We start from the raw sequence: 43,877 nt of genomic DNA on the forward strand, positions 1-43,877 counted from the left end.
CGCCCTCTCTTTCTTAAACAATCTGTTTCCTCCCAGCAGATTTCCCCGTTAAACAGCAGGACAGCGCCATCCGAATCCGATATTCCCACATTGATCCACACCTTTGATACCCGATCATCATTTTGCAAACTTCTGCGTAGCCGCGAATTGTATTATAACGTAATAATACATTATAATAATGGTGAATACGTTAAGGAGGACTTCTATTTTGTTAAATAACGATAGTTCCAAACCTTTATACCTTCAGCTGAAACAAATCATCTCAGACGATATCAAGCGGGGCGTCTATTCTCCTTCCGAAAAACTGCCTGCTGAAAGCGAGCTTTGCCAGACCTATCAGGTGAGCCGGATTACAGTCCGAAAAGCGATTTCCGACCTTGTGGAAGAAGGCTATTTAACAAGGCAGCAAGGAAAAGGAACCTTCGTCAAAAGCCCGAAAATGAAACGGGAGCTTGTTGCCGTGGACGGCTATTCCGAATATATGATGTCGAGCGGAAAAAAGCCGAAGCATCAAGTCATTTCCGTGGAAACAATTACAGCTCCGGGGCACATCGCCAAGCGTCTCAAGCTGCCAATTGACAGCCCCGTCCTCGAACTGAAGCGGGTCATGTTCAATGATGATCAGCCGTTTACGTTTGAAATCACCCACTACCCGATCAGCCGGTTTCCTGATATCGGCCGATTCATCAGCGACTCTGTGTCCATGCATCACATTTTAAAAACAGAATACCAGGTCACTCCGGCCTACAATACGAAACTGTTAAACGTCGTGTTTGCAAAAGCGGAGGATAGCAAGCATCTCGCATGCGATATCGGGGATGCCCTCTTTGAGATTGATAAAGTCGCCTACTGCGCCCAAGACGATCCGATTTATTGTTCATTGTTTTTAATGCACACGAACCGTGTGACGTTTACGATTAACAGTTCTCATGAATGGGATTGATCCCGCAGTGTACACGGATGCCCGCAGCCGAACGCCCCATATGTCAGACATGTGTCTGCCGCCGCTTCGGCTGCATGCATGAGGGCTTTTTTGACATCCCGGCTTTTCAGATATGCCGTCAAAAATCCGGCGATAAACGAGTCGCCCGCTCCGAGCGTATCGACCGCCCGAACCGGAAAAACCGGCTGCTCGACGATGTTTCCTCCCCGGCCTAACACAGCACCCTTGTCCCCTCTTGTGACACATACCGTCTGCACGCCAAACCGGCTTGCATCGTCAATCAGCCTCAGACACTCCTCTTTTGTGAATCCGCTTCCTGAAAAGAAAGCATACGTCAAATAGGGACAAACACGTTCCATGTAAGCCCGGTCATGCTTTGTCGAAAAATCAAAAGACACCGGCGCAAGTCTGCTAAGCTCAAAAAGCGTCTGCTCCAACCGGCTGTACACACTCGTATGAACGATATCATGGCTTTTGATCAACGCGGTGTCTTCATCGGTGAGCAACAAGCCGAGCTCAGATTGAATGCCGCCTTTGTTGGAGCGGACAAACACCCTGTCCCCCTGTTCATTGAGCTTGACGGCGGCCATTCCGTTTTGTCCGTGGGCCCGCCGGATTCTCGAGATATTGATCCCCTCTTTTTTGAGCACATTCAATACATGATCTCCGGCTTCATCAGTGCCGATAATCCCGATATATGCCGCTTCAGCTCCGGACCGCTTTGAGAGAACAGCGACGTTTAACGCATTGCCTCCGGGATAAAACATGTCCTGATCGATGTAATAATCAACGACATTGTCACCTATCGCAAGTATTTTCATCATCCATCCCCCATTATCCTTTTATGCTTCCTGCGGCAATGCCGCGGACGAAATACTTTTGCATCGCTAAAAACAGGATCACGATCGGCGCAGCAGAAATCGTCAAGCCGGCAAGCAGAACGCCCCAATCTGTGGCAAGAGCATCCCTGAATTGCATCAGACCGGCAGGAATCGTCTTCAAATTCTCATCATCAATAAAAATAATCGCAAACATGAATTCGTTCCATGTATGATAAGCCGTCAAAATCGCAGATGTCAGCAAGATCGGCAGACCCATTGGCAAGAAAATTCTGAAAAACACACCAAAGCTTGTGCAGCCGTCGATATATGCCGCTTCCTCAAGCTCTTTCGGAGTCGCCAAAAAATACGAACGGATCAAAATGATGGTAAAAGGAATCCGATAAGCCGCATAAGGCAAGATCAGCGCCCAATACGTATTGTAAAGTCCGAGCGACTGAATGATGGAATAAAGGGGAACGATGCTGATCTGCGGCGTCAGCATCAGCCCGCCGAGACATAAAATAAAAACAGCCGATTTCATTTTAAATTCAAACCTCGCAAGGCCGTATGCCGCCCACGCGCTGACAAAGACGGTGATCACACACGTCAGAAACGTGACGATGACACTGTTCAAAAAATAAGCCGATATCCCTTGATTCCAAGCGGCCGCATAGTTTTCAAAATGCCATTCTTTCGGCAGCGACCAGCTGTGCTCGAAAATGTCCTCAGAACTTTTCAGCGAACTCAGCACCATCCACAAGAGCGGATAGCTGACAGCGGCCGTGTATAAAAGCAAATATAAGTATACGGCCGGCACACCGATATGGCGTTTCTTTATCCGGTATGAGGGTTTCGCCTTCCGGTTTGGAACTGCCCCGGACACTTCTATTTTCCCAGATGCCATCTGTTAATCCCCCTTTCCCGTTTTAAAAAGCCGCATTTGCATGACGGAAAGGCTGAGCGTGATCAGCAGAACAACGGTCGCAATCGCTGATGCATATCCCATCATATCCTGTGAAAATGCTTGCTTATACAAAAATGTCCCCAGCACCTCTGTGGCGTTTCCAGGGCCGCCGCCCGTCAAAATATAAGGTTCGTTGAAGACGGTAAAGGCACCGGTCAATGTCATCACGACGGCCACAAATGACATTTCCTTCGTCCCCGGGACAGTGATGGCAAAAAACGTCCTGATTTTTCCCGCTCCGTCCAGACGCGCCGCCTCATAAAGCTCGTCAGGGATTTTCTGAATGGCGATGATGTAGAGCATGGCGATATAGCCGACCGATTGCCACTGAGAAACAAAGATGACGGATAGCATCGCCGTTTCTTCATCGCCAAGCCAGGCCCTCGTCCATTGTTTCAATCCGGCGGCCTCTAAAAACTGATTGAGAAGGCCTGTCTCCGGATTGTAAATAAAAGTAAACAACAAGGCGATCACGGTCATGGAAATGACAACAGGGAGGAAAAAAACCGTTCTGAAAAAAGGAGCGTGTTTTCTGAAAAGCCGATCCTCAAGGATGGCGGCGGTAACCAGCCCGCCGCCGACCTGGAACACAATGGAGACCAGCGCATAAAGCGCATTGTTTTTCAAAGACTGATAAAATACCGGATCGCGAAACAGCTGGATGTAATTGCCGAAGCCGACAAACGCTTTTTGCGGTTCAAACGTGCTCCACTTAAAAAAGCTCAAGAATATGTTTTGCAGGATCGGATAATAAACAAACAAAAGAAAAAGCAATGCCGGAAACAAAAAAATGAAGGGAAGCCACCGATTTTGGTTCACCAAAGCGTTTCAGCTCCTTTGCATTAAGATTTTGCCGCTTTTTGCACCTCTTTCATCACCGCTTCAGGCGTCTTGTCACCGCTGAGCATCTGCTGCACGTTTGTTAAATAGGCATCAACGACTTGAGGATCTGTATCCATATCAAACCAAGGGACCATCCCTTTCGCTTCATTGAGGCTTTTGACGGCTTCGAGCTGGTTGGAATCCGCATTTTCCCGCTTGGCCGTTCCTTTGACTGTACTGAACTTGCCGACATCTTTGACGAGTTTTTCACCCATTTTTTTTGACGTCAAAAATTTCAGAAACGCCATCGCTTCTTGCGGATGCTTTGTGTTCGCCGAAATCATAAAGCCCTCGGGCGCACCTGTCAGCATCCCCGGTCTCCCCTTTTGCCCGGCTATGTCGGGAAACGGAAACAAACCGAGGTTGACAGTGTCATTGACCAGCTTAATTTCCGATGTCTCCGCATAAATCATTCCGGCTTTTCCGCTTTTAAACTGCTGCCTAACATATTCGTGATCGATCGAGTTGACGTGTTTTGAAAAATAAGGCGAAAGCTCCTGCAATTTGGATAAAGCCTCGACATATCCTTTATCCGTGAAAGCGGCATTTTTCGTATGATAATCTTTTTCTCTTGTTTCTTCATCGACAAGCTTTTGATTGAGTGTCGCAATATAGTGGGAGATGGTCCACGGCGCTTTCGTTCCGAAAGCGATCGGTGTATAGCCGTTTTCTTTTAATACTTTGCAGACATCGATGAGTTCGTCCCATGTTTTCGGAGGTGAAAGACCGAGCTTTTTGAATATATCTTTGTTGTAAAAAAGCTCTTTGGAGGCCATTTGCCACGGCACACCGTACCTCTTTCCTTGAACACTGAACGGTTCAATCTGAGATTTCAACAGCTGTGAAGCCCATTTCTGATCATCTTTGTAATAAGACGTGAGATCAAGCGCCCTCTCGCCTCTGATGATTTTCTTGGCAAACTCATCGCTCCAGGCAAAATAAATGTCGGGAGGCTGACTCGTCCCCAGCATGACTTTGATCTTATCTTTATAGGAATCATTCAGCACCGCTTCCGTCTGAATGGAAACATCGGGATGGCTCTTTTCAAATTCCTTGACCGCTTCTTCGAAAAAGCTTTTTTCAGGCTCCTTCGGCCAGCGATGGAAAAATTTCAGCGATACTTTCCCCGATTCTGTTCCCGAGCTTTGAAACCCTGAACAGCCGCTTGTGAGCAGCATGAGGAAAACGGCGGCAGCAACAAATACGCATCTCTTTTTCAATGGTATACCTCCTTTTCATTCGCTAAAAAGAAACCGGGTGACGGCTAAAGATCGGCCTCGCCGCCACCCGCGGCTGAAATAAGATGTTATATAATGTTATATCAATACTCGACTTTCCACATATACCGTCTCGTTGTCAGCGGATGATTCCGCGCTTCAGCGAGAGCATCGGCATACATCCGCAGCACCCGGTTGAGCACGAGCGGAGCGAGATATCCTTGCATATCTTCATTGATATTTGAAAAATCGTATGTCTTGGCGTCGAGCACAGTCAGCTTTTTGCCGTATCTCTTTGAAAAAGCAAGCGCCCGCTCTTCAAGCGGCCTTGTTTCGTCCAGACCGAGCAGAATGATAAACGGGACCGACTCATCAATGATTTCAAACGGCCCGTGAAAATATTCCCCCGCGTGAATCGCCTGCGAATGAATCCATTGCATTTCCATCAGGATACATATGCTGTAGGAGTATGCGACACCATAGTTCGCACCGCTCGCCAGCGTATAAATGACCTGTTCTTTTTGATGGGTTTTGGCGAATTGCTGCGCTTTTTCGGCTTCTTTTTGCAAAGCTTCTTCATATACGGCCTGAAGTTTGTCAAGTCCGTCGATCACCTGTTCAAACTTTGCATGGTTTTCCAACACCCGCAACACACCGAAAACGATTTGATACAAAACGCCATAGTTTGTATTGATGGCCGCGGCTTCATCACCCCAGTCGTATTGCACGGCATATTGCGCCGCTTTGGCCAGCGGAGATGCCGGCTCAAAAGTCATGGCGATCGTCAGCGCGCCTTTATCCCTTGCAAAGCTTGCCGCTTTCACCGTTTCCGGCGTATTTCCGGAGTGCGAACACAAGATGACGAGCGATTTTTCTCCGAGCTGAACGGGATTGCGCTGGATGAATTCGTTTGAACTGTAGAGGTCAGAGCTGATGGATATGGATTCTCTGTCAAACACATATTTGCTCGGATACATAATCGCCGAAGACCCTCCACAAGCAACAAAGAAGACATGATCAATCGTTTTTCCCTTCAAATCTTGCAAAAAACCTTGAACTCCCGGATTTACCTTTGCTGTAGCCTGACTCAAATCATTCACTCCTTGCTTTTATTATATAACGTTATATAACATTATATATTGTTATGTTAATAGGTAACCGTTGTGGCTGTCAATATAATTTTCTGAAATTTTAAATAATAAATAAAAAAGCGCCTTAGGCGCTCATTTCATGTGATGAATGATCGTAGTCCCCGGGCTTTGCAACGAGCCTGACAACAGCCGTTCTTGTTCAATGTAAAATTCAAGTGCGGTGTGTCGTGAGATCACCTTTTAAGTATGCTGAGGATGTCAAACAGCGTATTTTTAATGACAAACTGCCGATATTCGATAGACCCTTGCGAATCGTGCAAAATCGGGCCGGGCATGCGGCGAACAGCTTCTTCAATCCTTTCTTCAACAGGCCGTTCTGCATCATTTAATAATTCTTCCACCTCTTGAGAGCGAAACGGAAAAGGGCAAACACCGCTGAAGGCGACGCGCATATGGCCGTCGATCTCCAGCGCGGAAATCGTCACCAATTGGTATCCCGTATCCCACCGCTGCCTGACTTTAATGTTTGCGAAAGGCTGCAGGAGATAGCGCTCTTCAGTCAACAGCAAAATGAGCATTTCACCCTTTTTCAGCTGCAATTGTTTGTCAAATACATCATGAATCGAATAGATATGTTTTCCATTGGCTCCCAACGTCACCACTTTGCTGTCGGTCAATAAAAAAGGGAGAACCGCTTCGCGATAAAAAATCTGTCCGCAAATATTGCCGCCGAGCGTAATTTTATTGCGTGACGTGTGATCAGCGATCTCTCTCACCGCTTTGCTTAATAAAGGAAAGCCCCGGCTTTCCGTGATTTCCGTCAATGTTAAAGCTGAACCTAGCGCAAGATAGCCCCGCTCAGATTGCAACATCCGGCATTCGGGTACTTCCTGAATATCGATAACCGCATTGAAACGGCCATGTGTGATTTGTTCTGTTCCCCCGGAAAAAAAGGCGGGGTTTTTTCCCTTCAAGTCAAGGTCCCGAAACAGCTGTGCCGCTTCTTGTGCGCTTTGCGGCCGGTAGTACTCAAAGTTAATGGAGATCATGCCGGCCCTCCTTCACTCGCCTTGCTAGTTCACAAATGAGAGAGAGCTGATTTAATGGGATCGCGGCAGCGATTGACAGGCTTACGTCGTGACAACCCGCTCCATCCTCCCATGCAAGATCGTTCCCGGCTTTCAGATGATATGTAAAAGTTCGCGTTTCTCCGCTGTGTTGCCCAGCCATGTCCCGCACGGCCGGGTCATCTTCAAGGCATCCGGCGCTCAGCATCCCGGTTCGGGTCCCTTCTTCCTGCAGCAGCATTGCCGAATCTTCGACATGGATGGTGGTGAGAACACATTGTTGAGGCAATCTTTGAATCGTTTTAAGGATGCCGGCAATGGCTTTCACGAATGAACACACCTCCAGGATTTACTATTTTTTTCCTCTTCCATATATATTATCTCGCCTCATACTTTAAAACTCCATTTTCTCTGAAAAAGAAAAACGTTCACTCCTGTCATGAGTGAACGTTTTTTCAAGCTATTGTATGTCCAGCGCTCCGGCCGGGTCATACAGATGAACATCAATCTCTGGGAGCCTTCCCAGTGCAAGTCTTGCCATTTCTCGGCCAAGGTAAGGTCCTGAAGTCAGCCCTGAGGCGCCGAGTCCGTTGGCAATCAGCAGCCCCTTTAGACCGGGAAGCGGACCGATCACAGGAAGAAATCCCGGAGTGAACGGCCTGAATCCGACCCTCGTTTCCAGGATCGTTCCGTTCTCCAAACCGGGCGCAATGGTGAGCGCCTTTGTCAAAATTTCTTGAAGCCCGCCCGCTGTGACGCGGCAGTCGCCCAGTTCAGCGTCGTTTTCATGTGTCGCACCGGCAACAATTCTCCCGTCTTCAAACGCGAGAATGTACTGGTCATGCGGAGGCATGACCACCGGCCAGGCGGCTGTATCAGTCTCAGGCAGTCGGAGATGGACGATTTGCGCTTTTTGATAGGTGACCGCAAACTGGATTCCCAGCGGCTTCAGCAGCTCACTTGCCCAAGCCCCGGCTGTGATCAGCACCTGATCAGCGAACATCGTCCCCTCTGCGGTTTGAACACCGATCACCCGTCCGTCTTCATGCACTAAAGAGGCATTTCCCTCAAGCACTTTTGCACCGTGTTTTTGCGCGGCATTCACGAGTGCACGCCGCAGAGCTTTTCCGTTGACCCGTGCTGCGCCGCTGATATGAACGGCTCCGTATCCGTCTGCCAAGGGCGGAAATAAGCGTTTTGTTTCAGCGGGCGACAGCCGGGAAATCTCGCCGATCTCCGGCGCATCCTGGCGTCTCATGTATGCGCGCTCTTCCATTTTCTCCAGTTTTCGTTCGTCAGTGTGCAAGCTGATGGCGCCTGTCCGTTTGTACCCCGTGTCCGATTCTCCATCAGCTTCCAGCTGTTTAATCAAATCGGCGTAGTACCCGGCACCTCCCTTTGCGAGTTTGTACCAAGCCTGATTTCTGCGCTGGGAAAGCCAGGGACACACGATACCCGCCGCGGCATCTGTAGCCCTTCCTTGATCCCTGCGGTCAATTAATGTCACATCTGCACCGGCTTTTGCCAGATGATAAGCGGTGGACGCTCCGAGAATTCCTGCTCCGACTACGATATATGTCTTCATCAAAACACCTTTTTCATTTCTGTTTTCTACAAATATAACGGATCAAATCTTCTGAACACAACCGGTTTCACCTATGAATTTAACCGATGGCTACCGATATTACACCGCTCACCATAAAAAGAGCCGCGATGATCCGCCGATGACCAAACCCTTCTGAAAGAAGGACGGCCCCCATCACCGTTCCGATCAAAATGCTGACCTCCCGAATCGGCGCCACATGACTGACAGGAGCGAAAACCATGACCGACAATGCCAAAATGTAGGCCAGAGAATTCAAAATACCGACCCCGGCCGCTTCGATTCGGTGTTGCTTCCATTCAGACCTGACTTGATGCCAGTTTTTTGCGGCAAAAGGCGTCAATAAGATGAAGCGCCCTAATGTATTGCAATAATCCAACAGCAAAGGCGGGACGAGAAAATGGCTGACCGCTGCTTTGTCAAGGAGGGTGTAAGCTGCGATGATTGCGCCGATCAACAGCCCGTAAAGGATTGGAATGAGCGATCCGGATTCTGTTAACCGCTTTATTCCCCCCGTGAAAAACAGAATGCTCACCACAATCAACAGGATGCCGATGACAGCGGGCAGCGTCAGTTGTTCATGAAAGACGACCACCGCGAGCAGACAGGTGATCAGCGGTCCTGTTCCTCTTGCGATCGGATAGACGAGTGAAAGATCGCCCTTTTGGTATCCCTTTTGAAGAACAAGAAAAAACCCTAAATGGGCAAGGATGCTCGCCATGATCAATACGATTTGCCAGATTCCAAAATCCGGCTTTTCATAAAGAACAACACCGATCGCCAAAGGGGTGTATACTATGGCGGCAATCGCAGTAAACAGCCAAATAAAAGCAGCTCCGCCTCCAGCCTTTTTGGAAAGATAGTTCCATGTTGCATGGATGAATGCCGATAACAATAGGATGCAAAATCCAGCGGCCGTCATGATACCGTCCTCCTTACCGAACACTGAAAAACAGTCATTTCTTGACGTTAATGTAACGCTTTAGTTCGCCATGCCATTTCCTGTCTTTGATAACATCAACCCAAACATCATACTTGCCGGATTTTAGCCTTTTCGTCGGAAAGCTTACGCGGAAATGAGCTTTTCCGCGAGCTAGATAAATATCCTTATATAACAGAACTTTTCCTTTTTTATTGATTAAACGGACGGAAATCATCGCCCCTGTGACAGGGCTTTTTCCGGTCACCACGATAGATGAGGCGTTTTTTGAATAGGTATTGGCATCTGTTCTGAATTTAACCGCGCCTTTTGAAGGCATGGCCAGGGCTTTGGGACTTCCGGCCAATGCACCCAATAAGAAAATGACCACTATAAACATAGCCCTTATCTTAAATTTCACTGGACATGTCCTTTCTATAAATAGGATGAAAATCACATGTATACCTACATTATACATGACTTTATCATCTGACTAAAGGATTCTATTTAAAAGAAAAGCCGCATACCGCAGATTGCTATTTTAAGGAAAAAGAAAATAGCTGATGCCTGCAGATATGGGCTGGAACTGCCAATAAAGCTCCCTATGTTCGAATATCTCCCTTAAAGACAACTGTTGCGACAAACTATTCTAGCAAAATAAAAATTTGTTATTATATAAATATTATGGTAAAATGTTCTTATTATATTATATTGGAGGATGACATATGTTTAAAAAGTTTCTACAATTATTTGTTTTATTGCTGATTTTAGCAGCAGGTTTGGCGTCACATGCAGGAATTGCTTCCGCAGCGGATATGGATAGAAGCGGAAGACACAATTATAATTGGAATGTGGATTTTTATACAGATGCTAATCGCTATACAAAAAGAGCCGATACCGTAGATGTTACACTAAAAGTGCCATCAGATGGAACGTACTCTAAAACATACTGGGAAATGAAATTTCAAATGTATGGGGCAAACGGATGGACAACTCTCAACTTTGTGAAAACAGGTTATGTTTCCAAAAACTCTCCCTCTCACCGCTCTTTTGATATAAATGATTATACATATCTAAACAAAGGCGTATTTAAAAAAGGCTATGGAAACTGCAGAATAAAAGTGACATTTACAAAGGGAGACAAGGCTTTGGTTGGCAATACATACTATACAACGGTCTTTCGTGTAGATAATCAAAAATAAAATAACGTTTCGAAGAAGTTCTGCTTTGATATGATAAATGCACAGTGCGGCAAGGATTTCAGATTTCACGAATCATAAGAAGGCCCTCAACATGTGAGGAGCCTTTTTATATTATTTCAGGTAAAGAAGTATCACCGCATTTGTTTAATCATCGTTGTTTTAAATGAATGATGTGAGACCATCTTAATCAATAAAAAAAATAACCGCAGATCCATTCTTGTCCACTCTTAAAAAACAATGGCAACTTGAATGATATCTGCGGTACATAAAACGCATAAAATTTTTAAGGGTGTGATCCAATTTCAATCTGATCACACCCTTTGATATGAAAGGTTAACCGATTGACCCTTCCATTTCGAACTTGATTATTTTTGAACAACTTGCTATATCATAACCCGTTCCAAACATTGATTTTATAGGGTTTCTTATTTTTCTTAATCACTTAAAATCATACTTTATCATAGTTTCGTGGGTGTTCCGTGGGTGACACATCTTTTTTTAGCGGCACTTAGAACTGTATTATATTATAGTATATAGAAAAACCCCCTCATTTGTTTTAAAATGTAAATGTGCGTTTTAAACAAATGGGGGGTTATTATGGCTTTATTTATTTCATTATTTGCTGCTTTTATGATTATAGGAACACTTATAGGTGTATTAATGCTAATCCCAGGTAAAACAAGAAAAGCTGGACTTCGACTGGCTCTTTTTTGTATTATTACTTTACTTTCAATAGCACTAATTAATAAACTTTTTCTAAAGTACGAAAACGAACCAGTTGCCACCATTACTCCAGAAGAATATAAAAAAATAAAAGAAGGCATGACTTATGATGAAGTCAAAAAAATTGTTGGGGGCAAAGCAAAATCTGAAGAAAAAATTGGTGACTACTCATCAACAGATTATGATTTCGACGGAGAGGATGGCTTAGAAAGTCATGCAGCTGTATCCCTACATTTTGTTGCTGATAAATTAAGTGTCAAAAGTGAATATGGGTTAATTACTAAAAGTGATCAATCAGAATTAAATGACGCATCTTCTGAGAATGAGACAAGCCATATTAGAAATAAAATCGAAGGTTTGGTCGATGAACATTTAAAGAACGTTTCTGTTGAAGACATTGAAGTCAATCAAGATTTTGGAAATGATAAAAAAGATCAATACATTGCGTTAGTTCACTTATCATTTGATCTTAAAAACTCATCAGCAACAACAAAAAAGATGATTGAACTGTATAGTGAAGATTTGGCTGCTCGCCTTGCTGAGGAAGACAGAAGTATTAGTGAACTTTCGGTATTTTGGAAAGCACCCTATATAGATGAAGACGAAACTTTAGCCAAATTCTCTTATAAAAGATCTGGTGAAAAAATGGTGACCAGTGAAAAAAATTATTCTCAACTCTTAAATTAAATTATGACCCCATTCGAAAGGATGGGTTTTATTTCTTGTTGAAAACAGAACAAACGTTCTCTTATAATCATCTCAAGGAGATGAACACCATGAAAGATGACAACTTGAAAGATCGGGGATCAATCAAATGGACAGCTATGATGCTGCCGGAGCATGTCGGCCTGCTTCGCGAGTTAGAAAGCAACCAGGACAAAGTAAAAAGGCCGGTTCTTGACATGTCTCAGATCGAAGATATGGAAATGGTCATAAGTGAAGCAATGGAGTTTAATAATCCAGTTCAGTTTTCTGTATTTAAGCAGCTGCCAATGCTTAACGGACCGGAAACCGGGGAGATCGTTCAAATAGAGGGCCATATCCATTATATAAACCAGTTGAAGAAAACTTTCCATGTCGTGGATTCTAAAGGAGACACCAACCTCATTAAATTTGAGGATGTCGTCAGTGTGGAAATAAAGTAAGCCCTTCTCACAGCTGAAGGGCTTTACTCATCATATGGGCGGTATTTTTTTCGGCCAGCTTCAAGTTCTTTCTTTTGAGCCTCCACATGATCACGGAGAAACAAGCTAACTGTACCAACCTTCTTCACAGGCTTTAGCTTCCTGGAAGTCACCAATGCACTTAAACGCTGCCTAGTAACCCCGAGGAGCTCGCCTGCTTCTGCAGCTGTCAAAACTTCATCTTGGATAAATTTAATTTTTTCGTTTTCCTTCATGCCTTTTTTCGCTCCAAATCATAATTAATCCTTTTTAACGGGATCGAACATACCCGTCAAACTATTGATTTATCAATGTTTTTGTTTATTCTTGTGCAAATTTTGCGCAAAAAATTTTAGATTCTTTTCCGATATTGTGGACTGCCGCATATTCTAAGTTTGTTATAATAAAGCTACCAACACAAAAGGGACGAAGGAAAAATGAGTATCAACAAAATCAGATCAGCTTTATACAAGTCGGCCAAGATTTTAGGGGACATCAGCGCGGTGAAAAACGGAACACTTGGGAAAGCAACCAATAAATTATTTAGAAATCTGTTTAAATAGTTTCGTTAATAAAAAGGGCTTTTTCTTTGAAGCTAAAAAAAGCCGCGGTATTTTTACCGCGGTTTTAAATGATTCTTTTCAATGGTGAGAGCTGTTTACGTCATTGCCCTTTCAGCAATTTGAACATTCTGTGGTTCCGTTGTAACCATTTCAGTTGCGACAAAAATTGCTGTAACTACCAAGCAAACGGCGAATATTTTATTTCTCAATTTCATACAGACAATCACCTCTTAACGTTTGTTTTCTGGCTTCTTCAACTTTTAAAAAGTAGCTGGTGGCCATTTTATAGTTTTTTTGTTCAGAATAATGTTTCGCCACCTCTAAAGCCAGATCTTCAATATCAGGATACAATTTTTTCGATTGTAAATAAAGTAAAGATTTCTCAATTCCTTTGTCATCAGGATCAGATTGATAAAGCGACCGCAAAAGCTCAAACTTCACTGAATAGACAGAATCACCTAGTTGTTCGGCGTAACCCTGGCCTTTTTTAAAGGCTTCTTCTGCTTGTTCGTCTTTGTGTTTGAAACGTATCTGTGCCAATAAAAAGTAGGCTTGAGGCAATGATCGTATAATGCCACCTTCTTCAAATACAGAAACAGCTTTCTCAATATTTTCAGCCGCTGCCTGATCTTGTTCCTGATTATGAAAACAAAGACCTTTATTAAAAAGCGATCTGCCAATAAGCTGCGATTGCTGCTCTTTTTTGGACATTTCAAAAGCCTTTTCAAAATGACGCATTGCCTGGTCATAATTGTTTAAATCCATGAAATTACCTGCCAATACAAAATGACACTGAATGGTTCTAATTTGGTATGTCACCTGTTCTTTATAAATATCGTATGCCTGTTTCGCGTAGTACATAGAGACATAGGTTTGTTTCATGTGATAATACAGTTCTGCAATTTTAAAATAAAACTCAGCCTTTTCAATTTCGTCACTGACAAAAGAAAGGGCTTTTTCTGCGTTTTTGTAATATTTGATAGCCTCTATGTATTCCCTGTTGTCAAACTCGTACATCCCTTGAAAAAAGTTATAGTAATAATCAAGCAACCCTGTTATTTTGCTTTGTTTATGTTCTAAATTTTCCAACAATTCAGATGGACCTGGGCGATAATCTGAATCAATTAACGGGTCTAAGTAATCGAGCATCAGACGATGCCTGAACTCCATTAATCCATAATACAAGAGTAAATCCTGATTTTCCTCCATCCTGTGAATCTCATCTTGGACTTCCTTTCTTAAAACCTCGGCATCTGGTACCGCAAACCTTCGAATATAGTCATACCACAGATTGATTTTATTCCCAACAGATGAAGAAGGGATAACACCTCTTTCCATACTAAACCCCCTTACTTTTTAACTCTTTCTAATTATTCTTTATATTACCATATTTCTCTAATCCAACAAGAAGAAAGTAAAATTTTTACCATATCCCATTGTCATTATACAGAAAAATGTTTTCTCATTTTCCGTATAGTGGTAAAATTTTCACTGATTATGACTTTTGAAAGGGTTTGATGAATGAAAATCTTTGAATCTAAAACTTTATTAGCTGCAATGGAGGCACGTTCCAAAGAGTACAAAAGCACAAGGGAGCAGTTTGTCAATCTGAAAAAAGCCTTTCAAGGCATGGCCGACTTAGGAGATGACTTTCAGGGTGAGGGAGCTGACAAAATCAAAGCATTTTATAGAGATCAGGCCGGGATAGTTAAAGACTGGATCGATCTAATTGATATGCAAACTAAGTTCCTGGACAGCATTTCCGGTGCTGTAGCCGATGCCAAACTGGCTGGAGACACATTTGTCGATATGGAGTTCTTAGAGAATCAGCTTAACAATGCCCTTAAAAATGCTAAGGCAATGGTGTCCCACCAGAAAAAAGATCTGAAAAGGATCTTGCAAGACATCCATGATATACTGCCTTTAGAAGTCTTTTCTTCCGAAAAATTTAAGCAGCATATTAATGATGCGAACGATGAACGCAAAGAAACGATCAAAGCTGTTGATGATCTTGACGCAGCTCTCCAAGAAGAATACTCAGCATCTGAAATCAATCAACATATGGTCGTCGCCGATTATACCGCACTCATTGATGCGACCGGCAAGGGGAAAGACGCTTCGCCAATTCACTATGATGCCAAAGCATACAGAAGCAGTGAGGCTTACCAACTGAAAGATGAAGTACATAAGAATGCAACAAACTACATCCAGTTCAAAAAAGATCAGGCCGAAGCCCGCCGGATCGCCAAGGAACAGGAAGAACTAGCAAACCGTCCCTGGTATGAAAAAGCGTTAGATGCCGGCGGAACATTTTTAGGGGAAATCAGCGGGTACTATGATTATAAAAGGGCTGCTGAAGGTGTTGACCCGGTGACAGGTGAAAAACTAACAGATGGTGAGCGTGTCGCAGCCGGAGCCATGGGTGCAGCTGGATACATTCCTGTTGTCGGCTGGTTCGGTAAAGGTGCCAAAGGAATCAAAGGTGTCTACAGCATGTACAAAGCTGAAAAAACGATCACGACAGCTGACAAAGCGCTTGCGGCCTACAAAACACCGAAGACATTTCAGGCTTTGAAAAACTCCGAGAAAGGCTTGTACGGCCTCGCTGCCGCGAACGGTTTCAGCGAAACGATCACCGGCCGGGATATGTTCGGGAATAAGATCTCAGATGAAAGGCGCGAACAAAGCCTGAATCATGCTTTGGCAATGCTAACACCGTTCGGTATGAACAAAGCTGGAAAAGTCCTTAATATAAATTCGCACAGTGGTAAAGCTACTAATCTTTATAGAGGTGAAGATTTCCCTTATGAACCTAAAAGGCCTAATGGTATTGGAAAATCCCATATATCGCCTGAGACCGGAAACCTTGTTCCTGCTAACAAATCCGGTATGTATCAAGGCCGTCAGGTTACTGTAACAGAACACGTCCTTGGTGGTTACAGAAAAGGCGGTAAATCCAATAGCCCTTACACCAGTTTTACAATAAATAAAAAGGTTGCAAAAGGCTATGGAGAACATACGATAGAGCTTGATATATCCGCTCTTCGGAAAGCAATTAGATCTGGTGAATTAAAGGATGTTGTGATTTTATCCCCTAAACAAATTGAAAGGTTAATCAAAAATGATACACGGCAGTCAGAACACTGGAAAAATAAAGCCTTAAAATGGACTCAAAGAGATACCGAATACTTTGTAAAAGGTGAAGTTCCAAAACAGTTTTTCAAAATGTACCCGAAGGAGTGATATGATATGCTTCTATACTATAAGGATGAATGTTTAGGCGAAATAGAAGGTGCAACTGTTGAGGGGGTATGGATGTACGGAACGATTGTTCCAAATGAAAATATGGAGAAATTTAAAGGTTTCTTCAAAGCGGTAGTAAATGAGGATGACCCCTTTGCCATTGAGCAGTACAGTGATGAATGGTTAGATGATGATAATTGGTTTATTATTGATGACAAACAAAAAAAAGTTGGCATTTCACTTCCAGGGATATACGAAGAGGATAATGAAATTAATTGGAGATGGAGATAAACAAAGAGGCCCATTGCACAGGGCCTCTTTTATTACTTCAGCAACGATTCAAGTTTTGTCTTTGTCTTTGGTCCATAAATTCTATCAGCAGACAGTCTTATTTAACACGAATCTTTTTTCCGGCATAAATTTTATTCGGATTCTTGATGTCGTTCCATGCTTGGAGCGTCTTTATTGATGTATTGAATCTTTTAGAGATTCCAGATAAAGTGTCACCGGATTTGATTGTGTAATACTGCTTTTTGTTTGATGATTTTGATACATTACCGCTAATCTTTAATTTCTGGCCAACATAAATCTTATTAGGGTCTTTTATGTTGTTCAAACTCTGAAGAGCTTTAACAGTTGTTCCGTATTTCTGTGCAATTTCAGAAAGCGTGTCTCCTTTTTTGACAGTGTAAGTCGTGTTGGATTTCCCTGACTTTTTGTTTGAAACAGGTTTTACTGAGGATGTTTTTTCAGTTTTTACAGCTGCCTGTGCACGTAAACCGTCACGGTAGCAAATGTTCATGTCCACATAACCGGAAATGCCAGCCACCTTTCCACAATCAGAATACTGCCAAATATCTGCATCCCGACCAAGTTTGTTGTTGTAACGGGCGACCCATAATGCAAATGGCTTCAGTTTAGATTCATCAAGGCAATTCTCAAGGAAAGACTTGCCGCTATAAATCATGGCGAAGTAACCGGCTTTTTCAACTTCCCGTAAAAAGGCCACTGCTGCATCTGTCAAAACTGATTTACCGACATTCCGCTGATTGACTTCTAGATCAAGAACAAGAGGGTATGAGAGACTGACCTTTTTGACAACTGATAAAAAGAATCTCGCTTCTTCCAATGCTTCTGACTTGGAACCGAATCTTGCAAAGTGGTAGGCTCCCGTTTTAATCCCAGCAGCGTTCGCACCTGAAACATTCGTTTCAAATTTATTGTCCTTTAGGGTTGTTCCTTCTGTTGCTTTGATAAAGGCGAATTTAATACCGTCCCTCGCAACTTTCTTCCAATTGATGTTTCCTTGCCAGTGTGATACGTCGATTCCTTTGATTTCCATTATTAAAATCCTCCTTTAAATTATTGAAAGGCTGCCAACCGGCAACCTCATTTTGTTAATCCTTTTTGTTTCAAAACTTCTTTTTGCTGCTTACCTTTATCGGTGACATAGTTGTTTTTAAACCAAGCGACCACCGTTGTGACGATTGTAAAAATCGTAGAGCCCGCCAAATACAAAGCGTCGGCCAACGTATTGACCTGATCCTCGCTGATCGGCAATGCTGACTTTCCAAACATGATCAATGTCTGGTTTACCAATGCAATAAAAAGAAGCACCGTCCGGACGACCGTGCCTTTGTCTAAGTTTTTCATAATGTGTATTCCTCCTTATTTTTGCAGTAGATTATAAAAAACAGCGATTGCGCCGCCGATGATGCCGGTGCTGACCGCTGTAATGATCGCGCCCGTGATGCTGCGCTTGATCCAAGTTGTATTTTCCTCGATCTTGTTCAGCTTTTCATTGATAGAAATGATTTGCTGATCATGACGGTCAGTCGTTCTTTCGAGGGTAGTGATCCGCTGATCCTGTGTTTTTTGATCTGCTTTAATCTCTGCGATTTCTTTTTGTAAAACATCATAATCATTCGCTTGTGGCATGTCCTGAAATCCTCCTGTTCTCACATCGTATTCACCTCCCCTGAGGCAAAATAAAAACACCCTTATTGGGTGATGGTCATACCCAAGTCCACACTGACGGCAGGCTTATCATAGCTCTTGCCTGTAACTTGTTCATATTCTGCTGGAGTAATCCAATTAATTTTCACATATTCTCGCACGTCATCATCTGTATAACACCCCCAATCATAAAACTGTTTTATATCTGATAAAGCTGGATACTTCATGAAGACGCACCACCTTTTAGCGCTTCAATATCGGCCTGAAGGCGCGCTATTTGTAAAGACAAAGAAGCGTTCTGCTGTTTTAAGGTATCTATTTGCTTTTCGGCTGCCTCCAGATCTGTGGAAGTTACAAGCGTCATAAAATCTGTCCATCCTTGGCTGTGATACCAATACCTTATAGAGATTCTTGGATCTTTTATATTTCCTGCAGGTAAGAAAAACTGAGCAAACCGGTATTGAGTTGACTTCACATTTAAAATCCCGCCATAAGAACCTGGGTATCCTATGGCCTCATTAGCTAAAAGTGGAAAAGTCGATATTCCATCAGGATAATTATTCCCATCATAAGTAGCGTCTTGAAAAGCAGAATCATTAATAAGATTAATCTGTTTTGTCGTTACATTATGAGGATTAGACTTGCTGTTGAGATGATCATTTACTTTAGATTCTGCCTCATTCCACTTTGTTCTTTCACTTGATGTAATATGTCGTGAGCTGTCTTGATTATGGGCATCGAAATCAATCTTTGCGGCCTGCTTCACATTCGTCACTTCTGATAAACCGACCTGTGCTTTCGTCACGTTGTGTGGGTTATCTTTATTGTTCGCATGTTTGTCCGTGTAAGCTTTTGCATTCGATTCTGCAGCGTTTGCTTTTTCCTGGGCGCCGTCCTTTGTTTCGATGTTCTCCAGATCAGCAAACTTGGCTTTAAGTTCCTCAACGGTTTGGCTGATTTCATCCATTGTTTTGTTGATGCTCGCCCGAAACGTTTCAACATCGTCAATGTAATACTCGGCCAAAGGGGTAATATTTTGATCTTCTAACGTTTTCGCAATGGAGAAAGTGAAATAAACTGTCGCAATCGCCTGTCCGTTCGTATAATATAGTTTGATCTCAGCTCTGACCTGGCCGTAATGTTTAAGCTCTTCATCGGATAAGACATATTCTGCTTTCCCGTTTACTTTATCCGTCAGCGTCAAGCTGCGCTTATAAAATGAGTCATCCGCATACAATAGAACGATTTTGGCGTCTACGGCCGAAAGGGGCAACGGAGCGCCGTCTTTTGTAAAAGAAAAGGACAGCTTTGCGCTGCCCGTGTCCTGGGTGAAAAACTGTATATTGGTTGATTTGGCCGCGGTTTTCTGTGCGTTAATATCAAATGATACCTCGCCTTCTTTATAAATCATCACTAAACCTCCTTACATCTGTGGGTGCATGAAGACCTGGGCGACACCATAGCCTTTTTGAAGAGAATACGGTTGTTTAATACTCATCACGTAAAAGCCTGTGTCATCCTCGGATTTAGTCCCGATTCCGCCAGATGGGACGATGCGATCCCGCACCTGAACAGTTTCATCAATTCTGACATATACCTGCCCGACCAAGCCGACGACATGCCACTCGTCCCGTTCTTCCCGCGGGATGTATTCAAGATCAGGGTTATAGTTTGGATTTTCCTTCGGGACCTTAATTTCTCGGCCATTTTCATTGATGATTTCATAGATAATGCCGCCAAACTCATTCCTAAGATACCGGTCATTCCAATAGAACGCCGCGCCGCCCATAATCACCCCGGCCGTCTCAGAAATGACACCAAGAACCGTTTCACCTTTTTGCGCCTTCCGAATTTTGTCGCCGTCTAAGGTCACCAGATAACCGGATTCAATTTTTCGGCCATCTTTGGATTCGAAGTATTCCGCGAGGTCTTTAAAATCGGACACGCTTTCTACTCGTCCCACACCTTGAATATTGCCGCCCGTGGAATCCAGTTTCCATTTGATATTATTTGACGATGGCTTTCCGGTACTGTATCCACCAACTACCGAATAGCTGTCATCATTAATAACTGCCTGGGCAGCCATCACCACTCTCGCAGGTCCTTCCCCTTTCGTCTGTGAGTTATTCGCCGCAATAATGGCTTGCCTTGATCCCTCTGTAGAAGAATCTCCGGAAACGCCGCCCATGAAATTCCGCGGGCCTTTTGCAACATTGGCACCGGTAGCCCCTACAATGGCGCTTGATTCGTTGAGAACAACACTAGAAGCAGCTGCAGCTTTGAAGCCGCCAGGGATATTCGTTGGTACAAACGGATAATTTTTCTTTGCAAGCATTGCCGGTACCTTATACCCTTCCGTCATAATGCCGAGGATAAGAGCTTGGTTGTTCGGTGATGTAATTCCGTAAGTTCCATTTGATCCGATAAGTGATCCGCTTATTAGAGAAACGCTATAAACACCGCCCCCTAACCCGATGCCCTGTGGCGCAGATTCCCGGATGTCGATATTTGAAATCTTTACGTGGTCGGCTTTTTGAGCACCCCCGAATACACGAATGTCCATTGCTGCCTTCTTGAAACCGCGAATTTTTATTCCGTTGACCGTAATGTTTCGGCATTTATATTGGAACGCGACGGCCGGATTATTTTTGTAATCATAATTCGGGTCACCGATAGCCGTAAATCCGTTGATTTGGACATTTTTATAAGCTGAGACAACCAACGCACGCGGGGACAGCCCTGCATACATGTCATTGAATACCGGTTCGATTGCTGTACAATCCGTCAAGGTGACATCATATGCCGTTGTACTTTCCGGATCAGCCGCAAGATGGTGCCCGATATGTCTTAAATCATAGGCGCGCACATCACGGAATGAAATATGTCCAATGATGTGAACGTTTTGGGCTGCCGGCCATTCCTTATGTGCTTTGATTTCAACACCTCTGATATTCCCGGATGTATAGTTATTTAACAGCCAAACATGCTTTGATCCGTCATCAACTTCAATACCGTTTGAATTTGACTGCCCTTTCGGATGAGCAGTACCACGCTGATCATATGAGTGTGAATTTGAAATAAAGAGGTATTCACTGTAGTGCGTGGTAATTCCGTCATCACCCGCTCCGTAAGCGACACAGTTGTCCAGCCAAATATACCGGCAGCCGTCTTTTGTATACTGTGTGGAAGGCAGACGATTATATGTGGGTGCCGTTATATCGAAACCGTGCAAACCCGCGTTAATGGCTTCAACATCTTTCACCCAACCAAACTGTACATTTGCATAGGTTAAGCAGCTTGAGTGCTGGCCGCCGGTGGCGCTGACACCGCCCTGCCTGTCCGGGTTCCAATCAAGGGACATGCCTTGTACGAAAATATTTCTGTTCCCCTTTTCATAATCGGCGTTTGTGATCACCCATTCGCTGGCTGGTGTGTTTTCGTGCAGCTTGAGGGTGGTAACACCCTTGCCCTGACCGATCATATAGGTCCAGGATGGTAGCTTGATACCTTTCACAATGTATGTGCCGGCACTTAATTCAACCCTTATACGGCCATTCCCCAAAGCTTTTCTGAAAGCTTCCGTGCTGTCTGTTTTTCCATCTGGGACAGCTCCGAAATCATCAACATTTACCGTCCGTTTTATTTTCTGTTCAAGTTTATTAAATTCTAAATCCAGTCTGTCTTTCAATGTTTGGGCAATATCTCCCTCAGTTGTTACCCTGGCATCCACAACCTCTTTTACATCTGTCCCGTCGTGATTCACGATCAGGTTAGTAAACCGTGAATATAGATTTTTTAATCGGTTAGCAACAGAAAAACCGCCGTGGTCGATTTGTTCCGACGTGTGGGCGGTTTTGGATGATCTATGGTTTTTCAAATTATATTCATGTTCATTTAACGCGTTTTCGATACTCTGCATGTCCCCGCTTAACTGCGATTCATAGAGGGAATTACGAGTCGTATTGTAGTTTTTAGTCAGCCGCACCATCTTACTCACTCCTTTTTGACAAAATAAAAAACGCTTATCTGAGCGTTTTGAACAACTGATCCATATATCTTTTTTGATTCCTCAACCTTTTTGCCTGGTCAACATTGATGTCCTGAATGTCTTTTCGGAAATTTGCAAACGTCAACTGCGGGCTGCTGTATGGATCCAGTGGATTATACTGAATTGAGATCAGTCTCACATCATCTTCAAAAGTGATGCCTTCCGCTGTATCGGCCAAGACATGAATTGTGTCGCCTTTCCAGAAGTCTTGTTCAATTTCTAAAAGTTTTGGCTCATAGATTTTTTGAAAATCAGCTTCGATCGTCATTTCCGGATAAGGGTTCACATGCTTTTTCAGAGCAGAAACCATGCGGCTGGATTTTTTTATTGTTTCATCTTTTATCGGTTCAGCCCACCGCGGCTTTCCTTCAATTAAGAATTTCTCTTCATCAGGGTGAACATATAAAATAGGCTCAAATTCATATTTTGGATCCTTGTCAGTACTATTGCTGCCTTCTTTTAAGGCACCGTATCCCCAGGCTCGTGTGGTACTATTTTGAGAACTTGTTTTAATTGTAATGCCTGGCATGTTATAACGGGAATCCAAAGTAAAATCGATGCGGATTCCCATCTTTTTATAGACGTAGATTTTGTAGTTATCGACATCTATTTCAATCCCATAATCTTCAATAATTTCATCCATCAATTCCGTAGAGTTTTTATCGCCAAAATTCTCCTGCTCAGCGCTTGGAAATTCGCTCTCTGGCGCCTCCAAGATATATTTGAAATCTGTATCTTTCAAGGCAATGTCCAGCGCTTCTCTAAGCTTTAATTTCTTTGTTACGGTATCATTCACGTAATTATTGATCAGCAGAACAGAAAAAATATGAGCTGCTGTGACGGTTTTTGTAAGGATATTATTTTCCTGCCTTACCTCTACATCCGTAATATAGTATTTTTGATGATTGAATTTTTTCTCATCCAGATAAAGTATGTTGTCGTTCACTAGTAAATCGAATTCTGTGCCGTTCTCCTGCGTTTTTGTGATCGTGAAGGTAAAACTCTTCTTACCTGTCGTATCGTCCGTCAGATCAACGGAAACCCCCGTTATTTCAACAACACTTTTACCATCCTTCGTTGAAACATGCAGCTGTGGAAAATCAACATCTGAAGGCAAATTCTGATTGAGTGTGATGTCTTTGCCGTCATACTCCTTACTCGGAAATTCCGGCTCCGGTATCGGTGTGTCAGGTTGATCGGGATCAACAGGAATATCGTCCACAGAATCATATTGTGTAAGATTATACGTTTCAATTAGATTGTTTAACTTCGTCGCATAAGCCGGGTCTGTAGCATAACCGGCTTTTACAAGGGCTGCTGTTGCTTTCTTGTAATCTTTTTCACCTACTACGGCTTTATAATGATCGGGATCCCAGCTTGTTCCGTTCACATACAGCTTGGCTAAATCCTGAAGAGATTCATACCAGGATGGATATTTTCGAAACTTTGCCTTTACGCGGGTTGCATTTCCGTTCTTGTCATACTCAGTGGTCCACATCAAAACGTATTGGCCGTTATAAGTACCCTTGATGCCAAATAAATTTTTCCCTTGCTGTGCGAGTCCGCTTGTTCCCCACGCACTCTCTAAACACGCTTGAGCAATAATAAGAGACGCGAGAATATCATATTTTTTATAGACTCTTTGGGCGTCCGGTGCAATTTCTTTTATAAAATCTGAATTTGCCATTGTACTTGCTCCTTATGCGTAATAGAAACGTGTATCGAAAGTGATTTCAAAATCATTGGTATTCTGTATTTCAAAATCATTGCTCCCTATATCAAGCCCCGGCAGTCTGCCTGAAGTTTTAACGGCTTTGTTATTAATCACCGTATACTGCTTAATAAAAGTGACGGGCTGTGATTTTTTCAATTCCTGTTCAATTTTCAGCTTCTCCCCATTTGTATGGTTGATAATCGTCACGTTTTTACCTGAAGCCCGTAAGGTCACACTGTAGTCATGCTGCATGGGATTGATAAAAGCATCCCCCGTATTGTAAACCTGAAATCTTTTTCGATTTTTAAACACATATTCCAGGTTGTCGTGCATCTGAATATTCATGCCTGGGCTCCAGTATTCTCCGTGAAAATTCTGTTTTGTCAAAGAAGTAAATTTTGACTCAGCCAAACCAGTGTAGTTGTTAAATTCCACAGTAAAAGAAACATGGTTTTTTTCTTTTTCCTTTGGAATACTGAAATTCCCATCACATGTGACACGAAAACGGAGATTCGGCAGCAAGTCAGTTGAAATATAGTACGGGAACGGTTTAACCAAAACCGCGTATAGTTCTCGCCGATACTGATAAAAATTTTCGGCAATAACTGAATTCAGATAGATTTCAACCGATATTTTTCTTTCTGTATATTTGACATCGCGGGGATGCTGCGGCAAAACGACCCCATTTATTCTTGGGATATTTGTTGTTTCCCGCTCAATGCCCGGTGACTCAGGTGTAAAACTTAAAGGCTCAAAAAAAGGAAGCAGGCTACTTAAACTCTGCTCCCCTAGACCATTATCATAGTCAATGTACAATTCCACTATCTCACCCCATTCAAGTATGAAGTGCGAGTATACCGATCCCCGGATGATTGATCGATTTTCTTCCCATCAAGATATGTGTTGTTATCTTTTAATAGGATCTGTTGCAAAAGCTGCACATTTTTATTTAGAAAATCTATTTGTTTTGCCATCATACTAATTTGTTTTTCTTGATTCTGCACAATACGGCTGACGTCCACAGTTATGTTATTGGGTGGGTTAGGCTCTTGCTCCGGTTTCACCGATACCTTTTGCAGCAGGAGAAGTGCTTTTGAAATCATTCCGTCTTGTAGTGACGGGAGCACACCAAGCTTGCTACCCACACGGGCCCATAATCCGATATTGCGCTCCCGGTATGCCGGGTCTTCGGTAATAGTAGTTTCATCAAAACCACGCTCATTTAAAACCGCCCATTTTGAGCCACCACGGCCAGGTGAGATACCGCCTTTTGCATACCCGACATATCCGCCACCACGGCCCATTGATTTTAAACCCGGATGATTGTTTATGTCACCATATCTTGCTTTAATGTACCTGATAGCCGCAAGGATATTGTCTATAGGGTTTAAGATGTTATTATGCCCCGGAAACTTATAGGCGTTGAATGTGGACGGGATGGTTTGCATTAACCCTTGTGACGGGTGCCCGGCCTTCGCGTTAGAATCCCATAAATTGATGGCATTTGGATTCCCGCCGCTTTCTTTCATTGCGATGGTCACAAGACCCGGAATCCATGATAGGGGTACACCCGCGATGCCGACCGCTTCCGTCACCCATTGGTTTACAGCTTTCGTTCCGCCGGTTCCTTTAAAAGTACCCGGTTCCGGCATGACCCCTTTTAGGAATTGAGTTGCCCCGTCTTTTAAGGTTTTGAGTATACCGGTTCCTAACGAGTCAATGCCTTTTCCTGATTTGTACGGAATCAACCCACTAAACAGTTTTTTGATTAAGTTACCGGGACCCTTGGTAATCAAGTCCATTGCGCTTGAGCTGACATCCCCGACTTTATTTACAACACTTTTTCCAAAAGACACAGCCCCAGTAATCATTTTTTTAGATCCTTCAACTGCTTTTTTGAAGAAGTCGCCGACACCGCCTGCATAGCCAGGTAGCCCCGTAGCTACTAACTCTTTAGACTGATCGTGTGGGAGTACGGAGGTGCCTCGTGGAAGATCCCAAATTTGCGGGCCCCCTGCCCCTACAACATAAGTTCCGATACCAGGTGTATGTGCTAACTCCCAGCCTTCTTCACCAACAAGCGCCTTCCCACCAGGGTGAAAGTCTGTCCCTTTTGCATAGGCGGCGCCAGGTGCAACCTGCATTTTTGAGGTATCTTGATAGCCTTTAGGTTTCCATTCCGGAATTGTTGGTATGTGCATGAACTCAAGAACTGAATTGATACCACCAGTGATTGAATTAACAACACCAGCTAAATCAATAATGAATAGATCCCATCTATCAAGAACCTCGCCCGTTTCAAAATCGACCTGACCGATATGTCCATAGGCCTGAAGCTTTGCCTCCTTGACTACACCTTTATGAGTCTCTTCAGCTTGCTTAATTGATTTTTTGGCTTGGCTTTTTGCTTTTCTAACAGTATCATCGTGTTCTTCTTTTGAAATTGAGCCTTTTACGTAATATTGATCATCAGCAGCGTCAATAACAGCATCGCGCTGCTTCTCAGCAGCTTTAATTGTTTTCTCTTTTGCTTTGTTACTATTTCTTACAACTGCGGCTGCCTGTTTGGCGGAAAGGTTTGAAGACTCTTCTTTCAACTTTCTAGAGATTTTCGTTTGCTCATCTTTGCTTCGGGTTAGTGCTGTCTCCATTTGGGCGAGCATTTTCCCTTGAATTTTAGTAACTTCTCTATTTTCTTTATCCGTAAGCTTACGATGTTCTTTTGCGGCGTTTCGATAAATCTCATTTACACGATCCACGTACCCTTGTATTTTCTTTTGTTTCTTTTGGTTTCCAACTTCAATTTTATTTAGAATCTTAGCTGCTTCCTTATCTGAGGTTTTATCATTGGAAGCATAAAATTCCTTTAATACCTTGGTGGCTGAATCAGCGCTTGTTTGGAATCCTTTTTTCAAAGTCTCTCCCATCGTTGTAAACTGTGTTGCGACATCGTCCGCTATTTTCTTGGTGATTTTTGCATTGGTTATACGGAGATATTCAAGCTTAGCCGTGACTTCTGTATTCATATCTTCATAAGCATTCACAGCTTTTGCAGTAGCCTTCGAAACCCCTTTACCAAAGTCAATAGTCGATGGAAGGACCCTTTTCTTCAGGTTGTCATAATAGTTCATTCCGGCTTCCGTGAGAAGCGTTACACCTGTAACGGCAAGGCCAATAGGACCACCCAGCAGTTTTAATCCACCGCGTAAGAGACCAACAACTCCTGCTCCTTTTTTGAGAATGTTAAACAGGCCAAAGCCACTTTTTGCTAATCTCATGAAACCGCCGGCACCTTTAATTGCATTAAGACCAGCCTTTATAATCCCAGAGCCGAATTTTAAAAGCTCAGGCGCAAACGAAAGGATAAGCCCGGCGACTGTCCCAACAGGGCCGCCAAATAAACTCAGGCCAAGCCCAGCAACACGTGAAGCGCCTCCCAGCCCTCTCATAGCTCTTGCGCTTCTGCTAGATGACTGTTCGAGCCGCCCAACTCTTGTTGTTGCTACCGTGGTTGATTGATGAAATCGCCCCATTCGTGTGGATGCTACAGCCGCCGCCGTGGAGGTTGTATTCATTCCTGCAGCCGCTGTCCTGGAAGCTGCGCCCGCTGCAATAGCTTCTGTGGAATAAACGCTGAGGCTTGCTGATGCTCGGTTTACATTACCTGTTAAATAGCTCCCGGCAGTACGCAACATGTTCCAGCCTGCTGCCACTTTTGGCAGAGAGCCTAAAATCAATAAGAATGCTCCACCCAAAAGTGAAAACACAGTCACAGCTCCGCCAGTGATCGCAATGGTGCTCGCAACAGAAGGAGGTAATGAGTCAAACCAAGTAACGAATTTTGTTAGGCCGTCAGTGGTTGCACGAATCACAGGGAGAAACTGGTTCCCCAAAGTGATAAGAGCGTTGTTCACAGCAGATTTCAGGTATTCCATAGACCCGGCCAGGTTATCCATTTGCTTTTTAGCTACTTTGTCTGCGGTGCCCCCGCTGTTCTCTATTTCTTTTGTGAAATCTTGGAGCTTGTCTTTTCCTGCGTGCATCAAAGTAATAAAGCCAGAAAGAGCATGCTGCCCTGCCAACTGTTTAGCAATACGGATTTTTTCGGTTTCGGTATAATTTTTTGTTTTCTCATTGATCTGGCCGATTATGTCAGCAAGCGGACGTAGTTTTCCTGTTGAATCGGTTACCTTCAAACCTAATTCATCGATCGCATTTCCGGCTTGTTTTGGTGGAGATGCTAAGCGAGTAAATGTAGCCCGCAAAGCCGTTCCTGCCATATCGGCCTTAATTCCACTGTTCGCCATGATACCCGTCGCCGCCGCCAATTCTTCCATACTGAGCCCGGCCGTTTTTGCCGCTGGAGCCGCATATTTCATGGTTTGGCCGATCTCTTGAAGCGTTGCGTTTGAATTGGTGAACGTATACGTCATTGCATCCGCAACACGGTTTGTATCTTCAGCTTTGATATGAAATTCCGTCAAGATATCAGAAACGATGTCAGCTGTGACCCCAAGGTCTGTTTGACCGGCTGCGGCAGTCGAGAGAAGACCAGGCATAGCTCCAATGATTTGATTCGTTTTATACCCGGCCATCGCAAGATACTGCATTCCTTCGGCAACTTGTCCGTCTGTAAATTGAGTAGTCGCCCCCAAATGACGGGCTGTTTCTGTAAGCTCTCCCATTTGGTCATTTGTCGCATTTGCCAAAGCGCCAACACGGCTCATAGCTTTTTCAAAATCAGCTGCGGCTTTTACACTTACTCCAATCCCCAGCGTTCCCGCTGCGCCAACAGCCGAAAGGGCTGTTCCAACCTTAGAAGCAGAATGGTAAACAGCGTTTAGCCCTTCAGATACTTTCCCTGAATCTCGTCTGAACACAGAAAAAACACCCGACGCGCGGCGGGTGCTGTTTGTCGTGTTTTCAAATTCTCTTGTTACACGTTGCAGTTCGTTTCCAAGGCTTTGGTGAACTGCAATAGCATCATTCAGCCTTCGGCCTTGTATCTGCGTTTCACGGTTGTCGATCCCTTTTTCTCTTGCTAATTTCTCGTATTTGGCTCGATGCTCTTCCACTAATCGGCCTTGAATACGATATTTGCTATTGAGACCTTCTACTTGGGATTGGAGAAATTTAGATTGATTGCCTGCCGCTTTATAAATAGCGCTGGAGGCTTTCATTTCTGAATTTGCTAAACGCATTTGCCGCTTTAAGCCTTCAATTCCTCGGTTAAAACCGGTATCATCAAGGCCTACTTTAACGATCATATTTCCGATAGGTTGCGCCATATGTATCCACCCCGCTTCCCTGGCATAAACTCAACTAAAAAAGACCGGCTGTTTAAGCCTGCCTTAGAAAAACACTTGATCTATTGGGACCACTTTTGGTTTATTTTCATGTGCCAAGACTTCTAAGTAATGGTAAATATCCATCTCGTCAATTTCAGTCATGGTCCAACCCTGCTTTAAAAGGGCAGCGTAAATATCATTAAGCTGCTCTATTCCTTTTTCTGCTGAAAGGCCTCCGGCAAAAAATCTTCTTCCTCCTTAACTTCCTCATACCCCATAATTTCGCCCATGATTCGCCTTACTTCGTCTGAAACTTCAAAAGACTGTAGACCTTCTTGAAATTCCTCTAAAGTAAATTGATTGCGGAATACACGCACAATGAATTTCATACGATCTTCAAGACTTTTGAGCACTTCTTTAATATTCTTTGTTTTTATAGCTGCCTCATCTAACTCCAAAGCTTCATACAAAGTTTTTGTATTTGTACGAGGTGCAATAAACGTTTTGTATTTTTCTTCTTTTTCAAACCATAACTTAACCGAAATTTGTTTTTGAGCCATGTTGACTCCTCCTTTATTTTGTTAGATATAAAAAAAGAGAAGCACGCTGCTTCCCTTTATACTGTTTTACCAATGTCTACACTGGATTTATCACCAGAACCAGAATCTGGATTTTTATAGACGTTGCCAAATACTTTTTCATAAAACTTGTCCAAATCGAAATTCGGGGCATCTTCATCAGCCAATACTTTATAGATGTCATCCTGTTCTCGCTCCATAAATTCAGCAGAGAGTTTGACTGTTTGGAAGTCTGTCTTTTCTTCTTTTGTTTTCCATTCATCATCCGGAAGAGAAAAACGCCCTTTCACTAAGCCTACATGGCGATTCTTGCCGTTCGCTTTTGGCCCATAGAAAGACATAGCAACCCATGGTGCGATAACATTCTTTTTGAACATATAGAGCCCGTCTGTTTCTTCTATCCCAAACAATTCCTCCAAAATTTCCATTGGCAGATCCCGCATTTCAAGCTCCAATTTTGTGGAACCAGTCGTGACAGCCATATCCACCAGTTTGTTGTCTGCATATTGCTTTTCTGTTGATGTATCCGTATTGACCTTCGCGTTAATTGCGTAAGGGTAATCAATAATTTTTGTAGCCACATAAAAGCCATTTTCCTTTTTTAAAGGCGCAAATTTAACGCCTTCCAATCCGGTAACTGAACTGTATTCAGGCATTCTAAAACCTCCAATTATATTAAAATATTGGCCTCAAACCGGTAACCTTTCCGGATCAGCCCTTCATCTTTTAAAAAGCCATTGATTAAAACCGATGTTTGAAAATCCAATTGATTCATGACCCCAACAATGGCAGCCAAAATCTGATCGCAGGAAGAATCGTTGTATACATCGATTTGATATACAGCACTGTCCTTGATCGGTTTTCCATCAGCCCACTTAGTAGTTCTGTACTCCAATTCCTGTACGACGATATAAGCCGGTTTGCTTTTGATGCCAATCGGCACCGCAAGCTCAAAAATGTTTGCTGGATCAGCCAATAATAAAAGCGCCGGATCACTCTCCAGCGCTTCAAATACTTTATTTTTTAGTTGTAGGGCTCTTTCCACTACATTCATAGCTTGTACCCTCTTTTTATAACGGTTGCCATCGCCTGAAGCATCCTATCATTGGCACTTAGCATACTCTGCTGAATGAACGGGTTAGCCGGCTGATGAATGGTTCCGAATTCAGGCAAGTGGACACGGAACTTCGTATCTTTTGTAGGACCGACAACCGCATATATTTCACCGTCGGGATCCTTGCGTGTCCTGTTCCCAACAATGATATCTTCATCAATGTGGGGGTGATTTCCGCCAATGTCTGATCGGGGTGCATTCTTGTCAATTTCTTTAGCAAGGACCGCACCACCAGCTTTTACAGTGGCTTTATTTATCGATTCATTTTCCCTTGCAAGAGAGCTTAAATATGAATCTAATTCTTTAAAGCCCTGCATTTCCATTTCGATCTTCATTATTCCACCGCCTTTGCCCGAATCATGGTGAAATTTTTCCGGGAATAGTTCGGTATGATAGATTCAATTTCATACAATTGATTCTGAAAAAGAATCCGCATATGTTCGTCGATATCCTCGCGGTGTCGGATCGTAAATTTTATTGTCTTCTCCTTCTGCACCGCGGCCGCCGCGTAATATTCCCGGCCTTTTAACCCTTCGGCTTTTGCCCAGCATTCAACGACCGTTTCATAGTCACCTTCCACAGGAAGACGGCCGCCTTCTTTTTTCTTTTGAAACTTTATCCGGTACCTCATGTCATTCAGCATTGGAATCAGTCTCCGGAACCGTATATTTTAATTGATTGATCAACGTTGTCAGAACTCCATCAAGATTTGAAGTCGTGCCGGCCACTTCCCGGTTTTCATACCAATGCGTAACAAAAGCCTTTACACACATATCAGCCCGCGCTGAATTATTAGGAAACTCCAACCCGGTTGCGGCCGTAATGTATTCTTTTGCAGAAGCGATAAACCCAAGAATTAAATCATCCTCCAGATCACCATCGACCCGGAGGAATTTTTTCGCCTCTTCAAGCTCTTTTTGTTCCATTTCAGTCATAAGGCATCACCTATCCTTCGTTAGCTAGATGTTCCGCCACCTTTTAATTCACCAATTTGCTTTTGTAAACCGTCTAAAATGGCCTTTACTTCACTGTTTAAGTTAACCATCATGATGCTTCCGGTTCCGATGTTGTTACTTCTGACAATGTTTTCACCAAGCATTTCATGAGTGATGCTTTTTTCTTCAATGACGGCCGGATCACCTTTGTCGCCTTTGGGGCCTGGTTCTCCCTGTGGGCCTTGTGGACCGGTATCTCCTTTTTCCCCTTTTGGTCCTTGTGGTCCCTGGGGCCCTGGTTCACCTTGCATTCCTTTAATGTACAAAGGGTTGTCTTCACTGTTATTTTTCAAATAAACAGCTGTTACGGGCTTACCTGTGCCGTCATCCTCTGCGGAAGTGAAAACACCATTACTTTGGTTTAAAAATTGATCTGCCATATTTCATCATCCTTTTCAATTTTTTTATTTTCCTACGTCAACTGATTTATCTTCTGTGTCGCCGGTACTTGGAGTTTCATTGTCGGGAACAGCGTCTTTAATAGATGCAAATTCCGCATAAACAACAGCATCCGTGTCCCAAAGAACGACGTCCTCACGTTCAATGATTCGCATATCTGTAGAGTTACGATAGAATGCTTTACCACCGACATTTGTCGTTAAAATGGAATATTGCTGACGATCAAAGAGTTTGACAGCTTCTTTAAGATCTCCAATGATTAATGGATATTTTGGAGTCGTTTTTGTACCGCCGTTTGGCAAATACTTGTCAGAAATGACGGATACCGGCTTACTGAACAATAATTTTTTAGTTGGATCAGTAGGGTTCGGCTGAAGCAAGTAACGGCCGAAAGCGTCTTTCAGTTTATCTAACACGTTAAATCCCGATTGGTTCGTGACAACCTTAGTCGTGGCATTAATAGCCGGATCAAGTTTGACATTGAGAATGTCTTTAATGTCGTCCTGTTTCGATATTGTCGTTTTCGCAAGTGAACCCAATTGTTCAAGAATCAATGTATTGCGGGTTACAGCCGATTTTTTAGCGAGCCAATTGGAGAGATACTGCAAAAGCGCCTCTTGAGTATCCGCAAGTAAATCATTTGAGAGGACCAAAATCCCTGCATAGTCTTTAATGCTATACTTTATGTTTTCAAATTTAGGGTTCTCTAATTCTTCAATATCTGCTAATTCCTCAAGATTTACTAACGGGGTGATATCCGCTAGTTTTTCAAGAACCCTTGACCCTTTGTTTGTTGATACCGGAATGACATCAACGAGATTTGCCAGCGTATCAAATTGACGTCGTTTTTCATTTATTTTCGTGGAGATATCTTGCGGGACAATAAGCCCGCCGTCCTCGTCCACACCTTCTTTCATCGCGGCAAGGGGTTGCGGTACTTTGCCTGTTTTAAGGGCAGATGCGAAAAGCTGAACATGGTTTTTCACATCTGTTTTGGCGATATCATCCGTTGGTTGTTGAGGGTTCTTTGCCTCTGGACCTTGCTGCGGCTCTTCCTGTTCATACGGAACCTGCATATTTCGGACATCCTCGTATGTCTGAATCTGATCTTTTATTTGCTGAGCTTCTGCAAGTAGTTTTTTGGCTTCATCAAGTTTTCCCTCATCGGTCAATGCTTCAATGTCTGTACGTTTTTCTGCCAAGGTTTGGCGCAACTCCCGTTCTTTTTTAGACATTCCGCCCCCGGCGAAAAATTGAATATCGAGTTTCAAAAGTTTTTTCTGCTTCAATAGGCTTTTTTGTTTCGATAGCTTTTTCAAATGCTTGTCCTCCTTAAAAATGGCATAAAAAAGAACCCTTAAAGATTTAAGAGTTCAAGTTTCATATTGATCTTTTGTTTTAGTATTTCATTCGGGCTTGTTTCTTCAGCCGGATTTCCAGCAGCAGATTGAGCAACAATTTTGCCTGGAACATGTTTAAAATGTGCCAGCACCTGATGATCAATGCAGGCTGCTACATCCTTTGACTCTGAAACCTCATCGATCAAGCCATAATTTAAAGCTTCATCAGCAGTAAGCCAGGTTTCCTCATCCAGCAGCTGGCGTAAAGTCCCGTCGTCCAGTTTGTCTCCTGCTTTCGCAAGATATGTGGAAACGATACTTTCAGTAATCTTGTCCAGATCATCGGCTGCCTTCCGGAATTCCGCGGCATTCCCGACCATCCCCATGTATGGGTTGTGAATCATCATCATGGCGTTACCTGGCATCGTAATTTTATCGCCGGCCATTGCAATGACAGAAGCGATACTCCCGGCCAGCGCATCCACATAGACATTGATTTTGGCTTTATGACGCTGGAGCATCGAATGAATAGCCTGCCCCTCGAAAACATCTCCGCCTGGCGAATTGATGTACAAATCAATAGAGCTCACGTCCCCTAAACTTTTCAATTCAGACTGAAAGGCCTTGGACGAACTCTCGCTAAACCATCCTTCGCCGGTAATAGAACCGTAAAGCGTGATTTCAGCAGTCGAATCATTCAGAACCTTCATGTTCCAATACTTGTTTTTCTTCCTTTGTTCCATTGCCATCACCCCCTTTCAGTCGATCTGAAGACTGTTTCGTCTTGTTAAGCTGATATTCTTTCATAATTGAAAGGGGAACAAGATTTAAGTTTCCATAATGCTCATCGCCGATCTCTCCGATGCCTGTCATGTCCTCTTTTTGAAGAATAGTATTGACGCTAAAGGCGCCTACGCTTTGCATAGTTTTATAAAATTCAGCACGTGATTTACTGTCCCCACGGAGCTCAGATTCCAGGTTAAATTTAAAGTAATAGCCATTGTTTCGCTGATTCTCTGTCAAAATCTTATCGTTCAACTCTTGTTCGATATTTGTAACATATGGCTGCAATGTAGTTTTGACATAGTCTAGGGATTGCTGTTCAATATTTGAGAAAGTCGCCCGATCAAGTTCACCGATTTTATGCGGTGGCACCTTGTAAATAGATGCAATCTGTTGGCGATTCCATTTCATCGATTCAATAAATTGGGCATCTTTCATAGGCATGGTTACCTGTGAATAATCAAGCCCGGCGTCTAAAACTGCAATAGACTGCCCCGCATTCACCCGCTCCCAGTCTTCTCTAAGAATTTGTTTACTTTTTCGGTCTAAAAGGGTCGGCGCTTTAACAACACCGAACGGTGCACCGCCATTCTTGTAAAATTTCGCGTTGAATTTTGTGGCAGCTCTATTTGACCCTATATTGTCCCGAATAACTGAAATCGGAGTTTGCCCCACAATTCCGTCAAGAGACAGGTTTTTAAAATGCAGCACCTCTTCATAAAAAAACTCACGGTATCTGCCGTCAATCGTTGTGGAGTACCAAACACGTCCGTTATCAGGATCAATATTTGTGTTGGTTGCTTCCGGATCCAACGGTCTGATCCCCGTCACATTTCCGTCTTTATCAAAAAGTAAAAGGTTGTAGCTGTTTCCCCAAGTGCAAAGCCTTGTAACCAAAAGCCGCTTCCACACAAAGCTTGTCATATAGTCATTGACTTTGTTCAGAATAATATCGCTGACTTTATTTTGAACCTGTTGTATGTTGCCGTTTTTGTTCTGAAAAAGTTTGATCGGAAGTTTAGCAATATCATCCGCCAAAACAATCACACAGGCATATACATCCGGATGAAGAACGGCCGTTTTTGTTGATACCCTTTCACCAGATGCGCTTTCAGATCCAGCAAAAATATTTCTAAACCACGTAGCTGGATGAAGAAGGGATCCGCTATCCTCTTCAGCAATTTCATTTTTTATCCCGCTTTTTAAACGGCTTAATAGCATCTATTTCCCTCCCTCGTCCTTATTTTTTTGACGAACGAATCCTGCCAAACTGGCAAGAGAAAATAAAAAAACACCGGTTGCAATTAAACCCGCGTTTACGTTTATTCGGTATATGGCTATTGAAATGAATACCATGCCTGCAATAAGCAAAATATCTTCTAAAAATAACTGTAAGGCTTTTAAAACTTTCAAATTCTCACCCCCTACAGGCTGAAAGATCCAGACTGAATATAAGCGTTTAAGTCGATCGCTGTATCAATCTGAGAAGCCCGAACATGTGCATTAATAAGTGCAGCTGCCGGGTCAATCCGTTGTGTAGACTTGGACTTGTCCAGCATTATATTTTCCTGGGCATCCACTTTTGTAACTGCGTTCCCCATAGCCCAAGTCAGCAGATCGTTTTTATTATGGATGATCTTTTTCGCCTTCACTTTTTCTCGGAAGTCTTTCGTAGGCTCTGAAAGTGTGGCTACACCCTGCCGAATTTCAATCATCACATATCCGTCTGCTTCCATCTGTTGGGCAAACTGTGTGGCATTGTACGGATCGTAGGCTATTTCTTTTATCCGCCAGCCTTTTTCTTTCTCCATTTTTTTAATGTAGGTTCTGATATAGTCATAATCGACAACAGCGCCGTCGGTAACGGTTAGCCAGTTCTTTTTTCTCCACAGATCATAAGGTACGTTATCAGTCTTCATACGCTCATAGAAAGTATCTTCAGGCATAAAGCCGTGACTCTCAACAGCAAAGCTCCCATTATCCAATGGGAAAATAAACGAAACAGCTGTCAGGTCAATTCGTTTTGACAAGTCAATTCCAACATAGCATTCACGGCCGGATAGATCAGGGAACTGATCAGACCCGCAATCTTTCCAAGCCTGCATATCCATGTATCCACCGTCGCGCATATTAACCCAAACATTCATATTCTTGGTCAGGAAATCCCTCATCTTTTCAGGAACAGCCAGAGCCATTTCAAGACGATCTCGCAAATATTTTTTCCCAACTTCATGAGAAGCTAATATAGGATTAGCCTTTATCCAATTCCTTTCATCCTTTATGTCATCGTCTTTATCTATTTCGTTCACCATGACAAAATACTGTTCATTTGTCTCTACTTTGTTTGGATCGAGAAGACGTGAAACATAATCATACTCCACGCGATAGGCCGGATTGTTTAACTCGTGCCCCGCTGTCGTGATAATAACCATGATCGGCTGCGTTCTTGCGCCCATCCCCGACTCCAGGATATCGTAAATCTCTGACGTTTTATGAGCATGATATTCATCTATTATGCCGCATTGCGGGTTAAATCCGTCACCGGTCTTTCCTGCATCTTTAGATAAAGCTTTGATGGTTGAATTTGTTTTTGGGTGCTCAATGGTACTGTATGCTATCCTGTATTTTTGCTCAGGTTTGTTTAGAAGTTCGCACCCTTCTATTTGGGCTTTTATCTCCTTCCAACATATTTGAGCCTGCTCCGTCTTTGTTGCCCCTATATAAACTTCAGACATTTTCTCATTGTTTGCCATTGCTTCATAGGATGCAACACATGCTAGACTCTGAGTCTTTGCATTTTTACGGCCAACCTGCCAATACACTTTTGTAAAACGGCGGTATCCTGTATCTTTATGAATCCAGCCATAAACATTACCGAAAATAAAGATTTGAATACGATCTGGAACTATGTTTTCACCAGCTAATGGCCCTTTTGTATGTTTGAATTGCGTCATCCAGTAAAGAAAGCGACGGGCTTTTTCATCGTCAAACACGTAAGGAAACTCTCTTGTTCCTTCTCTTTTAATATCATTTAAAAACCGCTGACAAGCCCATATATGCTTTTCGCACGCAACAATCTCGCCCGATATCACATCGCGCGAGTAATCAATCATAAACTGTTTAATTGTATTCATACATTACTAAACTCCTTTTCTGCTAAAGTCTTCTCCCGTTCTTCCTGGGTTTTCGTGATCGCGAGCTTGGCGCGTGCAGACGGAGTGAGCCCAAAGTCATTTGCAGCCGATTTCATTTGATCGTAGAAATTTTTCTGCCGTTTCAGCAGAGGGTGCTCTTCTCCAACCAACTTGACCGGCTCCCCGTTTTCATCTTGACCCTCTGTATGAATCATGATGCCGTCTTCTTCAATAATTTTCGAAATAGAGATGTATTGAGAATACGCATTACAGTAGGCAGCCAACATGCTGATATCTGCCTCCGTGATGATTTCCACCTCAGATAAAAGAGCAGCAACCCGTTTAAATTCTTTTTTAGCCACCTTATCCAGCCAGGAAGGAGGTTTGATATTGTCAGCGCGCATTTTCATTTTTTGTTCGTGTTTAGCCCGCGCGGCCAGTTCTTCCGTATTCTTTTTATTCGGATTGCCCTGTATTAATTGAAGGGCCGCGGATTTTGCAGGTCTCGGCATGTTTTTCACCTCATTCCTTTTAAAAAATCGCAATTTTTCGCTTGTTTTTTTCACAAATCATGCTATGATGAAATCAACAACAAAACCAGTCATATCAAGCCCTCTCGGCAAATCTGTCGAGAGGGTATTTTGCGTTTCGGGAACTTTGAAAAGCGGTGTTTGTTTACAGAAAAGGGGGCGCCGTTCCCGGGGCGGTTGCTTCCCAAGGATTTTCATAGGGGGGTATCCCTACTTGATCAGCTTATTCCGGTCGCCGTGAACCTTGTTATGGCAAGCATTGCAGAGACTTTCAAGATTCGAAAGGTCTAAACGCTTGGACCAGTCCTGCTTTACCTCCACAATATGATGGACCATGTCGGCAGGAGTGAATCGATGTTCTCTCAAGCATTGCTGACAAAGACGATTGTCTCGAAGCAAAACAAGTTCTCTTGTTCGTTTCCATTCAGTTGATTTGTAAAAACTTGTTATTGTTTTGTTTCTTGAATGTTTGTTGTAATGTTTCGTTTCCTCCTGCTGAACGTGCTTATGGTCAGGGCAGTAACCCTCTCGGGTAAGTGCCTTGCATCCATGGGCCTTACACTCCCTTAATGGTTTAGGTGGCATTATAGTCCTCCTTCAATGCCAAACACTTATTGGTTCAGCTCTTCATTTGCTTGGTCGATTAACGGCTGCATAAGCAGGCCAATACGCTCCTTTAAATTGAAATACTCTGTCAAAAGGCGCTCGGATTTCTTTAGCCTCTTAGCTTTCGCATATTGATTCTTTACACCTCTAATACGCTTTTGGAGGACTCTAATTTGTTGGGTGGTCACGGAGAACACAGCCCTGCGTTGGCAGGCGGGGCATTGAATATACCCAATTTCAACGCTATTCTCCCTTTTCTCCTCCCGCAATAAAGCCCCGTGAACGTCTCCGCAATGCTTACATTTTGATTCCATCTATACCATCTCCCTAATGAGGTTTGGGTCATTATTGGTGATCTGAACACTCTTTTGTATCTATATAAAAAAGGACCTCTTAATAAAGAGGACCCCTTAGCTGGTCTAGCAATCGAGTTTGTTTTGAAACCAATTGATAATGAAATTCTTTATATAACTGAATTAACTCATTTTTAAACCTACTTTCAAGGTCGGAAATACTTTTTTCCAAATTACCTAATCTCTTTTCATGTTCAGCTGTTGGTTCATTATTATTAATTGCATTTTCTAAATCTGGATATTCAAATTTAGCATAATCAAAAACTAAATCTTCTGCTTCACGAGAATACCATTCAATATTTTGAAGTTTCTCCTTAAAATCTAAAAAAATCTTAAAGGCTTCCCCATCAACAAAAATTAGTTTATTTTTATAACCATCTAAATTCTCTCTCATAAGAGGATTATATAATGATCCTACTATTAGTCTTACTTCTCCATCTTTTTTTCCAATATAAAAAAATGCCCTCCCTTCTTCTCGAATTCTAATCTTCATTATAGGAATCTGTTTCTCATATACTTCTCTAACATTATTTATTACTTCTTCAATAGAAAGAATTTTTTCAGGAAGCTCATTTTTGTAATTTAAATCTTCGTTAGCTTTAATTGTTTTCTTGACCCCATAATATGTTATGCCTCCTCCAATGATTGCGCCGATAAAGGCAATACAGGCAGAATATAATGTTGTATCAATTTTACCAAAAAAAGATTTGATTACGCCTGCAAAAATTAAAAGATCAACTAATATGAGAGAAAACAGTATAAACAAAAAAACAAAGTCCCAATTGAGTTTTGATTTTTTTCTATCCACAATTCCTCACTCCCACCTTATTATCGGTGAAAGAAAAATATAAGAAAACCTTTCGCAAAATTTGTCGAAAGATTTTTATTTATGACTGGATATATTCTTTCTAAACCGGGCCCACACTCAGAGGCTCTCATTGGCCGCCGATCGTCTATTCTGAGATTCACTGGACCCGGTTTACAGAGAATATAAAAAAGCACCCAATTGGGTGCTTAATATCTGTACGGAATACATGATTTCTCAATTTTCTCTTTTGTAATATGGCTATAATCATGCAGTTTTAGAAATTGAATTAAACCTTCCATTGTTATATCCATATTATTTTTTGGCCCAATTGTAATTCCTTTTACACTCTCCTTTTCAAACCTTGCTTTAATGTATGGTATGAATGTGCCGTTTGAAATTCTGCATGAGTAATCCTTTCTTTTGATGGCTATTCTAAATTCTTCTTCCTGAGAAAAACATTTATCTTTAAAAAAGAGAGAAGACAATTTAAGTGCACCAACCACTAACCCCAATCGTCTATAAATTTCATCCTGAATTTCTTCAACTTTAAGAACACTTATATATTCTACAATTTCAATGATTTTTTCAATGTAATCCTTTAATATTTTTCTTTGTTCAACTTCATCGTAAATAACATAAGCAGACAATGGATACTCATCAGTTTCTTTATAATAGTCATTATTTATATCAGGATACTTAAATGCTATGTTATAACCATCATTGTTTGAATAATTTGACCAAAGCAAATTAGAATCCTCGTTTGTACAAAATGAAAGCAAATAATAATCTAAGCTTACCTCTTCCAATCTTTCTTTTACAAATAAATCAAAAAAAGAAAGAGCTTTTCTTTTATCTATTTGTTTTTCTTCACATAACTCTGATAAATATTGTCGACTCAAATCTAAAGTATATTTTATTTCTGTTTTATCATTTAGAAAACTTGCATTCGAAACCCAGAATTCGTTATTTTTTAAAATTCCTTCTAATCCATAAATATTTGTATAATGGTATAAAACTTTTGGTTCATCACCAACTTGAAATTTTTCCTCAAATAAGGTATAGAGCTCCCGTGCTTCCACTATATTACGCATAAAATTCCCCCTCTTTCTCTAATTATAAAAGAAGAGAGAAAAAAACAGTATATGAAAAATTTATTAGAAATCCTCCTTACGCTAAACGCTTATTCAAATTTGCGCCTTACACATACTCCGGGAGGAAGCCAAGCATTGTAAGGCAGCATGTCCAAAAAACACACTGCTTACAAATCTCCCGATACCAAAGCCGCAAGACTAGCGCGATCCGGCTCAGAATGCTCCTCCCGTTTGGCTTCATTCTTCATCGCCTTAATTTGAGTATCCGAATTCACCTTGATAAGGGAATGGTGCGTATCCCGTTATTTCTTGATAAGTAAATCTTATCGATAAATTACGCATAAAAATTCCCCCTCTTTATCCCCCCGGTTATCGGAAAAATGTCGGGATTTTGTCGAACTTAACATAAAATAAAAAAAGCACTCTATTTTTAGAATGCTTTAGTTGGGATCAACTTTCATTAGGGTTATATCACTTAAATCATTAAAAATATTTATGTAATCTTTTAGATTATTTATATGAATTTTGATATTGTCTTCTTTTACTGGCCTATCTGTGATGACCCTATACTCTCTTTGGTTTTGATATGATTTACGTTTATGAAAAAATGACGCAATCATGTTTTTTTCAAACTCATCTTCTGTGAGAGGTGTTTCACTTTCAGGATCAAAATATTTAACTGGTCCATGGTAAAGACCAAGATTCATTTCTTTAGCACTTTTATCTAAGTGATCGAAGAAAGCTATCTCATTACGAATTAAGACGACCTTTCGACCTGCAAAGTCTTTTTTTAAACCATCAATAACATCTTCTTTAATCTTAAATATTTTATTATCTTCAGAAATAAAATCATTGTCCAGTTTAAGTTCTACAAAACAAGTTAACTGAAAATCCTGAGCTGCTTCATAACGCTGTGTTGCAAACCCTTTTTTTACTTTTAACGGCATAAATTTTCCGTCTACTTCAATGGCTATGACCTCTTTTTTAGGATCATAGTGTCTAAAATGAGAACCTTCGTATTTATCACCAATAACTTTATCACCATCTTTTTTTTCTTTCTCAATAAAATGCCCAGTTCTTTTAAAAAATACATTCCCGCTTAAAAAATCAGATAAATGTTTTGGTTCAACAAATTTAATAAGGACTCTCAATTACACATCCCCCTTTTGTTTACATACATTCACATTATAACACTATTTTACTATTTGAAAATTTAAAAGCAGCCCTCAGATAATTCCGAGAGCTGTTGCTATACGGTATATTGCCCGCTGTTTTATTTCATAATAGGTATCCTTTTTCATCCCGAGTTCCATATAAATATTAATGTCTTTCACCCTGGCAGCCGTCAGGTATTTCTTTTCGATAATCAAACGTTCTTCATCGTCCAAGCTGTTTTTTAAAGCCCGTTCCATCTGCTTGACTTTGAGTTCATTAACGGTAAATGAATCCCGGAGGGAAGGGAAAATGTTAATGCCGGCAGACGAACATTCCTTTTTATTCTCTAATTGGACTTTGAGCGCGCGGTAATTTTTCAGTTCTTTGATGACTATTTTTCGGACGGCTTTCTCGTCCACATCATCGAGAAAAGATAGCTGTTCCTTTGACATCCTTTCCCTCCATTCGTTCATTTTTCTTTTTCCCATTCTTGAATCCGTCTTTCCGCAATCTCCATCCAGATGAACGGAGCGGCAAGAATGATGAACCCTATAATTAGATAAATCATGCTTTCCCCTTCCCAGTCCTAAAAGTATTTATGCCAAGCGGCTTTTAATGTCTTTTTCCATTCTTCATCTATCAGTTCAAAACCATCAATGAATGATTTCCCGTTAATTGTTGTCACACTTTTTCCTTTCATTTTAGGATGAAATGGAATCTCTTTGCCGTTTACAATTGCTACTCTTTGAACTGTGTTTATTACAATGCTCTTTTCACTATTAAATTGAACATTCATTCCGCCGCCCCCCTTATGCGTATCCTTTTGAATGGCCATGTTTTTTCCATTCTCCATCCGGCCCGACATATCGATAAATGTATCCGTTCAAACCAAGTTCAATCCATACATCAATGACAATTGTTTCACCGTACATTTTGGTTACCTGCTCTGCAATATCTCTCAGGGTCAGATACGGCATTCCCTCATGTTCTTTAACCTCGAAATTATCCAAATTAATCATTTCATTCCTGTTCACCCGCACGATAATAACCGGGTCGATCATTTCGATAAACGTTTCTGATAATGATTCGGTTTGTCTGCTCATTTCACTGCCTCCAATCATTTCACCCTTTGAAGTCTTTTCACATCATCAATATTCATTTGATAGTCAGCCTCCCGGACGGCAGCAGCAAATGATTCAATACCTTTTTCCCAAAGGCCATGACGCTCAATGATTTCCGAAAACTCTTCAACGTCATGCTCGCGGATCCCCCAACTGTCAGGATCTTCTGCGGGCCCGTACATAGTAACCCATTTGCTTGAATCATTCGGATCTGGTTCCTCCCATTCCGAGCGGGTAAAATGACAAAGCTCATGATCGACCAAGGCGGCGCGCTGCTCTTGGTTCATCGTCTTCCAGGCTTCTTTATTGATGAATACAAAAAGCATGTAATCAGTCATGTGGCGCTCAAAGGCCGTGCATTTTTTCGCCTTCCCAGCCCACTTGCTGCTACCTTCCCGGATGTAAAAACCGATGTGTTCCTTTGCATCTTTTAAATGTGGGTGATGTTTATCAATTAAACTTT

Annotated in this window: 51 protein-coding genes; 7 read left to right on the forward strand and 44 right to left on the reverse strand. The window is 42.3% G+C overall.

Features of this window, described 5'->3' with window-relative positions; all coding sequences use genetic code 11:
• The first annotated feature begins 208 nt into the window (after positions 1-208).
• Entirely contained in the window at positions 209-943 is a 735-nt protein-coding gene (locus tag ACINLD_RS20400; protein WP_026588658.1) for a GntR family transcriptional regulator, read from the forward strand.
• Here ACINLD_RS20400 and ACINLD_RS20405 read toward each other — a convergent pair.
• The 10 genes from ACINLD_RS20405 to ACINLD_RS20450 form a co-directional block, all read right to left on the reverse strand.
• A complete protein-coding gene (locus ACINLD_RS20405; protein WP_026588659.1) occupies positions 928-1,764 on the reverse strand; it encodes a PfkB family carbohydrate kinase in 837 nt (278 codons plus the stop codon). The two genes, ACINLD_RS20400 and ACINLD_RS20405, sit on opposite strands and share 16 nt — an antisense overlap.
• A 13-nt stretch (positions 1,765-1,777) precedes the next feature.
• Positions 1,778-2,668 (reverse strand): carbohydrate ABC transporter permease, encoded by an 891-nt coding sequence (locus tag ACINLD_RS20410; RefSeq protein ID WP_410207138.1) that lies wholly within the window; start codon positions 2,666-2,668, stop codon positions 1,778-1,780.
• Positions 2,669-2,671: 3 nt separating this feature from the next.
• Complete coding sequence (locus ACINLD_RS20415; RefSeq protein WP_026588661.1) at positions 2,672-3,550, reverse strand: carbohydrate ABC transporter permease; 879 nt, start codon at positions 3,548-3,550, stop codon at positions 2,672-2,674.
• A 20-nt stretch (positions 3,551-3,570) separates the two neighbouring features.
• A complete protein-coding gene (locus ACINLD_RS20420; protein WP_372708722.1) occupies positions 3,571-4,788 on the reverse strand; it encodes an ABC transporter substrate-binding protein in 1,218 nt (405 codons plus the stop codon).
• 143 nt (positions 4,789-4,931) lie between these two features.
• Complete coding sequence (locus ACINLD_RS20425) at positions 4,932-5,918, reverse strand: SIS domain-containing protein (protein WP_077735522.1); 987 nt, start codon at positions 5,916-5,918, stop codon at positions 4,932-4,934.
• A gap of 233 nt (positions 5,919-6,151) precedes the next feature.
• A complete protein-coding gene (locus tag ACINLD_RS20430) occupies positions 6,152-6,967 on the reverse strand; it encodes an FAD binding domain-containing protein (protein ID WP_410207139.1) in 816 nt (271 codons plus the stop codon).
• The gene (locus ACINLD_RS20435) at positions 6,954-7,313 is read right to left on the reverse strand and encodes an XdhC family protein (RefSeq protein ID WP_077735524.1); all 360 of its coding nucleotides are present in this window, start codon (positions 7,311-7,313) and stop codon (positions 6,954-6,956) included. The genes ACINLD_RS20430 and ACINLD_RS20435 overlap by 14 nt, the downstream gene beginning before the upstream one ends.
• 132 nt (positions 7,314-7,445) lie before the next feature.
• The gene (locus ACINLD_RS20440) at positions 7,446-8,570 is read right to left on the reverse strand and encodes an NAD(P)/FAD-dependent oxidoreductase (RefSeq protein ID WP_077735525.1); all 1,125 of its coding nucleotides are present in this window, start codon (positions 8,568-8,570) and stop codon (positions 7,446-7,448) included.
• Between the two features lie 79 nt (positions 8,571-8,649).
• Positions 8,650-9,510, reverse strand: a complete 861-nt coding sequence (locus ACINLD_RS20445) for a DMT family transporter (protein ID WP_077735526.1) — start codon at positions 9,508-9,510, stop codon at positions 8,650-8,652.
• 34 nt (positions 9,511-9,544) lie between these two features.
• Complete coding sequence (locus tag ACINLD_RS20450; RefSeq protein ID WP_236251200.1) at positions 9,545-9,985, reverse strand: hypothetical protein; 441 nt, start codon at positions 9,983-9,985, stop codon at positions 9,545-9,547.
• A 247-nt stretch (positions 9,986-10,232) separates the two neighbouring features.
• On the opposite strand from ACINLD_RS20450, the gene ACINLD_RS20455 reads away from it, so the two are divergent.
• The 3 genes from ACINLD_RS20455 (at position 10,233) to ACINLD_RS20465 (ending at position 12,577) form a co-directional block, all read left to right on the forward strand.
• Positions 10,233-10,709: a hypothetical protein gene (locus ACINLD_RS20455; RefSeq protein ID WP_026588669.1), complete on the forward strand. Its 477-nt coding sequence runs from the start codon at positions 10,233-10,235 to the stop codon at positions 10,707-10,709.
• A 597-nt stretch (positions 10,710-11,306) separates the two neighbouring features.
• Positions 11,307-12,119, forward strand: a complete 813-nt coding sequence (locus ACINLD_RS20460) for a hypothetical protein (RefSeq protein ID WP_035338318.1) — start codon at positions 11,307-11,309, stop codon at positions 12,117-12,119.
• Between the two features lie 89 nt (positions 12,120-12,208).
• Complete coding sequence (locus ACINLD_RS20465) at positions 12,209-12,577, forward strand: YolD-like family protein (RefSeq protein ID WP_410207140.1); 369 nt, start codon at positions 12,209-12,211, stop codon at positions 12,575-12,577.
• Positions 12,578-12,600: 23 nt separating this feature from the next.
• Here the strand turns inward: ACINLD_RS20465 and ACINLD_RS20470 are convergent, their stop codons facing one another.
• On the reverse strand, positions 12,601-12,831 hold the full coding sequence (locus tag ACINLD_RS20470; protein ID WP_410207141.1) for a helix-turn-helix domain-containing protein: 231 nt from the start codon (positions 12,829-12,831) through the stop codon (positions 12,601-12,603).
• 201 nt (positions 12,832-13,032) lie between these two features.
• Between ACINLD_RS20470 and ACINLD_RS20475 the strand changes: the two genes are divergently transcribed.
• Positions 13,033-13,158: a hypothetical protein gene (locus ACINLD_RS20475; RefSeq protein ID WP_410207142.1), complete on the forward strand. Its 126-nt coding sequence runs from the start codon at positions 13,033-13,035 to the stop codon at positions 13,156-13,158.
• Between the two features lie 95 nt (positions 13,159-13,253).
• Here the strand turns inward: ACINLD_RS20475 and ACINLD_RS20480 are convergent, their stop codons facing one another.
• Positions 13,254-13,373 (reverse strand): PhrC/PhrF family phosphatase-inhibitory pheromone, encoded by a 120-nt coding sequence (locus ACINLD_RS20480; protein WP_410207143.1) that lies wholly within the window; start codon positions 13,371-13,373, stop codon positions 13,254-13,256.
• Positions 13,357-14,496 (reverse strand): aspartate phosphatase, encoded by a 1,140-nt coding sequence (locus ACINLD_RS20485; RefSeq protein WP_410207144.1) that lies wholly within the window; start codon positions 14,494-14,496, stop codon positions 13,357-13,359. Before ACINLD_RS20485 ends, ACINLD_RS20480 begins: the two co-directional genes overlap by 17 nt.
• Before the next feature lie 183 nt (positions 14,497-14,679).
• Between ACINLD_RS20485 and ACINLD_RS20490 the strand changes: the two genes are divergently transcribed.
• On the forward strand, positions 14,680-16,401 hold the full coding sequence (locus ACINLD_RS20490; protein ID WP_410207145.1) for a ribonuclease YeeF family protein: 1,722 nt from the start codon (positions 14,680-14,682) through the stop codon (positions 16,399-16,401).
• Positions 16,402-16,407: 6 nt separating this feature from the next.
• On the forward strand, positions 16,408-16,692 hold the full coding sequence (locus ACINLD_RS20495; RefSeq protein WP_410207146.1) for a hypothetical protein: 285 nt from the start codon (positions 16,408-16,410) through the stop codon (positions 16,690-16,692).
• A 97-nt stretch (positions 16,693-16,789) separates the two neighbouring features.
• Here the strand turns inward: ACINLD_RS20495 and ACINLD_RS20500 are convergent, their stop codons facing one another.
• The 31 genes from ACINLD_RS20500 to ACINLD_RS20650 all read right to left on the reverse strand — a co-directional run.
• A complete protein-coding gene (locus tag ACINLD_RS20500; protein ID WP_410207147.1) occupies positions 16,790-17,743 on the reverse strand; it encodes a GH25 family lysozyme in 954 nt (317 codons plus the stop codon).
• A 47-nt stretch (positions 17,744-17,790) separates the two neighbouring features.
• On the reverse strand, positions 17,791-18,054 hold the full coding sequence (locus tag ACINLD_RS20505) for a phage holin (RefSeq protein WP_026587182.1): 264 nt from the start codon (positions 18,052-18,054) through the stop codon (positions 17,791-17,793).
• 15 nt (positions 18,055-18,069) lie between these two features.
• A complete protein-coding gene (locus ACINLD_RS20510; protein ID WP_410207148.1) occupies positions 18,070-18,339 on the reverse strand; it encodes a hemolysin XhlA family protein in 270 nt (89 codons plus the stop codon).
• A 62-nt stretch (positions 18,340-18,401) separates the two neighbouring features.
• Positions 18,402-18,584 carry an XkdX family protein gene (locus tag ACINLD_RS20515; RefSeq protein ID WP_410207149.1) on the reverse strand — a complete coding sequence of 61 codons (183 nt, stop codon included), beginning with the start codon at positions 18,582-18,584 and terminating at the stop codon, positions 18,402-18,404.
• A complete protein-coding gene (locus ACINLD_RS20520; RefSeq protein WP_410207150.1) occupies positions 18,581-19,768 on the reverse strand; it encodes a BppU family phage baseplate upper protein in 1,188 nt (395 codons plus the stop codon). Before ACINLD_RS20520 ends, ACINLD_RS20515 begins: the two co-directional genes overlap by 4 nt.
• A gap of 12 nt (positions 19,769-19,780) precedes the next feature.
• On the reverse strand, positions 19,781-22,345 hold the full coding sequence (locus ACINLD_RS20525) for a peptidase G2 autoproteolytic cleavage domain-containing protein (RefSeq protein ID WP_410207151.1): 2,565 nt from the start codon (positions 22,343-22,345) through the stop codon (positions 19,781-19,783).
• Between the two features lie 34 nt (positions 22,346-22,379).
• Positions 22,380-24,092 (reverse strand): phage tail protein, encoded by a 1,713-nt coding sequence (locus tag ACINLD_RS20530; RefSeq protein WP_410207152.1) that lies wholly within the window; start codon positions 24,090-24,092, stop codon positions 22,380-22,382.
• Positions 24,093-24,104: 12 nt separating this feature from the next.
• The gene (locus tag ACINLD_RS20535; RefSeq protein WP_410207153.1) at positions 24,105-24,941 is read right to left on the reverse strand and encodes a phage tail family protein; all 837 of its coding nucleotides are present in this window, start codon (positions 24,939-24,941) and stop codon (positions 24,105-24,107) included.
• Complete coding sequence (locus ACINLD_RS20540; RefSeq protein WP_410207154.1) at positions 24,941-29,407, reverse strand: phage tail tape measure protein; 4,467 nt, start codon at positions 29,405-29,407, stop codon at positions 24,941-24,943. Before ACINLD_RS20540 ends, ACINLD_RS20535 begins: the two co-directional genes overlap by 1 nt.
• Before the next feature lie 209 nt (positions 29,408-29,616).
• Positions 29,617-29,967, reverse strand: a complete 351-nt coding sequence (gene gpG, locus ACINLD_RS20545) for a phage tail assembly chaperone G (RefSeq protein ID WP_410207155.1) — start codon at positions 29,965-29,967, stop codon at positions 29,617-29,619.
• Between the two features lie 56 nt (positions 29,968-30,023).
• Positions 30,024-30,641, reverse strand: coding sequence for a major tail protein (locus tag ACINLD_RS20550; protein WP_410207156.1), 618 nt, complete (start codon positions 30,639-30,641; stop codon positions 30,024-30,026).
• A 14-nt stretch (positions 30,642-30,655) separates the two neighbouring features.
• Entirely contained in the window at positions 30,656-31,039 is a 384-nt protein-coding gene (locus ACINLD_RS20555) for a hypothetical protein (RefSeq protein ID WP_096892030.1), read from the reverse strand.
• Positions 31,036-31,434, reverse strand: coding sequence for an HK97-gp10 family putative phage morphogenesis protein (locus tag ACINLD_RS20560; RefSeq protein ID WP_216899691.1), 399 nt, complete (start codon positions 31,432-31,434; stop codon positions 31,036-31,038). The genes ACINLD_RS20555 and ACINLD_RS20560 overlap by 4 nt, the downstream gene beginning before the upstream one ends.
• Positions 31,434-31,742, reverse strand: a complete 309-nt coding sequence (locus ACINLD_RS20565; protein WP_016886550.1) for a phage head closure protein — start codon at positions 31,740-31,742, stop codon at positions 31,434-31,436. The genes ACINLD_RS20560 and ACINLD_RS20565 overlap by 1 nt, the downstream gene beginning before the upstream one ends.
• The gene (locus ACINLD_RS20570; RefSeq protein WP_016886549.1) at positions 31,732-32,034 is read right to left on the reverse strand and encodes a head-tail connector protein; all 303 of its coding nucleotides are present in this window, start codon (positions 32,032-32,034) and stop codon (positions 31,732-31,734) included. The genes ACINLD_RS20565 and ACINLD_RS20570 overlap by 11 nt, the downstream gene beginning before the upstream one ends.
• A gap of 20 nt (positions 32,035-32,054) precedes the next feature.
• Positions 32,055-32,474 carry a collagen-like protein gene (locus ACINLD_RS20575; protein WP_410207157.1) on the reverse strand — a complete coding sequence of 140 codons (420 nt, stop codon included), beginning with the start codon at positions 32,472-32,474 and terminating at the stop codon, positions 32,055-32,057.
• A gap of 24 nt (positions 32,475-32,498) precedes the next feature.
• Complete coding sequence (locus ACINLD_RS20580; RefSeq protein WP_216899702.1) at positions 32,499-33,782, reverse strand: phage major capsid protein; 1,284 nt, start codon at positions 33,780-33,782, stop codon at positions 32,499-32,501.
• Between the two features lie 68 nt (positions 33,783-33,850).
• Positions 33,851-34,576: a head maturation protease, ClpP-related gene (locus ACINLD_RS20585; RefSeq protein ID WP_410207158.1), complete on the reverse strand. Its 726-nt coding sequence runs from the start codon at positions 34,574-34,576 to the stop codon at positions 33,851-33,853.
• Complete coding sequence (locus ACINLD_RS20590; protein WP_057957705.1) at positions 34,527-35,837, reverse strand: phage portal protein; 1,311 nt, start codon at positions 35,835-35,837, stop codon at positions 34,527-34,529. Before ACINLD_RS20590 ends, ACINLD_RS20585 begins: the two co-directional genes overlap by 50 nt.
• Positions 35,838-36,029: a DUF1056 family protein gene (locus ACINLD_RS20595; protein ID WP_048353720.1), complete on the reverse strand. Its 192-nt coding sequence runs from the start codon at positions 36,027-36,029 to the stop codon at positions 35,838-35,840.
• 11 nt (positions 36,030-36,040) lie between these two features.
• Positions 36,041-37,750, reverse strand: coding sequence for a terminase large subunit (locus ACINLD_RS20600; protein ID WP_268425968.1), 1,710 nt, complete (start codon positions 37,748-37,750; stop codon positions 36,041-36,043).
• Complete coding sequence (locus ACINLD_RS20605) at positions 37,747-38,262, reverse strand: phage terminase small subunit P27 family (RefSeq protein ID WP_410207159.1); 516 nt, start codon at positions 38,260-38,262, stop codon at positions 37,747-37,749. Before ACINLD_RS20605 ends, ACINLD_RS20600 begins: the two co-directional genes overlap by 4 nt.
• Positions 38,263-38,490: 228 nt before the next feature.
• Complete coding sequence (locus tag ACINLD_RS20610; protein ID WP_410207160.1) at positions 38,491-38,865, reverse strand: HNH endonuclease; 375 nt, start codon at positions 38,863-38,865, stop codon at positions 38,491-38,493.
• 26 nt (positions 38,866-38,891) lie between these two features.
• Complete coding sequence (locus ACINLD_RS20615) at positions 38,892-39,200, reverse strand: hypothetical protein (protein WP_410207161.1); 309 nt, start codon at positions 39,198-39,200, stop codon at positions 38,892-38,894.
• 79 nt (positions 39,201-39,279) lie between these two features.
• A complete protein-coding gene (locus ACINLD_RS20620) occupies positions 39,280-40,047 on the reverse strand; it encodes a hypothetical protein (RefSeq protein ID WP_035338270.1) in 768 nt (255 codons plus the stop codon).
• A 206-nt stretch (positions 40,048-40,253) separates the two neighbouring features.
• A complete protein-coding gene (locus tag ACINLD_RS20625) occupies positions 40,254-41,138 on the reverse strand; it encodes a DUF2971 domain-containing protein (RefSeq protein WP_410207162.1) in 885 nt (294 codons plus the stop codon).
• A 440-nt stretch (positions 41,139-41,578) separates the two neighbouring features.
• Positions 41,579-42,289 carry a hypothetical protein gene (locus ACINLD_RS20630; protein WP_410207163.1) on the reverse strand — a complete coding sequence of 237 codons (711 nt, stop codon included), beginning with the start codon at positions 42,287-42,289 and terminating at the stop codon, positions 41,579-41,581.
• 75 nt (positions 42,290-42,364) lie between these two features.
• A complete protein-coding gene (locus ACINLD_RS20635) occupies positions 42,365-42,745 on the reverse strand; it encodes an ArpU family phage packaging/lysis transcriptional regulator (protein WP_229129326.1) in 381 nt (126 codons plus the stop codon).
• A gap of 134 nt (positions 42,746-42,879) precedes the next feature.
• On the reverse strand, positions 42,880-43,089 hold the full coding sequence (locus ACINLD_RS20640; protein ID WP_077737229.1) for a hypothetical protein: 210 nt from the start codon (positions 43,087-43,089) through the stop codon (positions 42,880-42,882).
• Positions 43,090-43,102: 13 nt separating this feature from the next.
• Complete coding sequence (locus ACINLD_RS20645; protein ID WP_077736763.1) at positions 43,103-43,396, reverse strand: hypothetical protein; 294 nt, start codon at positions 43,394-43,396, stop codon at positions 43,103-43,105.
• 14 nt (positions 43,397-43,410) lie between these two features.
• Positions 43,411-43,877, reverse strand: a 467-nt coding sequence (locus tag ACINLD_RS20650; protein ID WP_410207164.1) for a putative metallopeptidase, incomplete at its 5' end; no start/stop codon positions are given.

Origin of the sequence: Bacillus sp. z60-11, assembly GCF_046464135.1 — a bacterium.
In the GTDB taxonomy this organism is placed as follows: Bacteria; Bacillota; Bacilli; order Bacillales; family Bacillaceae; genus Bacillus; species Bacillus sonorensis_A.

Coding starts and splice junctions, on each gene's coding strand:
- ACINLD_RS20405 (WP_026588659.1), bottom strand. CDS start 1,764: ATGAAAATACTTGCGATAGGTGACAATGTCGTTGATTATTACATCGAT.
- ACINLD_RS20410 (WP_410207138.1), bottom strand. CDS start 2,668: ATGGCATCTGGGAAAATAGAAGTGTCCGGGGCAGTTCCAAACCGGAAG.
- ACINLD_RS20420 (WP_372708722.1), bottom strand. CDS start 4,788: ATGCTGCTCACAAGCGGCTGTTCAGGGTTTCAAAGCTCGGGAACAGAA.
- ACINLD_RS20430 (WP_410207139.1), bottom strand. CDS start 6,967: ATGATCTCCATTAACTTTGAGTACTACCGGCCGCAAAGCGCACAAGAA.
- ACINLD_RS20440 (WP_077735525.1), bottom strand. CDS start 8,570: ATGAAGACATATATCGTAGTCGGAGCAGGAATTCTCGGAGCGTCCACC.
- ACINLD_RS20445 (WP_077735526.1), bottom strand. CDS start 9,510: ATGACGGCCGCTGGATTTTGCATCCTATTGTTATCGGCATTCATCCAT.
- ACINLD_RS20450 (WP_236251200.1), bottom strand. CDS start 9,985: ATGTATAATGTAGGTATACATGTGATTTTCATCCTATTTATAGAAAGG.
- ACINLD_RS20455 (WP_026588669.1), top strand. CDS start 10,233: ATGTTTAAAAAGTTTCTACAATTATTTGTTTTATTGCTGATTTTAGCA.
- ACINLD_RS20460 (WP_035338318.1), top strand. CDS start 11,307: ATGGCTTTATTTATTTCATTATTTGCTGCTTTTATGATTATAGGAACA.
- ACINLD_RS20465 (WP_410207140.1), top strand. CDS start 12,209: ATGAAAGATGACAACTTGAAAGATCGGGGATCAATCAAATGGACAGCT.
- ACINLD_RS20470 (WP_410207141.1), bottom strand. CDS start 12,831: ATGAAGGAAAACGAAAAAATTAAATTTATCCAAGATGAAGTTTTGACA.
- ACINLD_RS20475 (WP_410207142.1), top strand. CDS start 13,033: ATGAGTATCAACAAAATCAGATCAGCTTTATACAAGTCGGCCAAGATT.
- ACINLD_RS20480 (WP_410207143.1), bottom strand. CDS start 13,373: ATGAAATTGAGAAATAAAATATTCGCCGTTTGCTTGGTAGTTACAGCA.
- ACINLD_RS20485 (WP_410207144.1), bottom strand. CDS start 14,496: ATGGAAAGAGGTGTTATCCCTTCTTCATCTGTTGGGAATAAAATCAAT.
- ACINLD_RS20490 (WP_410207145.1), top strand. CDS start 14,680: ATGAAAATCTTTGAATCTAAAACTTTATTAGCTGCAATGGAGGCACGT.
- ACINLD_RS20495 (WP_410207146.1), top strand. CDS start 16,408: ATGCTTCTATACTATAAGGATGAATGTTTAGGCGAAATAGAAGGTGCA.
- ACINLD_RS20500 (WP_410207147.1), bottom strand. CDS start 17,743: ATGGAAATCAAAGGAATCGACGTATCACACTGGCAAGGAAACATCAAT.
- ACINLD_RS20505 (WP_026587182.1), bottom strand. CDS start 18,054: ATGAAAAACTTAGACAAAGGCACGGTCGTCCGGACGGTGCTTCTTTTT.
- ACINLD_RS20510 (WP_410207148.1), bottom strand. CDS start 18,339: ATGCCACAAGCGAATGATTATGATGTTTTACAAAAAGAAATCGCAGAG.
- ACINLD_RS20515 (WP_410207149.1), bottom strand. CDS start 18,584: ATGAAGTATCCAGCTTTATCAGATATAAAACAGTTTTATGATTGGGGG.
- ACINLD_RS20520 (WP_410207150.1), bottom strand. CDS start 19,768: ATGATTTATAAAGAAGGCGAGGTATCATTTGATATTAACGCACAGAAA.
- ACINLD_RS20525 (WP_410207151.1), bottom strand. CDS start 22,345: ATGGTGCGGCTGACTAAAAACTACAATACGACTCGTAATTCCCTCTAT.
- ACINLD_RS20530 (WP_410207152.1), bottom strand. CDS start 24,092: ATGGCAAATTCAGATTTTATAAAAGAAATTGCACCGGACGCCCAAAGA.
- ACINLD_RS20540 (WP_410207154.1), bottom strand. CDS start 29,407: ATGGCGCAACCTATCGGAAATATGATCGTTAAAGTAGGCCTTGATGAT.
- gpG (WP_410207155.1), bottom strand. CDS start 29,967: ATGGCTCAAAAACAAATTTCGGTTAAGTTATGGTTTGAAAAAGAAGAA.
- ACINLD_RS20550 (WP_410207156.1), bottom strand. CDS start 30,641: ATGCCTGAATACAGTTCAGTTACCGGATTGGAAGGCGTTAAATTTGCG.
- ACINLD_RS20555 (WP_096892030.1), bottom strand. CDS start 31,039: ATGAATGTAGTGGAAAGAGCCCTACAACTAAAAAATAAAGTATTTGAA.
- ACINLD_RS20560 (WP_216899691.1), bottom strand. CDS start 31,434: ATGAAGATCGAAATGGAAATGCAGGGCTTTAAAGAATTAGATTCATAT.
- ACINLD_RS20565 (WP_016886550.1), bottom strand. CDS start 31,742: ATGCTGAATGACATGAGGTACCGGATAAAGTTTCAAAAGAAAAAAGAA.
- ACINLD_RS20570 (WP_016886549.1), bottom strand. CDS start 32,034: ATGACTGAAATGGAACAAAAAGAGCTTGAAGAGGCGAAAAAATTCCTC.
- ACINLD_RS20575 (WP_410207157.1), bottom strand. CDS start 32,474: ATGGCAGATCAATTTTTAAACCAAAGTAATGGTGTTTTCACTTCCGCA.
- ACINLD_RS20585 (WP_410207158.1), bottom strand. CDS start 34,576: ATGGAACAAAGGAAGAAAAACAAGTATTGGAACATGAAGGTTCTGAAT.
- ACINLD_RS20590 (WP_057957705.1), bottom strand. CDS start 35,837: ATGCTATTAAGCCGTTTAAAAAGCGGGATAAAAAATGAAATTGCTGAA.
- ACINLD_RS20600 (WP_268425968.1), bottom strand. CDS start 37,750: ATGAATACAATTAAACAGTTTATGATTGATTACTCGCGCGATGTGATA.
- ACINLD_RS20605 (WP_410207159.1), bottom strand. CDS start 38,262: ATGCCGAGACCTGCAAAATCCGCGGCCCTTCAATTAATACAGGGCAAT.
- ACINLD_RS20610 (WP_410207160.1), bottom strand. CDS start 38,865: ATGCCACCTAAACCATTAAGGGAGTGTAAGGCCCATGGATGCAAGGCA.
- ACINLD_RS20615 (WP_410207161.1), bottom strand. CDS start 39,200: ATGGAATCAAAATGTAAGCATTGCGGAGACGTTCACGGGGCTTTATTG.
- ACINLD_RS20625 (WP_410207162.1), bottom strand. CDS start 41,138: ATGCGTAATATAGTGGAAGCACGGGAGCTCTATACCTTATTTGAGGAA.
- ACINLD_RS20635 (WP_229129326.1), bottom strand. CDS start 42,745: ATGTCAAAGGAACAGCTATCTTTTCTCGATGATGTGGACGAGAAAGCC.
- ACINLD_RS20640 (WP_077737229.1), bottom strand. CDS start 43,089: ATGAATGTTCAATTTAATAGTGAAAAGAGCATTGTAATAAACACAGTT.
- ACINLD_RS20645 (WP_077736763.1), bottom strand. CDS start 43,396: ATGAGCAGACAAACCGAATCATTATCAGAAACGTTTATCGAAATGATC.